We start from the raw sequence: 46,939 nt of genomic DNA, 5'->3' as shown, positions 1-46,939 counted from the left end.
AGAGATGACCGTCGAAGGGGTAGGATCCCCGGAACAGAACCCGGCGTATAGGCCGACCCATTCACTTCACCCGAGCCGCTGCCGTGCGGTCGGCGCCCAAGGGCGTGGGATCGGCGAGGTGACCGGGCAAGGGCCGATGGTGGTGCTCCCATTCTTGACGGTGAAGGAGCTGCCGCATGGCTGAGCGACTCACCCGCCGCGCGGTGGTCGACCGTGCCGCATCCCTGTCCGATGCCATCGGTCTGGACGAGCTCACGATCACGAAACTCGGCCGTTCCCTCGGGATCTCACCCCCGGGCGTGTACCGGCACGTCACCGACCTCGACGACCTACGCCGCGCGCTCAGCCAGCACGCGACGGGCGAGGTCGCCGCGGTGCTGTCCGCAGCGTGCACCGGCCTGTCCGGGGCCGACGCGCTCACCGCGCTCGCGACCACCCTCCGAACATGGGCACACCAGCATCCAGGCCGCTACGCGGCCTTGCAAATCGCGCCCGACCCGGACGACACCGACGGGCACACCGCCGCACAGAACCTGATCACCGTGCTCGCCTCCGCCCTCCGCGCGTACCAGCTCGACGGTGATGACCTGACCGACGCGATCCGCCTCATCCGGAGCACCATCCACGGCTTCATCACCCTGGAACACAGCAACGGCTTCGGACAACCACGCAACCTCGACACCACCTACGCACGCATCATCGCCTCCCTCCACACCGTCCTCACCGACTGGACGCCCTGACAGCACTCAGCCCGCCGGGACGACCCCGAGGCGGCGGCGTCGGCGAAGCGCTATCCCGCCGAGAGGGCTGCGGCGCCGATGATGCCGGCGTTGTTGCGGTGCACCGCCGGGACGATCGGGGTGTCCAACTCCAGGAGGGGAAGGAACTGATCGGCGTGTTTGGATACCCCGCCGCCGACCACGAACAGGTCGGGCGAGAACAAGAACTCCAGGTGACTGTAGTACCACTGCAGGCGCCGCGCCCACTTCTTCCAACTCAACTGCTCGCGCTCCTTGGCGGAATAGGCGGCCCACGCTTCGGCGTCGCGTTTGTGGCGTGCCCGGTGCAGGTGCCCGAGTTCGGCGTTGGGGATCAGCTCGCCCCGGTACAGGATGGCCGACCCGATGCCGGTGCCCAGCGTGGTCATGATGACCAGGCCCGACTGGTCGCGGGCGGCGCCGTACCGCAACTCGGCCACTCCGGCCACGTCGGCGTCGTTGGCGAAATGGATGTCGCGCCCCAGGCCCCGCTCGAAGAACGCTTCCGCTTCGAAACCGATCCATGTCTGCGAGACATTGGCGGCCGACAGGGTGCGTCCCTCCTTGACGATCGCGGGGAACGCGACCCCCAGCGGGATGTCGGTGTCGGCGACCTGCAGAGTCTCGAGCACGCTCACGACGGCTGCCAGCACGTCGTCGGGCTCGGCGCCGCGCGGCGTGGCCACCTTGACCCGCTCGCTCAGCAATTCGCCGGTGGCGACGTCGACCAGCGCCCCTTTGATCCCGGTGCCGCCGATGTCCACGCCGACCGCGCGCGTTGCTGTGCTCGTCATGACCCCAGCTTACGACTCGGCGAGGTGATCGTTAGGATCGAGGGGCGTCGATGAGCAACGATTCGGGGAGGCGTCGGATGGGCGGAGAACAGAAGTACTGGTACAACCTCGCGACCGGGCAGGTGGAGCGCGGATACGAGTCGCCAGCGGTCGACCGCGCCGGGCCTTTCGACACCGAGGAGGAGGCCGCGCGCGCTCCGGAACTGCTCGCGGAGCGCTCACGCACCTGGGCCGAGGAAGACGCGCGCGAAGACGACTGGGGATCCTCGTCCGCGCAGAGCTGACGCGGGCCGATAGTCTGGCCTGACCGGCTTCGGAGAGGATGCGATGGACAAGCAGCGGGACTTCGTACTGCGCACGATCGAGGAACGCGGCGTGAAGTTCGTGCGCCTGTGGTTCACGGACGTGATCGGAACTCTCAAGTCGGTGGCGATCGCGCCGGCCGAAGTGGAGGGCGCCTTCACCGAGGGGTTGGGTTTCGACGGATCCGCGATCGAGGGGCTCACCCGTTCGCAGGAGTCCGATCTGCTCGCCCACCCCGATCCGTCGACCTTCCAGACGCTCCCGTGGCGCGGCGACGTCGACCCGACCGCGCGCATGTTCTGCGACCTGACGACGCCCGACGGTCAGCCCGCCGTCGCCGACCCTCGCAACGTGCTCAAACGAGCACTGTCGAAGGCCGCCGACGCGGGTTTCACCTTCTACACGCACCCCGAGATCGAGTTCTACCTGTTGAAGTCGTCGCAGATCGGGCCCGACGGACCGGTGCCAGTCGACTCGGCGGGCTACTTCGACAACGTGCCCGGCGGGACCGCGCACGACTTCCGGCGTAGTTCGGTGCGCATGCTCGAAGACCTCGGCATCTCGGTCGAGTACAGCCACCACGAGGGTGGGCCCGGGCAGAACGAGATCGATCTGCGTTACGCCGATGGCCTGGCGACCGCCGACAACATCATGACCTTCCGCACCGTCGTGAAGGAGGTCGCGATCGAGCAGGGCGTGTACGCGACGTTCATGCCCAAGCCGCTCAGCGGTCAGCCCGGCAGCGGCATGCACACACACATGTCCCTGTTCGAGGGCGACGTCAACGCCTTCTATGAGGAGGGCGCCGAGTACCACCTCTCCAAGGTGGGTCGCCATTTCATCGCGGGCCTGCTCACGCACGCCAACGAGATCGCCGCCGTCACCAACCAGTTCGTCAACTCGTACAAGCGGCTGTGGGGCGGGGACGAGGCGCCGAGCTACGTGACCTGGGGGCACACGAACCGCTCCGCGCTGGTGCGCGTGCCGCTCTACAAGCCGCGCAAGGCGCAGTCGGCTCGCGTCGAATACCGCGGACTCGACTCGGCAGCCAACCCGTACCTGTCCTACGCGCTGCTGTTGACGGCGGGCCTGAAGGGCATCGAGGAGGAGTACGAACTGCCCGCCGAGGCCGAGGACAACGTCTGGTCGCTCAGCCCGGGGGAGCGCCGCGCACTAGGGTACAAGCCGTTGCCGGCGAGCCTCGACGCAGCGCTGCACCAGATGGAGGAGTCCGACTTTGTCGCTGAGACTCTCGGCGAGCAGGTCTTCACCTACGTGCTCCTCAACAAACGCCGCGAGTGGCACGAGTACCGCGCGCAGGTCACGCCCTTCGAGCTGAAGAGCAACCTGGAAATGCTCTGAGTGGTCCCGTGACCGCCGGCGCACGAACCAGTGGCCTGACCGGACTGGCCCGGGTCGGGTTCTCGGAGTTGTCCGAGGCGGACGCATCCCTAGCTGAGCTCGGCGACCTCGTTGGGCTGGAGCGCGCCGAGTTGCTCGCTGGCGCGGAGAGCGCCGGCGATCCCGACGGTGCGCTGGCGGCGTTGCTGCGGGTGGCTCGGCGCGATGCCGCACCGGTGCGCGACACTCTGCAGCGGGTGCCTAAGACGGTGTGGCTCATTTTCGGCGCGTCCGAGGGGTTCGCGGAGTTCTACTTGCGGCATCCGGACGAACTTGCCCTCCTCGTCGACGCCGGGACATCGCTGCCCGGCGCCGACCGCCTGCGTTTCGAACTCCTGGCGTCCGTTGACGTCGACGACGACGGCTTCGCCGCTCGCGGCGACGAGAGCGCGTGGGTCGCGCTGCGCGTTCGATATCGGCGGATGCTGGCCCTGATCGCCGCGTATGACCTGCACGCGGAGAGTTCTGCGGACGTTCTCCACGAGGTGGCTGCGGCCCTCGCCGATGCCGCCGGCGCCGCACTCGAAGCCGCGTTGGCGGTCGCGCGCACCCGCATCTCCAAGGGCGGGGGAGCCGGGGTCGGGCTGTTCCCGCGCGACGAGGTCGCCGCGACCCGCCTCGCGATCATCGGGATGGGCAAGACCGGTGCACGCGAGCTGAACTACGTGAGCGACGTCGACGTGATCTTCGTCGGCGGGGTGCTCGCCGATCGGGCCGACGAGGTCAGCGAGGGACGCGGGATCGACATCGCCACCCGACTGGCGGTACAGACGATGCAGGGCATCTCCGGGGTGGAGATCGAGCCGCCGTTGTGGGAGGTCGACGCCAACCTGCGTCCCGAGGGCAAACAGGGCGCGCTGGTGCGCAGCGTCGAGTCGCACCTGTCGTACTACGACCGGTGGGCCAAGAGCTGGGAGTTCCAGGCGCTGCTGAAGGCCCGCCCTCTCGCCGGTGATGCCGAGCTCGGCCGGGAGTACGTCGATGCCGTCCAGCCCAAGGTGTGGGCCAGTGCGGCGCGGGAGAACTTCGTCGACAGTGTGCAGCGGATGCGCGAGCGCGTCACCGAGCACATCCCGGCCGACGAGGTGCCGTACCAGCTCAAACTGGGTCCGGGCGGCATCCGGGACATCGAGTTCACCGTGCAGCTGCTCCAGCTCGTACACGGGTTGTCCGACGACCAGATCCGGCAGCGGGGCACGCTGGACGCGCTGGACGCGCTCGTCGAGGAGGGGTACATCGGGCGGGACGACGCGGCCACTTTCGCCCGCGACTACCGCATCCTGCGTGTGCTGGAGCACCGACTGCAGTTACGTGGTCTGCGCCGCACGCATCTCATGCCCCGCACACCCGAAGGCCTGCGCGCGCTCGCGCGCACGGTGCGACTCGTTCCGCTGGATGCGGATGTGTGGCGGCTCTGGGAGGCGCTCAAGCGCGAGGTGCGAGAGATCCACGTGCGCTTGTTCTACCGGCCGCTGCTGTCGGCGGTGGCGGCGCTGTCGCCCGACGAGCACGTGCTGTCGTCAGAGCAGGCCCACGACCGGCTCGCGGCGATCGGGTTCCGCGATGCCGCCGGCGCCCTCCGTCATATGGCGGCCATCACCGGTGGCCTGAGCCGCACGGCCACGATCCAGCGGCATCTCATGCCGGTGATGATCCGGTGGTTCGCCGACGGGGTCGATCCGGACAACGGGCTGCTGTCATACCGGCGGATCTCCGAAGCGCTGGGGGAGACTCCGTGGTTCCTGCGGATGCTGCGTGATTCGTCCGGTGCTGCCGAACGTCTCACCCGCGCGCTGTCGGGCTCGCGGTTCATCGGGCAGTTGATGGAGGGGATCCCCGAGTCGGTCGCGTGGCTGGACTCCGAGGAGCAGTTGCGGCCACGGACCGGGCGCGCACTGGAGGAGGAGGCTCGGGCGATCCAGACCCGGCACGCGACGATCGACGACGCGATGCGCGCCGTACGGGCCCTGCGTCGGCGCGAGCTGCTCCGGCTGGCCCTGGCTGCCGCGCTGAGTCCGCTCACGATCGAAGACCTCGCGGCCGGCTTGACCGCGATCAGCGAGGTGACGATCCAGGCGACGCTCCGGGCGGTGCGGCGCGAGGTGGTTCCCGACGACGCCGCCGACCTGGACTTCTCCGTGATCGCGATGGGCAGGTTCGGGGGCGCTGAACTCGGCTTCGGCTCGGATGCCGATGTCATGTACGTCTACGATCCGAACGGCCTCGACCCGCAGCGTGCGGGGGAGCTGGCACTGAAGATCGTGCACGGGCTGCGCACCTACTCGGAAGACCCCCGGGTGCCTTTCGAACTGGACGCCGACCTCCGTCCCGAGGGGCGCAACGGGCCCATGGTGCGCTCCCTCGACTCGTATGCGGAGTACTACCGGCGCTGGTCGCTGTCGTGGGAGGCGCAGGCGCTGCTGCGCGCACGGGGGGTGGCCGGGAGCGCGAAGCTCATCGAACGGTTCATGGCTTTGGCTGACGAGGTGCGGTACCCGAAGAACGTGAAGCCGGACGACCTGCGCGAGATACGCCGGATCAAAGCGCGTGTGGAGACCGAGCGGCTGCCGCAGGGTGTGGACCGTGCCCGCCACCTGAAGCTCGGCCCGGGAGGTCTGAGCGACGTCGAGTGGCTGGTCCAGTTGCTTCAGCTGCAGCACGCCCATCGTGTCCCCGGCATGCGCACCACCTCGACGTTGGGGGCGTTGGACGCCGCCCGGGAGGCGGGGTTGGTCTCGGATGTCGCCGTATCCCGGCTGACGGCAGCGTGGCGTCGCGCCAGCCGGCTGCGGTCGGCGAACACGTTGCTGTCGGGACAGACCAGCGACATCCTCCCCGCCGATCGAGACCGGCTGGACGGGATCGGGCGTGTGCTGGAATACCCGCCGCGTTCAGCGACGCGCGTCGAAGAGGACTGGATGCGTGACGCTCGTCGTGCCCGCCGTACGTTCGACAACCTCTTCTACGGCTGACGCCGGACCGCGCGAATCCGTCGATATCCTGGTTCCCATGACCGAACTCGCGCAGAGTCGTTACGTGTCCTTGACGTCGTACCGTAAAGACGGGACGCCGGTGAGCCTTCCGGTGTGGATCGCCGATCTTGGCGACGGGACCGCGGGGTTCACGACCGGTTCGGGTTCGTACAAGGTGAAGCGCATCCGCCGGAACCCGGCCGTCACCCTGCGGCCGTGCGACGCCCGTGGCAACGTCACGCCGGGGTCGCCCGTCGTCGAGGCCACGGCGCGTGTCGTCTCCGACGGCGGCTACACGCGTGTGCGGCGCGCCATCGTCGCGAAGTACGGCATCCAGGCGCGACTGCTGGCTCTGGCGGGGGTCGTGCGCGGCTGGTTCGGCCGTTCGACCTCCGACGTGGCGATCGAGGTCACATTCACCGCCTGACCGACGCGCGCCTGCGCACCTCTCCTCGCCAGAACGGTTGGGGGAGAGCGATGCCGCTCGTGCGGTCCGGTTCCAGGACGTGCGGTTCGAGGCGGTGGAGCAACCGGATGGGAGCCAGCACAGGCCCCGGCGCACTGGCAGCAGCTCGCCGCGAGCCTCCAACTCCCCGAGCAGGTGGTGTGCGGTCGACGGGGTGAGCGAGAAGTCGCCCGGCTCCCAGAAGCGGCGCGGCCTCCCCCCGACGCGAGCACGGCGCGCCGGGCGTCAGCCGCGCCGTGGCGGTTGCGGCGGAGCGCGAGCAAGATCGGCATCACGCACTCCCCGCGGTCGTCCGCACACGCCCACAGACAGTCTGAGCCCCAGACGGCGATTGCCGTCTGGGGCTCAGTAAATTGCTGGGCTCAGAGACCGGAAGTGTGGCTCTGAGGGCCTCCCGGAATCAGACCCCGAAGTACAGTTCGTACTCGAAGGGGTGCGGGCGCTGCGCGATCGGCTGGATCTCGTTCTCGATCTTGTACTCGATCCAGGTCTCGATGAGCTCCGGCGTGAACACGTTGCCGCGGGTGAGGAACTCGTTGTCGGCGCGGAGGGCTTCCAGCGAGTCCAGCAGCGAGTTCGGCACCTGAGGAATGTTCTTGGCCTCCTCGGGCGGCAGCTCGTACAGGTCCTTGTCCACCGGCTCGTGCGGCTCGATGCGGTTGATGATGCCGTCGATGCCGGCCATCATCTGCGCGGCGAAGGCGAGATACGGGTTACCCGAGGCGTCCGGCGCGCGGAACTCGATGCGCTTGGCCTTCGGGCTCGATCCGGTGATCGGGATACGAACGGCGGCGGAGCGGTTACCGGCCGAGTAGACCAGGTTCACCGGCGCCTCGAAGCCCTTCACCAGACGGTGGTAGCTGTTGAGGGTGGGGTTGGTGAACGCGAGTACCGCGGGGGCATGCGCGAGCAGACCGCCGATGTACCAGCGCGCGATGTCGGAGAGCCCGCCGTAACCCTTCTCGTCGTAGAACAGCGGCTTGCCCTCGAGCCACAGCGACTGGTGGGTGTGCATACCCGAGCCGTTGTCGCCGAACAGCGGCTTGGGCATGAAGGTCGCGACCTTGCCCCACTGCTCGGCGGTGTTCTTGACGATGTACTTGAACTTCAGGATGTCGTCGGCGGCGTGGACCATCGTGTCGAACTTGTAGTTGATCTCCTGCTGGCCACCGGTGCCGACCTCGTGGTGCGCCCGCTCGAGCTCCAGGCCGACCTCGATGAGCTTGAGGCTGATGTCGTCGCGCAGGTCGGCGGTCTTGTCGACCGGCGCGACCGGGAAGTAACCGCCCTTGAACGGGGTCTTGTTGGAGAGGTTGCCGCCCTCTTCCTCGCGGCCCGTGTTCCAGGCGCCTTCTTCGGAGTCGACCGCGTAGAAGCTGGAGTGCTGCTTCACTTCGTAGCGCACGTCGTCGAAGATGTAGAACTCCGCCTCGGGGGCGAAGAAAGCGGTGTCGGCCACGCCCGTGGACGCGAGGTACTTCTCGGCCTTCTTGGCGACCTGGCGCGGGTCCTTCGCGTAGATCTCACCGTTGCGGGGGTTGTAGATGTCGAAGATCATCACGAGCGTCTTGGCCTCGCGGAACGGGTCCACGTAAGCGGTCGAGACATCCGGGATCAGCTGCATGTCGGACTCGTGGATGTTCGCGAAGCCGCGAATCGACGAGCCGTCGAACATCTGACCGACCGTGAAGAACTCCTCGTCGACGGTCGAGGCCGGGATGTTGAAGTGCTGCTGGACACCAGGAAGATCCGTGAATCGGATGTCGAGGAACTTGACGTCCTCGTCTTTGATGAATGCCAGCACCTCGGATGAATCTTTGAACATGGAGTCTCCAAGATCGAGGGAGTGACGCCTGCAGTTTCCGCAGACACGCTAGAAGCTATCGGCGCGGGGTTGCCCTCCAGTATCCCGCATGTTTCGGGCATGTTACGGCGCGGCGGGATCACCCCCGCCGATAGGGTGGGGCGTGTGAGCGATCGCCCGACCGAGCAGTCCTACCCGGGCGAACGGCTCGGTCTGCCCGCCACTGGAACGGGCAGTATCGCAAGGCCCGGCCGTCGCGCAGCCGCGCTCCTCATCGACTGGGCATGCGCGGTCGTGGTCTCGATCGCGTTCTTCCAGTACGATCCGATGCTCACCCTCGCCGTCTTCGCGGTCGTGCAGATGGTCTTCCTGCCGACCCTGTCGGGCAGCCCGGGTCACGTGCTGCTCGGGATGCGTCTCACGCGCCTGGACGGTGGCTGGGTGGGCGTGTGGCGCCCGATCGTGCGCACCGTCCTGCTGGTGCTCGTCATCCCGGCGGTGGTGTGGGACGTGGATCAACGCGGGTTGCACGACAAGGGCGCGGGCACCGTCCTGGTGCGCCGCTGACCGGTCACCGCGGGCGCGGTGCGCGTGCCTTGGCCGGATCGATGCCCTTGGGGATGGGCAGCGAGGTCACCGACTGTGACACGGAGTCGACGCGTTTGAGGACCGCAGCCATCGTGGCACGGTCGACCTTCTTGGGGAGCTTCTTGATCGTGCGCGCGAGGTCGGCGATCGCCACGTCGTCGTCGCCGTGGCCCACGTACAGGACCTCGACGGGCACGCCGGACGCGACCCGCTGCACCTTCATCCGCTCGTCGTTGACGAGCCGGGTCAGCCGGCCGCGGGCGCCTTCGCCGATGATGACGACGCCGCCGCGCCCGATCGCGCGGTAAACGGCGTCCTGTGTCTTGGGGTTGACGCCCACCGGCATCTCCGAGGCGTTCCAGTTGCGCCCGAGCGCGGTGGAGACGACGTGCCCGACCGCCCCCGGCATGCCGTCGATCTTCTTGTACATGGCGCGGGTGGACAGCCTGGTCAGCGTGATCATGGCGGCGAGGACGCCGAACATCAACCCGGTGAAGCCCCAGAGGATGACGCTCCAGATCGCCAGCGGCGGGATGAAGAACCCGAGCAGCACGCCGAGTCCGATACCGAGCACGATGATCCCGATGAGCAGCCAAGGCAGCCACCGGTACTCCGCTTTGGTGAAGGTGAACAGGGAGCGGATCTGGGCGAAGAAGCCGGGGCGCTTCTCCGATGTCGTGCTGCGGGCGGCCATGAACCCAGCCTACATTTCACGCCGCGTCCTCGCCTTCACAGCGGCCGTACCGACCATGTTGTGCACCGACCGGGCTATGGCGGCCCCACGGGCGGCGGGCGAGGGACAGACTCGCGGCGTGGAAGACGAGATGACACAGGTGCTCACGCCCACCGTCCTGCGGCGCCTGGCACCGCCTGACTGCCCGTACCGCGCACTCCTGGTCGCCGATGACCCGCCGCGTCTGTGGGTCGATGTGGCGGAGTTCGGGAGCAGTCCGGCCTGGCGGGCCGACGGTGAGGGGCATGTGCTGGCCCCCGTCGACCTCGCGCGCACGCGCGAAGGTCAGGCCGTCGTGCTGCCCCACTGCCCCTCCCGCCTGGAGACCGTGGTCGGTTCGATCGACACGGCGGGCGCGGCCGCCACCGCCGCCGTGAGCATGCTCCGCGGCGCCGCCGAGGCGGACCGGCTGGGCGCGGATGCCGGGAGCTGGTGGGTGACCGCGGAAGGCCGTCCGGTGCTTGCGCTGACGGGAACGCTGCCGTGGCGGCCGATGACCGGTGAACTGCTCGAGACCTTGGCCCGCGCGGTGCCGGTGCTTCGGACCGAGCTGACGCGCGCGCAGGAGACCCTCGCCGACGCCGGACGGCTGCGCCGCGAGGCGGCGGCGCGGGAGGACGAACTGTTCGCTGTGGCAGATCCCGAGCACCTGCCGGTGGCGGGCGGCGTCGACGCGCCTCGGCGGACCAGGCGCGCGCCGGTGGCCCCTTACCGCGACCGAGAGCAAACGTCGATGCTGGCCCGGTGGGCGAGCGCGATCATGGATCGGGAGGTGCTCGACCGGGCGCGTTCCCTCGTTCCCCGCCGCCGGGCGAAGAGGCCGGCCGTGCGCCGGCCCCGGGAGCGAGAAGGGCGCCGGCATGCGCCCGTCCTGGTGGGGTTGGCGGTGGCCATCATGGTGATCGCCGTCGGGGTGTTCTGGCCGGAGGGGAGTGAGGCCGGCGGTGCGCCCGCGTCCGACGCGATACGCTCCGACCCTGCCGCCGAGGCGAGTGTGAGCGCGCCGGAGCCCGAACCGGAATCTCTGGCCGAGGTCGGCCGGGCGCTGGTCGCCCGCCTCGCCGAGTGCCAGCAGCAGTGCGCCGTCTGGGAGGGCGGGTCGGGGACTGCGCCTGCGGGAGCGGCCGGTGTGGCGGAGGCCACGGTCACGCTCGTCGAAGAATACGGGGGCGTCGCCGTGTTCCGCGCCGAAGCGGAGGGAGAACACAGCCAGATCGTGGTGGCGGTGCACGCAGACGGCACGTGGCGGGTTCGGGAGGTCTATGACCTCACGAACCCGCCCGCGTGAGGGAGTCAGATGCCGAGACGATCCTGGAACTGTGCGTTCTCGAGCCGCGACTTGACCGCCGCGAGGAAGCGCGCGGCGTCGGCACCGTCGATGATGCGGTGGTCGTACGACAGCGCCAGGTACACGTAGGACCGCACAGCAATCGCGTCCACACCGTCCACCGACACCAGGCCCGGCCGCTTGACGACGACACCGGTACCGAGAATGGCCGACTGCGGCAGGAAGACCACGGGAGTGTCGAACAGTGCTCCGCGCGAGCCGGTGTTGGTCAGCGTGAACGTCCCGCCCGACAACTCGTCCGGCTTCAGCTTGTTGTCGCGGGTTCGCGCCGCCAGATCGGCGATTTCGTGGGCGATCTGGGCGATGTTCTTGGCACCGGCGTCGCGCAGGACGGGAGTCAGTAGTCCGCGTTCGGTGTCGACCGCGATCGACAGGTTCTCCGTGGGCGGGTACACGATGTCGGTGCCTTCGACGGTGGAGTTGATGATCGGGAACGCCTGCAACGCTTCGGCGGCGGCCAGGGCGAAGAACGGCAGGAACGACAGCTTGTCGCCGGTCTTGTCGAGGAACGTGGCCTTGACCGAGTCCCGGTACGCGGACAGCGCGGTGACGTCGACCTCGATCACGGTGGTCAACTGGGCGGTCTGCTGCATGGAGGCGACGGCACGTTCGGCCAGCACCTTGCGCAGCCGCGACATCGGCTGCGTCGTGCCGCGCAACGGCGAGACCTCCAACGCCGGAGCGGGCGCGGCCGCCGGTGCCGGCTGTGCCGCGGTCTCGGCGGCTTTCAGGACATCTTCCTTGCGGATGCGGCCACCGACACCTGTCCCGGTCACCGCAGTCAGATCGACACCCTGCTGCTGCGCCAGCCGGCGCACCAGGGGAGTGACGTAGGTCGGCCCGTCGGCGTCGGTGGCGGGGGGAGTGTAGGTCGGCGGCGCGGGCTCGGCCGCAGCCGGCTGTGCGGGTGCCGTGGACTGCGGCGGTGCCACGGGCTGCTCGGGTTCAACGGGCTGCACAGGCGCCGCAGGCGCGGTGGCCGGCGCCGGCACGCCCTCAGGTTCGCTCGGAGCGAGCGCGGCACCGGAGCCGATGCGGGCCAGCACGGCGCCGACGTCGACGGTCTCGTCCTCGCTCACGACGATCTCTTGCAGCGTTCCTGCCACCGGCGACGGGATCTCGGTGTCGACCTTGTCCGTGGAGATCTCCAGCAGCGGCTCGTCGACGGCGACGTCGTCGCCGACCTGCTTGAGCCAGCGCGTCACGGTCCCCTCCGTCACACTCTCGCCGAGTTCCGGGAGAACGACATCGTGGGCATCGCCGGCCGGTGCCGCGGCGGGAACCGAATCGGCGGTGGGCGCCTCCGGGGCGGCGGGCTCAGATGTAGCCTCGGCGGGCGCGGCTTCCGCAGGCGTCTGCTCCGCGGGCGCGGCGCTGCTGCCGTCGCCGATCTGGGCCAGCACCGCACCGACCTCGACGGTTTCGTCCTCCTGGACGAGGATCTGCTCGAGGACTCCGCTGATGGGTGACGGAATCTCAGTGTCGACCTTGTCGGTCGAGATCTCCAGGAGCCCTTCGTCGGCTTGGATCGTGTCACCGACCTTCTTGAGCCAACGGGTCACCGTTCCCTCGGTGACGCTCTCGCCGAGCGCGGGGAGGACCACGGGTGTGCTCATGATCTTGTCTCCATTCAGAATGTCGATGTCGGGACTAGCTTAGTGATGCGCGACGGTGGCACGTCAGACCGCGTGCAGGGGCTTTCCCGCCAGAGCGAGGAAGGCCTCGCCGAGTGCCTCGCTCTGGGTGGGGTGGGCGTGAACGAAAGGCGCGATGTCTTCCGGGTGGGCTTCCCAGCCGACCGCCAACTGACCCTCGGTGATCAGTTCGCCGACACGGTCGCCCACCAGGTGCACGCCCAGGATCGGTCCGTCGGTCTCGCGCACGACCTTGACCATACCGGCGGTGCCGATGATCTCGCTCTTGGCGTTGCCGGCGAGGTTGTATTCGTAGACGCTCACCCGGTCGCCGTGGGCCTCGCGGGCCTGAGCCTCTGTCAGCCCCACCGAGGCCGCCTCCGGCCGGGAGTAGGTCACGCGCGGTGTGGTCGACTCCGCCACGGCGGGCCCGGCCTGACCGGCGATGACCTCCGCGACGCGGATGCCCTGCTGAAACGCGCGGTGCGCCAGTTGCAATCCGGGGACGATGTCGCCGACGGCCCACACGTGCGGCACGGTGGTCCGTCCGTCGGCGTCGGTGGTGACGAACCCGCTCTCCGTGGCGACACCGGCCTCGTCGAGACCGATTCCCTCGGTCAGCGGCCGGCGTCCGACCGCGACCAGGAGTCGATCGGCGGTGAGGGCGGATCCGTCGTCCAGCGTGACCGTCACGGCGTCGTCGGATTGTTCCGTCGTCACGACGCGCGCACCGAGCCGGGACGCGATGCCGCGCTTGCGGAACGCGCGCGCCAGCGCCTTGCTGACGGCGTCGTCTTCAGTCGGCAGAAGCCGGTCGAGCGCCTCGACGACGGTCACCTCGGCGCCGAACGAGCGCCACAGGCTCGCGAACTCCACTCCGATCACACCGCCGCCGAGGATGACGACGCGGGCGGGGACCTCATCGAGGGTGAGCGCCTCTTCGCTGGTCAGGATGCGCCTGCCCACCGGTGCGGCACCGATCGTTCGTGGGGCTGATCCGGTCGCCAGGACCACATCGGTGCCGCGGTACAGGTCGTCGCCGACGCGCACGTCACCGTCGGCGGTGAGACGGCCTTCCCCGGCGACCACGGTGATGCCCCGCGAGGTCAACAAGGCGGTCAACCCGGCGTACTTCTTGGCGACGATGCCCTCCCGGTAGGCGGTCAGGCGGGTCACGTCGACTCCCTCGACCGCGGCGTTCACGCCCACGGCGGCGGCATCGCGTACGTGGTCCATGACTTCTGCCGCGTGCAGCAGCGCCTTGGTCGGCACGCATCCCCGGTGCAGGCAGGTCCCGCCCAGTTTGTCCTTCTCGACGACGACGACAGAGCGCCCCAGTTCTGCAGCGCGCAGCGCGGTCGCGTAGCCGCCGCTGCCGCCACCGAGGAGGACCAGGTCGGCGCTGTGCTCGGTCACCGCACCCCGCCTTCCAAAAGCGCGATGAGCGAGCGCACCGAGGCTCCCGTCGGTCCCTTGTCGGTGGCCCCGAACGCCGCGGACTTACTGGTTCCCGCGCCGGCGATGTCCAGGTGGACCCACGGGATCTGCGGGGCGTCGTCGGCGTCGGAGGTGCGCCCGACGAAGCGGCGCAGGAACAGCCCCGCGAACATCGACCCGCCGGCCGGGTCCCCGACCTTCGCGTTCTGGATGTCGGCGATCGGGCTGTCCAGTTCGTCTTCCATGTGGGCCGGCAGCGGCAGCGCCCAGGCCAGCTCGCCCGCACGCTCGGCGGCGTCGAGGTACTCGTCGACCGCGCCGTCGTCGCCCATCACCCCCACGTGGCGGTTACCGAGCGCGACGATGATCGCGCCGGTCAGCGTCGCGACATCGACGATCAGGTCGGGACGATCGCGGCTGGCTGCGGCGAGCCCGTCGGCCAGGACGAGGCGGCCCTCGGCGTCGGTGTTGAGCACCTCCACTGTCTTCCCATCGAGCATCGTGAGCACGTCTCCCGGCCGGGTCGCCGTTCCCGACGGCATGTTCTCGGCCAGACACAGCCACCCGGTGACCCGCACCGGCAGTCGCAGGGTCGCCGCCGCCACGACGACGGCCAGCGCGGTCGCCGCGCCCGCCATGTCGTACTTCATCCCCACCATGCTCGCCGGGGGCTTCAGCGACAGTCCGCCGCTGTCGAAGGTGATGCCTTTGCCCACGATCGCGACGTGGCGCTCGTTCACGTCGGGGGAGTAGTCGAGACGGACCAGGCGCGGGGGACGCGCGGAGCCCCGGCCCACACCGAGAATGCCGCCGAACCCCTGTGCCTCGAGCCCGTTCTCGTCGGTCACGTCCACCGTGATCGGAAGGTCGGCTGCGGCCGCCACGGCGGTGGCAGCGAACTCAACCGGACCGAGCCGGTCGGCCGGCGTGTTGACCAGGTCTTTTACGGCGGCCACCGCGGTGCCGATCGCGGTGGCACGGGCGAGGGCGTCGTCGTTCAGCGCCTCGGCGGCGTGGAGCACGACGCGATCCGCGCGGGAGGCGCCGGCGGAGGTCTTGTACCCGTCGAACCGGTAGCCGCCGATGGCGGCACCCTCGGCCGCGGCAGCCCACAGCGCCGCGTCGGTGACACCGGGGAGGGTGACGGCGAGGGTGGCGTAGCCGGTGGTCGTTCGCACGGCGGCGCCCACGGCGTCGCGCACGGCATTGGCGCTCGGGGTCTCACCGGTTCCGGTCACCACGAGTGGCAGCGTGGTCGCCTCGGGGGCGAACGCGCGCACGCAGGTGCCGGGTGCGCCGGTGAACCCGACCGCGGTGAGCGCCGCAGCGAGCCCGGGCCAGTCCGGGACGCCGGCATCCGCCAGCGGTGGCAGAGCGACGACGATCGCATCGGCGTCGGAATCGAGTGGGGGGACGGTGGAGTGCGCGAGCTCGGGGAACGGCATGCTCCCATCCTAAAGACCGTGTGTTCGCTGATGGCGGGATGGCGGGACACCTGGACGGGCCGGAGTGCTCGTACAGTTGAGGTATGCCCTTGTCCGGTCCGCTGTACGAGCGTGTCGCGTCGGCACCCCTGGTGCCGGCGGGTCTGCCGCTCGTTGTCACCCTCACCGGGTTCACCGACGCCGGAGGAGCGATCGGTCAGGTCATCGACCACTTCCGCTCCGAGCTCGAACCGACCCCGGTCGCTGTCTTCGATGCCGATCTGCTGCTGGACTACCGCGCGCGGCGGCCGATCATCTCGTTCGAGGGCGACCACTTCACCGAATACCGCGCGCCGCGTCTGGAGCTGTCCCTGGCGCACGACGACCAGGGGGCGCCGTTTCTGTTGCTGGCGGGGTTCGAGCCGGACTTCGCGTGGAACGCGTTCGCGGAGACCGTCGTCGGGCTCACGCAGGGCCTGTCGGTCTCATCGGTGACGTGGGTGCAGGCGATCGCGATGCCGGTGCCCCACACGCGACCGCTCGGGACCACCGTCAGCGGCACCCGGAAAGAGCTCACTCGCGCGCACTCGGTCTGGCAGCCGCACACGCAGGTGCCCGCCAGCGCGGCGCACCTGCTCGAGTACCGCTTCGCGCAATCCGACGCGCCCGTCGCCGGGTTCACCCTGCTGGTGCCGCACTACCTCGGCGACACCGAGTTCCCGGGGGCAGCCATCGCGGCGCTGGACAGTCTGGCCGTGGCGACCGGGCTCGTCTTCGACAGTCCGCGGCTGCGCGACGAGAACCAGGCCTTCATGCAGAAGGTCACCGAGCAGGTGGAGAACTCGTCCGACCTGGGCACGATGCTGCACGGGCTGGAGGAGCGCTACGACTCCTACATGGCCGGCAGCGACCTGGGTCGCCCGATCATCCACGCCGGCGATCTTCCGAGCGCGGACGAGTTGGCCGCGGAACTGGAGCGGTTCCTCGCCGGGGGACCGGCCGATGACGACAAGCAGGGCCTGCGCTGATCGGAATGTCGCGGTGTTCCGCGGTGTTGTATGCCGCAGAAGGCGGGTTCGGCGTCCGAGTGTGAGACAATGGGGCCATTGACCCGTTGTCGGGCCCTCACGGCGTGCATCGATACGTCCTAGGACTTGACAAGGGTCATACTCCTGTCCGAAAACCCCGGCAGCTTCTCCACCGGTGAAAGGCGACACGTGGCGACGACCAAATCCACCCGCACCCGAACGACGGCCGAGGCCGAGGACATGCAGGAGGCGCAGGCACCCGAGGCGGCGGTGAAGACGGCACCTGCCGCGAGCACGGCCACGTCGAAGAAGGCCGCGGGCAAGAAGGCGGGCAAAGCGCGCGCGAAGTCGGGGAGCAAAGCCGCCCCGGACGACGAGGTGGACGAAGACGTCGACGATGCCGATCTCGACAACGACGCGACGGACGACTCCGACGGTTCCGACGCCGACAAGAACGGCACGGCCTCCGACGACGATGACGACGACGAGTCCGCAGACAAGAAGAAGGTGTTCACGGAGCCGCTGCCCAGCGGCGCCATCGTGTTGTCGTCGAGTGATGAGGACGAGGTCCCCGTCTACTCGACGCAGATCATCGGTGCCACCGCGGACCCCGTCAAGGACTACCTGAAACAGATCGGGAAGGTCTCGCTGCTCAACGCGGCGGAGGAAGTCGAACTGGCGATGCGGATCGAGGCGGGGCTGTTCGCCGAGGAGAAGCTGTCGCACATGTCGGCGAGTGAGAAGTCGTCGCAGTTGGGGCTGGACCTGCAGTGGGTCGCCCGCGACGGACGACGGGCCAAGAGCCACCTCCTCGGTGCGAACCTTCGCCTGGTGGTGTCGCTGGCCAAGCGGTACACCGGTCGCGGCATGCAGTTCCTGGACCTCATCCAGGAGGGCAACCTCGGCCTCATCCGTGCTGTCGAGAAGTTCGACTACACCAAGGGCTTCAAGTTCTCCACGTACGCCACCTGGTGGATCCGCCAGGCGATCACGCGCGCGATGGCGGACCAGGCGCGCACCATCCGCATCCCGGTGCACATGGTGGAAGTCATCAACAAGCTCGCCCGGGTGCAGCGTCAGATGCTGCAGGACCTCGGCCGCGAACCCACCCCCGAGGAGCTCAGCCGGGAACTGGACATGACGCCCGAGAAGGTCGTCGAGGTGCAGAAGTACGGTCGTGAGCCGATTTCGCTCCACACGCCGCTCGGCGAGGACGGCGACAGCGAGTTCGGTGACCTCATCGAGGACACCGAAGCGGTGGTACCGGCGGATGCCGTCGGTTTCACGATGCTGCAGCGCCAGCTCGAGTCGCTGCTGGACTCGCTGTCCGAACGGGAGGCCGGTGTGATCCGGATGCGTTTCGGCCTCGGTGACGGCCAGCCCAAGACGCTCGACCAGATCGGCGACACTTTCGGGGTGACCCGTGAGCGCATCCGGCAGATCGAGTCCAAGACGATGGCGAAGCTGCGGCACCCGTCGCGTTCGCAGTCGTTGCGGGACTATCTCGAATGACCTCGGCCGCCAACGACGGCAAACAGCTGCAGGCGACGGTCGACGGGCGGATCTACGATCGCATCCCGATCCGCACTCGGGTCGTGCTGCCCGGTGACGACCTGGACGCCGTCATCTCGCAGTACGCGCCGCCGCACCTGGTGCCGGGCGACCTCTTGTTCGTCACCGAAAAGATCGTCGCCATCGCCCAGGGCCGGTCGTATCGGCTCGACGAGATCGAACCGCGTCGGCTGGCACGGTTCCTATCGCGCTATGTCGCGCGTACCCCGCACGGGATCGGTCTTGGCATGCCGGAGACGATGGAGATGGCGCTGCGCGAGTGCGGCACCGTGCGGATCCTCGCCGCCGCCGCCGTGAGCGCCCTCACCAAACTGTTCGGCCGCCGTGGCGACTTCTACCGGATCGCGGGGGAGAAGGCGCGCGCGATCGACGGTCCCACCAGCGGCACGATCCCGCCCTACAACGAGGCCGTGGTCCTGGGGCCGAGCGATCCGGCCGGCGTGGCGGCGCACCTGCAGACGCTGATCGGTGCCGAGCACCACGTCGCGGTCGTCGACATCAACGACATCGGCGGCAACATCCTCGGGTCCACCCTCGATGCGGACGCGGAGCGACGACTCGTCCGGATCCTCGCGGACAACCCGCTCGGCCAGGGACACCAGTCCACTCCGCTCGGCATCATCCGGGAGGCGTGAGGTGAGGGCAGTGGGCCGGTTGTACCGTCGCGCGCGGTTCTTCGTGCGTCGGATCACGTCCTTCGACCGCGAACGCGTGATGCAGTTCGCCCGTCAATCGGCGCGACTGTCGAAAGCGCCGGTGTGGTGGGTCGCGGCCGACATGGCCTGGTGCGCCGTGCGCTACGAGACCACGTTCGAGAACTACTCGGAGTGGGACTTCCGTATTCTCACTCGAGCCGAGCGCAAGACGTTCATGACCGATCCGAAGTCCTTCCACCTGTCGCGGCGGCTCAACGACAACGCGCAGCGCCGCATCTTCGACGACAAGGTGGAGTTCGCCTCTCGGTTCGGTGACGAACTCGGCCGGGAATGGCTCGACATCCGTGACCGCGACGCGGATGCGCTGGCCGATTTCCTCCGCGGGCGTGAGCGGGTCATCACGAAGGCTCCCGGCGGCGTCGGCGGTCACGGCATCACGATGCGCGACGTGGCGGATGTCACGGACGCCGCTGCCCTCCGCCAGGACCTGCTGTCCTCCGGAGAAGTGCTCGTCGAGGAAGTGCTCGTCCAGCATCCCGAGATGGCGCGCCTGTACCCGGACAGCGTCAACTCGCTGCGGATGGTCACCTACCTCGACCCGGACGGCAAGGTGCACGTCCTGGCCGGGGTCTTGAAGGTGGGCAACGGCGGAGTGATCGACAACTTCAGCAACGGTGGCATGTACACGATGCTCGACGACGACGGGCGCGCATTGCACGCCGCCAGCGACGAGGAGGGGAACCCGTTCTCCACCCACCCGGTCACCGGCGTCGACATCACCGGCTTCCAGGTGCCCCGCTATGACGAAGTGCTCGCCCTGGTGGACCGGCTGGCGCGGCGTGTGCCGGCGCTTCCCTACATCGGGTGGGACATCGCGATCACCCCGGACCGGCCCGTCGTGATCGAGGGCAATCACAACACCGGTGTGTTCCAGTCGAAGCCGTCCGTGTCCGGCATCCGCCGCGGGCTGCTGCCGCGCTACCGCACCGCGATGCGCTTCTGAGGCGGCGAGAGGACCCCTGAGCATGAGCAGAGCATCGGTACGATTCGGCTACCTCCTCAACCGTGCGCGGAACCTCCGCATCGGCAACCTGTTCGAGTTCGCGGGGCAGGTGCAGCGGGTATCGAAGGCACCCAAGCTCGTCATCGTCGCCGACATGCTGTGGTGCTCCGTCAAGTACGACATGGCGTTCCGCGACTATGCGGTGTGGGACATCCGGCTTCTGAACGCGCGAGAGCGCCGCACTTGGATGACCCACCCGAAGTCCTTCCGCATCACGCGCATGCACAACACCGCGGAAGGCCGGGCCAAGCTGGAGGACAAGCGCCGGTTCGCCAGAGAGTACGCCGACCTCCTGGGGCGGGAGACGGTCGACCTGCGCGACGTCGACGACACCGCGCTGGGCGCGTTCTTGCAGCGGCACCCGAAGGTGCTCGCCAAACCGCTCGACGGGCAGGGCGGGGGCGGGATCACGCTGCACGAGGTCGGACCGGATGTCGACGTCGCCGCATTCCGCGCGGAGGTCGCCGCGTCGGGTCAGAGCATCATCGACGAGTTCATCGTGCAGCACCCCGATCTGGCGGCGCTATACCCCGACAGCGTCAACACGGTGCGGCTCATCACGTTCCTGCGGCCCGACGGCGAGGTGCGGCTCCTCGCCGCCGTGCTGCGGATCGGCAACGGCGACGTGATCGACAACTTCGCCTCCGGCGGCATGTTCACCATGCTCGACGAGCACGGTGTCGCCCTGTACCCGGGCGTCGACAAGAACAGCAACGTCTACCGGACGCACCCGGTCACGGGCGCGGACATCGTCGGGTTCCAGGTGCCCATGTACGACCGCGTGGTCGCGGTCACCGAAGAACTCGCGCGGCGCACACCGGAGGCGCCCTACGTCGGCTGGGACCTCGCTATCACCGACGACGGGCCCGTCGTCATCGAGGGCAACCACAACTCGAGCGTGTTCCAGCCCAAGCCGTCGGCCTCCGGCGTGCGTACCGGACTGCTCCCGGTGTACCAGGCGGCCGTCGGCTTCTGAGGCGGGTGATCAGTCCACGTCGTGGAGGCGCGCCGTCTCGTCGTGCCAGGTCGAGGCGACTTCGCGGAGCTTGGCTTCGTACTTGCGCCCGTGGTGAGCGCAGAAGAGCAACTCGCTCCCGCTGACCTCGGCGGCGATGTACGCCTGTGCGCCGCACGAGTCGCATCGGTCGGCGGCCGTCAAGCGGTGGCCGGCGACGGTATCGGGTTCGGTGGTGGTCGTCATGCTCATCTCGGTGCCTCCTCGTTCATCGTTCGTTGCCCCATCGGTCACTGAATACAACCACGCGGATGTTTCGAGAATGCCGCGAGAGTGTCACATTTCGCTGTGCGCGTACGGCGATTCGTGTCGGAGGGCTGATGTTCGCCGCGGCCTGTGTGTGTCGGACGCCCCCCGTGGCCCGACGGGGATACGCTGAGAGACTGTGACCGCCGAGTACTCCGCCCATCACCTCCAAGTGCTCGAGGGACTCGAAGCGGTCCGCAAGCGTCCCGGCATGTACATCGGCTCGACCGACTCGCGGGGACTCATGCACTGTCTCTGGGAGATCATCGACAACTCCGTCGATGAGGCTCTCGGCGGTTTCGGCGATCGCATCGACATCGTCCTCCACGCCGACGGCAGCGTCGAAGTGCGTGACCGTGCCCGCGGCATCCCGGTGGACGTGGAGCCGCGCACGGGTCTTTCCGGCGTGGAGGTCGTGTTCACGAAGCTGCACGCGGGCGGCAAGTTCGGTGGCGGGTCGTACGCGGCATCCGGCGGGCTGCACGGTGTCGGCGCGTCCGTCGTGAACGCGCTGTCGGAGCGGTTGGACGTACAGGTCGACCGCGGCGGCAAGACGTATCAGATGTCGTTCCACCGGGGAGAGCCGGGTGTGTTCGGCGGGGACAGCCCTGATGCCCCGTTCACCCCGTTTGAGAAGTCGTCCGAGCTCTCGGTCATCGGCAAGGCGCCGCGCGGCGTGACGGGAACCCGCATCCGGTACTGGGCGGATCGGCAGATCTTCACGAAGGACGCGTCGTTCGCGCTCGACGAGCTCGAACAGCGGGCACGCCAGACCGCTTTTCTCGTCCCGGGCCTCGAGTTGGTCATCATCGATCAGCGCGGGGACGACCCCACCGAGACGAGCTACCGGTTCGACGGCGGGATCTCCGAGTTCGCCGACTACCTCGCGCCGGACGCGGCCCTCACCCAGACGTGGCGGTTGACCGGGTCGGGTACATTCACCGAGACCGTTCCGGTTCTGCAGGCCTCGGGCGCGATGGTGCCCACCGAGGTCGAGCGCGAGTGCCACGTCGACGTCGCGTTGCGCTGGGGCACGGGGTACGAGACCGTGCAGCGGTCGTTCGTGAACATCATCGCGACGCCGAAAGGCGGCACCCACCAGGCCGGTTTCGAACAGGGTCTGGTCAAGGTGCTCCGTTCGCAGGTGGAGCAGAACGCACGTCGCTTGAAGGTGAGCAAGGATCGACCGGACAAGGATGACATGCTCGCCGGACTGACCGCGGTGCTCACGGTGCGGCTGGCCGAACCGCAGTTCGAGGGACAGACGAAGGAAGTGCTCGGCACCCCGGCTGTCCGTCAGATCGTCAGCGCCGTGGTGACGAAAGAACTGGGCGGCCGATTCGCGTCGACCAAACGCGACGACCGGGCGCAGACCGCGCTGCTGCTGGACAAGGTCGTCTCGGAGATGAAGGCGCGCATCTCGGCACGCGCGCACAAAGAGACCCAGCGCCGGAAGAACGCGCTGGAGTCGTCGTCGCTGCCCGCGAAGCTCGCCGACTGTCGCACGAAGGATGTCGTCGACTCGGAGCTGTTCATCGTCGAGGGCGACTCGGCGCTCGGGACGGCGAAGCTGGCGCGCAACAGCGAGTACCAGGCGCTGCTGCCCATCCGCGGCAAGATCCTCAACGTGCAGAAGGCGTCGGTGTCCGACATGCTCTCCAACGCGGAGTGCGCCGCGATCATCCAGGTGATCGGAGCCGGGTCCGGACGCACGTTCGACCTCGACTCGGCACGCTACGGCAAGATCATTCTGATGAGCGACGCCGACGTCGACGGCGCCCACATCCGAACACTGCTGCTGACGCTGTTCTTCCGGTACATGCGCCCGCTCATCGAAGACGGCCGGGTGTACGCCGCGGTGCCGCCGCTGCACCGCGTCGTGGTGGTGAACCCCGGGAGCAAGCCCAACGAGACGATCTACACGTACTCGGAGCAGGAGTTGCACCACCTGCTGGCGAAGCTGCGCAAGTCGAATCGGCGGTGGCAGGAGCCGATCCAGCGGTACAAGGGTCTCGGCGAGATGGATGCCGATCAGCTGGCGACCACGACGATGGACCGCGACGGCCGCCTGCTGCGACGCGTGCGCATCCAGGATGCCGAGTCGGCGGCATCCGTCTTCGAGCTGCTCATGGGAAGCGACGTGGCGCCACGCCGCGACTTCATCGTGTCCTCCAGCGACCAGCTCAACCGCGCCGCGATCGACGCCTGACCCGGCCCGACCCCACCCGGCCCGGGTCAGCTGATGGGTGTGCCGACGGCGGCGATGACGGCGTCGAGGGGGGTGCCGGAGGCGTCGCGCTTGGCGCCGGGGAGCGGGAGCGTGCGCGCGGAGCCGTCGGAACCGACCGCTCGCGGGTCGGACCCGACCCAGGCCAGGCGCAACGTGTCCTCACCCTTCAAGAACCGCTGTGCGCGAACGCCGCCGGTCGCGCGACCCTTGGCCGGGAACTCGGTGAAGGCCGACACTTTGCCCGACCCGGCGTCTGCCCCGGCGAGCGAGGCGGCGGAGCCTGCCACGGTGACCACGACCGTGTCGTCCCCGGCGTGCAGTGCGGTGAACGCGATGACCTGCTCGCCCGAAGACACGCGCATGCCGGCCATGCCACCGGCGCCGCGGCCCTGCGGCCGCACCGACGCAGCGTCGAACCGCAGCAGCTGGGCATCGGAGGTCACGAAGACGAGCTCCGAACCGTCCGGCGCGGCGGCGGCCCCCACGACACGATCGCCGGGTTTGAGAGAGATGATCTCGACATCCGTCTTTCCCGCGGCCAGTTCCGACGCGGCGACGCGTTTGACCACGCCCTGCGCTGTCCCGAGCGCCATGGGCGCCGCGTCCCCGAGGGGAACGATGCTCACGACGCGCTCCGAACCGGTCAGCGCGAGATACTGGTCGGCCTTCGACCCGGCGGCCAGCTGAACCGAGTTGCCCGGCACCGAGGGGAGGTCGACCGGCGACAGGCGCACCAGGCGACCGGCGCTGGTGACGGCACCGAGGTCCCCACGCGTGGTCGTGTCGACCCGGGCTCGGACGGCGTCGTGCTTGGAGCGCCGGGTGGGGGGCACGACACCGTCGCCGGATTCGCCGATCTCGGCGCGCACCATCCGCCCCGTCGCCGACAGGTACACGCGGCACGGGGCATCCGGGATCTGCAGGTCGGCGGGAGCGGATGCGCGCGCCCGCGCGGGGGCGCCCCCGTTCAGCAGCAGCGTGCGCCGGGGCGTGCCGAACGCCTCCGCCGCCGCATCGAGCTCGCGCGCGACCTGGGCATGGAGCAGCGCCTCGTTCGCGAGCAGCTCCTCGAGCTCGGCGATCTCGGCCTGCAGGCTGTTGCGCTCGGCCTCCAGCTCGATCCGCGAGAACTTCGTCAGCCGGCGCAGTCGCAACTCGAGGATGTACTCCGACTGCGGCTCCGACAGATCGAACACGTCCATCAGCCGCTGGCGCGCCTGCTCGCTGTTGTCCGAGGTGCGGATCACCTGGATGACCTCGTCGATGTCGAGGATCGCGATGAGCAGGCCCTCGACCAGGTGCAGGCGCTCCTGACGGCGCTGCAGCCGGTAGCGGCTGCGGCGGGTGACCACGCTGATGCGGTGGTCGAGGTAGACACGCAACAGCTCCTTCAGGCCGAGCGTATGCGGTTGCCCCTCGACGAGGGCGACGTTGTTGATCCCGAAACTGTCTTCCAGCGGCGTAAGGCGGTACAGCTGCTCCAGTACCGCGTTCGCGTCGAAGCCGGTCTTCACGGTGATCACGAGACGCAACCCGTGGTTGCGGTCGGTGAGGTTGGTCACTTCGGAGATGCCGGTGAGCTTCTTGGCGTCGACGGCATCCTTGATCTTCTCGATGACGCGCTCGGGCCCCACCATGTACGGCAGCTCGGTGACCACGATCCCGGTGCGGCGCGGGCCGAGCGACTCGACCGACACCTTCGCGCGGGTGCGGAAGGTGCCGCGCCCGGTGGCGTAGGCGTCCTTCACCCCGTCGAGGCCGACGATGACCCCGCCGCCAGGCAGGTCGGGGCCCGGAACGAACTCCATCAGTTCGTCGAGGGTGGCATCCGGGTGGTGGAGCAGGTGAACCGCGGCGGCCACGACCTCGATGAGGTTGTGCGGTGCCATGTTGGTCGCCATGCCCACGGCGATACCGGTGGCCCCGTTGACGAGGAGGTTGGGGAATGCGGCTGGCAGCACCTCGGGCTGCTGGAACTGTCCGTCGTAGTTGGGGATGAAATCGACGACGTCTTCGTCGAGGTCTTCGGTGAGCGCGAGGGCGGCGGCCGCGAGGCGCGCCTCGGTGTAGCGGGCGGCGGCGGGTCCGTCGTCGACCGATCCGAAGTTGCCGTGCCCGTCGACGAGCGGCACCCGCAACGCAAAGTCCTGCGCCAGCCGCACGAGAGCGTCGTAGATGGCGCTGTCGCCGTGCGGGTGCAGCTTGCCCATGACCTCACCGACGACGCGGGCGCTCTTGACGTGGCCCCGGTCGGGTCGCAGCCCCATATCGGCCATCTGGAAGAGGATGCGGCGTTGCACCGGTTTGAGGCCATCGCGAGCGTCGGGGAGCGCACGCGAGTAGATGACGGAGTAGGCGTACTCAAGGAAGGACCCCTGCATCTCGGTGGAGAGATCGACGTCTTCGATGCGTTCGTTCTCGAGCGGTGCGGTGCGCGACGATGCCATGGAGCTTCGGGGTCCTCCGGAAACGGGATGGGGCCGCGAGGGTCGTATGCCAGACTGGCCCCGATGTCTCTCAGCCTACCCGCGGTCGCCCGTTCCGCCCGGAGCCTCACCGCAGTTGTGCCCGACATCCTGGCGGCACTCGACGGGGACGACGGCCCCTTCACCCCAGCGCGCTCGGCGATCCTCGTCGTGGTCGACGGACTGGGTCGAGCGAACCTCTCCGCACGCGCCGCGTACGCCAGGTTCCTCGCCGACCGGATGGGCAAGCGGGATGCCGCGGTGACGGTGTTCCCGTCCACGACGGCGACGGCGCTCACGACGCTGCTCACCGGTACCGAGGCCGGCGACCACGGCATCGTCGGGTACCGTGTCCGCGTCCCGGGTACCACCGACACCCCGGACCAGCTCAAGGGCTGGGAGACCCACGGGCTCGATCCGCTCACGTGGCAGCGCAGCACGCCGATCTTCGAACGCGAAGGCGGCCGTGGCCGGCCGTGCTTCACTGTCTCGCGACCCGAGTACGCCACGACCGGGTTCACCCGCGCCGTTCAGCGCGGCGCGGAGTTTCTGGGCGCCGCGTCCATCGCCGAGCGCGTCCGGGTCGCCGTGGCGGTCGCGGCGGCCACCGCGGGGGCGCTGGTGTACCTGTACATCCCCGAACTCGACATGGTAGGCCACTCCCGCGGCTGGGAGAGCGACCGGTGGAGCGCCCACCTCGAAGAGGTCGACGCCGCGATGCGCGTTCTGCACGCCGAGGCCGGCCGCGACATTGGCGTGGTGCTCACCGCTGACCACGGCATGGTGGACGTGCCGCGACATCGGCACGTCCTGCTCACCGAGGGGGACCCGTTGCTCGACGGCGTGGAGGTCATCGCGGGGGAGCCCCGGATGCTGCACCTCTACGGTGCCGACGCGGCCGGCATCCGGGAACGGTGGCAGGCGACCGAGTCGGCGCGCTCCTGGGTGATGTCACGCGATGACGCCATCCGTGCCGGACTGTTCGGCGAGGAAGTGCACCCCGAGGTCGCGGCGCGTATCGGAGACGTGCTCGTCGCAGCGCGCGCGCAGATCGCCTACTACGACGACAGGCTCGCCGACAAGGGAGCCCAGCGCATGGTGGGCCAGCACGGCTCCCTTACGGATCAGGAACGGATGGTGCCGTTGATCCGGTTGGGCGCTTTCGCCGGCTGAGAGCGCTCGGTCAGCCGTCTTCGGTGCGAGCACCGAAGACGATCTCGTCCCAGGACGGCATGGACGTGCGGCCCTTGCGGTGCGCCGGTTCCGGAGTGCGGGCTTCGGTGCGGTGCGCGTGCTCCGGCTCCTGCGGTGCATTCGGCGCGGGCTCGTCGACCTCGAGGGCGTCGAACAGTGCGACGGGGCTCCCGTCGCTCGGCGCGCGCTCGGCCGTTGGCATCGACTCGCGCTGGCCACGGCGACGCCGCAGCGCTTCCAGCAGGTCCGCGGTGTCGGCGTTGGTGACGACCGCGTCGGGCGCCCGCTTTATCGCGGCATCCTGCACCGCGGAGTTGTCGCGCGTGGCCTCGGGCTCCGCGTCGGGCACGCGACGCGGGCCGAACGAGCCGCTGTCGAAGCGGGAAGAGTCCTTCTCGGGCTGCTCATCCAACGCGCGCAGCCGCGGAATGAGCCCCTCCGGCAGCGAGCCCTGCCGAGACAGCTGCGTCGCGTCGGAGTTCTGCGGCGTCAACGCCGAACTGCGGGGGTCGAACCCCCATCGCGCGTCATGGTCGATCTCGTTGGCCGTGAACTCGAGTTTCACGTTCCAGCCGGTGTCGTCTCGCCAACTCGTCCAGCGTTCCGCAGTTGCGCCGGTCTCGGCGAGCTTCGCGCGCACGGCGGAGCCGAAGGTCGGTTGCGTGTCGGCGTCGAAATCGTGCCCCATGAGAACGGGAACGGCGAGGGCCTGGCTGACGATGTACTCCCGCTCGGCGAGGACAGGGCCCTCGTAGCGGGCGACGTCCTCGACACGGATGCCGAGCAGGTCCGCGACGGCATCGGTGCTCAGGCCACGCCGCACGTGCGACTGGATCTCTCTCGGACTGGGCCGTGCGGCGCGCGGTTCTGCGTCGCGCTGCAGTTTGCGAAGTTGCGATCGCAGCGCCTCATCCGCGTGCACGACGTATCTGTCGCCCGCCTCCGTGGCGAGCACCAGTGCACCGTCTTCCGTGCCGATGACTTTGAGTTGCTCCATGCGAAACACCCTTCAGCTCCCGCTTGTCGGTTCATGCTGTCACAGGGGTCGACTCGCGCCGGGAATATCGCGGGCGCGCCGCGAGTTCAACGCGGTGAACCCTCGCACGACCCCTCATATGCCGTCAGCATTTGCAAATCGGAGCGCGGTCGTGCAGACTGTCGCCGCCCGTTCGGGCGGGCAGCCGCCACATACCTGGGAAGTGGAGACCTTCGAGCATGGCCACCGACTACGACGCCCCGCGCAAGACCGACGACGACAGCGAGTCGATCGAAGCTCTCAAGGAGCGTGTTCCGGACAAGCGTTCCGGGGCGGTCGATGCCGACGACAGCGACAACCCGTCGGGTTTCGAGCTGCCCGGAGCGGACTTGTCCGACATGGAATTGGATGTCGTCGTCCTGCCCCCGCAGGAAGACGAGTTCACGTGCGTGGACTGCTTCCTGGTGAAGCACCGCTCCCAGCTGGATCACGAAGCGCCCGGCGGCGGGATCTGCAAGGACTGCGTGGCCTGACGCGGCTCAGCGGGGCGACTGCGCGCGATCGAGGATCGCCACGATGCGCTCCGGCGTTCGCGACGAGAACACCCAGGCGGTGTGCGGATCGTCCGGGTCGGTGACCTCGACGAGGACCAGCCCGTCGATCCCGCCGCGGATCAGGTGCCACCAGTCGCGTCGCAGCCCGTGTCCGCGCGCCGTCCGCGCCGCATCTCCGGTGAGGGCCTCCGCCCGACCGAGGTCGCCGAGCGAGATGTGCGCCCGGCCGACCCGCAGCTCACGGTCGTCGATCTCGACGACGCTCGACGCAAGCACCAGGATCGCGATCAGGAGGATCCCCGCGCCCGCACCGACGACCAGCGCCAGGGTGGCGTCCACGGGGGTGAACACGAGGGCGACCATCGGTGCGCAGACGGCGGCCGAGGCCAGCGCCCACAAAGATGGGGCGAGGCGCTCCCGGTAGCGGACGGGGCGCGGGGCGTCGGTCGGGTGCGTGTGCATTAGCCTCGTGGAGTGAACGAATCCGTGGACATCCCCATTATCGCGCCTCAGGTTCCGGTGTATGCCCATCCCGGCGACGCGGGAGCCGATCTGGTCGCCACCGAAGCGGTGGTACTGGAGCCGGGACAGCGGGCGCTGGTGGGAACCGGGGTGCGGATCGCGTTGCCGGCCGGGTACGTCGCGTTCGTGGTGCCGCGCAGCGGTCTGGCCGCGCGGCACGGGATCACCGTCGTCAACTCCCCGGGGACGGTGGATGCGGGTTATCGTGGAGAGATCAAGGTGTCGTTGTTGAACACCGACCGTGACCAGCCGTATGCGATCGCACCCGGCGACCGCATCGCTCAGTTGATCGTCATGCGCGTGCCCGAGGTGACATTCCTCCCCGTCGACGAACTCCCCGACAGCGCGCGAGGCGAGGGCGGTTTCGGCTCGACCGGTTATCAGACAGGAGCGACGCGATGAGCGACCCGCTGGAGAAGACCGCCCCCGACGACCGGGCCACGTCAGGGCCGTTCGATGAGTCCGAAGCGAATCCGGTGCGGCCCTACATCGATCTGGGCGGGATCAAGATCCTGCCGCGAGAAGGTCTGAACCTGCGTCTGGAGGTCGAGGAGCAGAGCAAGCGGATCGTGGCGGTGGGTTTGGACTACGCCGGATCGACGTTGCAGGTGCAGCCGTTCGCGGCGCCGCGGTCGACCGGCTTGTGGGACGAGACCCGGGATCAGATCCGCGAGCAGATCCGCGGACAGGGGGGCCGTGTCGAGGAGCGGGACGGACCGCTGGGCCCGGAGCTGCTCGCCGAGGTTCCCGCCGGTGGCGAGGGTTCGTCGCCACGGCTGGCGCGATTCGTCGGCGTGGACGGTCCGCGCTGGTTCTTGCGCGGGGTGATCGGCGGGGAGGCGACCGGTGACGTCGAGGCGGCGGCGCGGGTCGAAGACCTGTTCCGGTCCATCGTGGTGGTGCGCGGCGGGACGCCCATGCCGCCCCGCGACCTGATTCCTCTGAAACTGCCGGCCTCGCCGGGCGGCGCGTGAACGACGAGACCGGCGAGCAGCCCGAGTCACCGTCGGCATCGGCGGCCCTGGGGGAGGCGCTGAGCAAAGCGGCCCGTCGGGCGGGTCTGGACCCGGACTCCGGTGCGAGCACGGGTCAGGTGGTGTGGCGCGCGATCGGCGGCGTACGCGGGATCGCCGAGTCGGTCGTGCCGACGCTGCTGTTCGTCATCCTGTTCTCGCTGACCCGCGACCTGCTGGTCGCGGTGATCGCCTCGGTGGCGGCCGCCCTCGTGTTCACGGTGCTGCGTCTGGTCGTCCGGCAACCGTTCGGTGCGGCAGTCGGCGGCTTGATCGGGGCGTTGATCGCGGCGGGGTGGGCGTTGGCCACGGGGAGCGCCGTCGACGCGTTCCTGTGGGGGCTCATCGTCAACGCTGCGTACGGCCTCGCCCTGCTGATCACCGTCGTGGTCGGGTGGCCGCTGGTCGGACTGGTCGCGGGGTTTCTGATGGGCGAGGGGACGCGGTGGCGTGCGGATCGGCGACGGCGGCGCGTCTTCGGATGGCTGACCCTGGCGTGGGCGGGCCTGTTCGCGCTGCGTCTCGGGGTGCAGGTGCCGTTCTACCTCGGCGACGACGTCGAGGCACTCGGTACCTGGAAGCTGGTGCTCGGCATCCCGCCGTTCGCTCTCCTGCTGGCCGCGACCTGGTGGATCGTGCGGCGCATGTACGCGGACCGGACGACGACCGAGGCCGAGCGCACACCGTGATAGATTTATCTTGATATCAAGATACTTTCTCTCACGTGGGCCGATGAGGGCGACCTGACTCGCCATCCGGGCCCGACGCGTGGAAGATAGGACCGATGAGCCACGCGGCGTCGATCCCCGTGGTCCGCGTTCCGCCGACGTAAGGAGAGCACACGTGTCCACTGTTGACAGCTTCGGAGCCAAGAGCACCCTTACAGTCGGTGACACCGACTACGAGGTGTTCCGCATCGATACGGTCGCCGGCTACGAGAAACTACCGTTCAGCCTGAAGGTGCTGCTCGAGAACCTGCTGCGCACCGAAGACGGCGCGAACGTGACCAAGGCGCAGATCGAAGCGCTCGGCAATTGGGATGCCGCCGCCGAGCCCGACACGGAAATCCAGTTCACCCCCGCGCGTGTCGTGATGCAGGACTTCACTGGTGTGCCGTGCATCGTCGACCTCGCCACCATGCGCGAGGCGGTGACAGCGCTGGGCGGTGACCCCGGGAAGATCAACCCCCTGTCGCCGGCCGAGATGGTGATCGACCACTCGGTGATCGCCGATCTGTTCGGCTCGGAGAACGCGCTGGAGCGCAACGTCGAGATCGAGTATGAACGCAACGGCGAGCGGTACCAGTTCTTGCGCTGGGGCCAGGGCGCGTTCGAGAACTTCAAGGTCGTGCCGCCCGGGACCGGCATCGTGCACCAGGTGAACATCGAGCACCTGGCCAAGGTCATCTACGACCGCGAGGTCGGCGGCGTGCTGCGCGCGTACCCCGACACGTGCGTCGGCACCGACTCGCACACCACCATGGTCAACGGGCTCGGCGTCCTGGGCTGGGGTGTGGGCGGCATCGAGGCGGAGGCGGCCATGCTCGGTCAGCCGGTGTCGATGCTCATCCCGCGGGTCGTCGGTTTCAAGCTCACCGGTGAGATCCCCGCCGGCGTCACCGCGACCGACGTCGTGCTCACGATCACCGACATGCTGCGCCAGCACGGCGTGGTCGGCAAGTTCGTCGAGTTCTACGGCGCGGGCGTGGGCTCGGTGCCGTTGGCCAACCGTGCCACGATCGGCAACATGAGCCCCGAGTTCGGCTCCACCGCGGCGATGTTCCCCGTCGATGACGTGACGCTCGACTACCTGCGGCTGACCGGCCGCGACGAGCAGACCGTGGCGCTGGTCGAGGCATACGCGAAGGCGCAGTCGCTGTGGCACGATCCGGCGAGCGAGCCCACCTACAGCGAGTACATGGAACTGGACTTGTCGACGGTGGTCCCCTCGATCGCGGGCCCCAAGCGCCCGCAGGACCGCATCCTGCTCAGCGACGCCAAGAGCCAGTTCGAGAAGGACATCGTCGCGTACGCGACGCCGTCGACCACCCACGACATCGTCGATCTCGAGTCGAAGCACTCGTTCCCGGCATCCGACCCCGGTCCCACGCCGGGCGAGGAGGACACCTCGACCCGTGAGGTGCACATCAACAGCGGCGCTCCCGTGGCGGCGGGCGCCTCAAAGCCGGTGAAGGTCGCCCCGCCCCAGGGGAACCCCTACATCCTCGACAACGGTGCGGTGACGCTCGCGGCGATCACCTCGTGCACGAACACCTCGAACCCGTCGGTGATGATCGCGGCGGGTCTGGTCGCCAAGAACGCGCTCGACAAGGGCCTCAACCGCAAGCCGTGGGTCAAGACGACACTGGGCCCGGGGTCGAAGGTCGTGACCGACTACTACGAGAAGTCCGGCCTCGACAAGGCGCTGGAAGGCATCGGGTTCTACACCGTCGGCTACGGCTGCACGATCTGTATCGGCAACTCCGGCCCGTTGATCGAAGAGGTCTCGGCGGCGATCAACGACAACGATCTGGCCGTCACCGCGGTGCTCTCGGGCAACCGCAACTTCGAGGGCCGCATCAGCCCCGACGTGAAGATGAACTACCTCGCGTCGCCGCCCCTCGTGGTCGCGTACGCGCTGGCCGGCTCGATGAACTTCGATTTCGAGACGGATCCGCTCGGCACCGACCAGAACGGCGACGACGTGTTCCTCAAGGACATCTGGCCGGCCCCGGAGCAGGTGCAGGAGATCATCGACGCGTCGATCTCGCGCGAGCAGTTCATCAAACAGTACGCGACGGTGTTCGACGGCGATGAGCGGTGGAAGACGCTGCCCACTCCGACCGGGCCGGTGTTCGACTGGCAGGCCGACTCGACGTATGTGCGCAAGGCGCCCTACTTCGACGGGATGGGGATGGAACTGACCCCGGTCCGTGACATCATCGGTGCGCGCGTCATGGCGACGCTTGGCGACTCGGTGACCACCGACCACATCTCGCCCGCGGGCAACATCAAAGCCGGTACCCCCGCCGCGCAGTACCTCACCGAGCACGGCGTCGCGCAGAAGGACTTCAACTCCTACGGCTCGCGCCGTGGCAACCACGAGGTGATGATCCGCGGCACGTTCGCCAACATCCGGTTGAAGAACGAGCTGGTCGCGGCGGTCAATGACGGTCAGATCGTCGAGGGCGGCTATACCCGCGACTTCACCCAGCCCGGCGGCCCGCAGTCGTACATCTTCGACGCCTGCACGAACTACCAGGCCCAGGGCACTCCGCTGGTGGTATTCGGTGGCAAGGAGTACGGTTCCGGATCCTCGCGCGACTGGGCGGCCAAGGGCACCAACCTGCTCGGGGTCAAGGCCGTCATCACCGAGAGCTTCGAGCGCATCCACCGCTCGAACCTCATCGGGATGGGTGTCGTGCCGCTGCAGTTCCCCGCCGGGGAGAGCTGGGCCTCGCTGGGTCTGGACGGCACTGAGATCGTCTCCATCACCGGCCTGGAGCAGCTCAACGACGGCGCGACGCCGAAAACGGTCACCGTCACCGCCGAGCCGAGCGAGTTCTCCCCGGAGGGCAAGCAGCCGATCACGTTCGAAGCCGTGGTCCGCATCGACACGCCCGGTGAAGCCGACTACTACCGCAACGGCGGCATTCTGCAGTACGTGCTGCGCTCGCTCGTGTAGCGGGTACGTCGCGAACGCCTCGCCCCGGTCCCTGTGTGGACACGGGTCGAGGCGTCGCCGTTTCCCGGTGAACTGCCCCCGCGTCGCCTGCGTAGAATCGAAGAATGAGTCTGCTCGAGTCGATCGCCGGTCCTCGCGATCTCGACGGACTGAGTCGTGAACAACTCCGCACGCTGGCACAGGAACTGCGGGACTTCCTGGTGGCCAACGTGTCGCGTTCGGGAGGGCACCTGGGCCCGAACCTCGGCGTCGTGGAACTGACCCTGGCGATCCATCGGGTGTTCGACTCGCCGTACGACCCGATCGTCTTCGACACGGGTCACCAGTCTTACGTCCACAAGCTGCTCACCGGTCGCCAGGACTTCTCCGCGCTCCGAGCCCGCGGGGGACTGGCCGGCTACCCGCAGCGCGCGGAGAGCGAGCACGACGTCGTCGAGTCCTCGCACGCGTCGAGTTCGCTGAGCTGGGCCGACGGCATCTCCCGCGCGCTCACGCTGACCGGACGGGACGACCGTCATGTGGTGGCGGTCGTCGGGGACGGTGCTCTCACCGGCGGCATGACGTGGGAGGCACTGAACAACATCTCCGACGACAACGACCGCAACCTCGTCATCATCGTCAACGACAACGGGCGCTCCTACGCGCCGACGATCGGCGGGATGGCCCGCTACCTCAACCGGGTGCGCACGGCGCAGAGCTATGAGAGCCTGCGTCGCAGCTCGTATTCGCTGTTCCGTCGCCTGGGCCCGGTGGGACGCGCCGTCTACCGCGGGGTGCGCGGCGGGACGCGCGGCTTCCTGTCTCGGTTCAGCAACAACGAAGCGCTGTACTCCAACCTCGACATCAAGTATCTCGGCCCGATCGACGGGCACGACCTCGACAGCTTGGAGGAGACCCTGCGGCAGGCGAAGGCCTACCGTGCGCCGGTCATCGTGCACGCGATCACCGAGAAGGGTCGCGGCTTCGACCCCGCCCGCAACGACGAAGCCGACCAGTTCCACGCCGTCGGACGGATCGACCCGGTCACCGGTGAACCGCTCGGCACACCGGGGCGGGCCGCGTGGACCGAGGAATTCTCGCGCTCGCTGGTCGAGGCGGGCGAGCGCCGTGAGGACATCATCGCGATAACGGCCGCCATGCTTCGTCCCACCGGGCTCGATGCGTTCGCCGCACTCTTCCCGGGGCGCGTGTACGACGTCGGCATCGCCGAGCAGCATGCGGTGGCCTCGGCAGCCGGACTCGCGTTCGGCGGTCTGCACCCGGTCGTGGCGATCTACTCGACGTTCATGAACCGTGCGTTCGACCAGGTGATGATGGATGTCGCCCTCCACCGCGCCGGCGTCACGTTCGTGCTCGACCGCGCCGGGGTGACCGGGCCCGACGGGCCGACGCACCACGGGATCTGGGATCTCGCCATGCTCCAGCTCGTGCCCGGCATCCGCATCGCCGTGCCCCGCGACGCCGCCCGGCTGCGAGAAGAGTTCGCCGAGGCGATCGCCGTCGACGACGCCCCCACCGTCGTCCGGTTCCCCAAGGGTGAGGTCTCGCCCGACCTGCCCGCCCTGGAAAGGCTCGGCGACGGGGTGGATGTGCTGCACCGCGGCGAGAGCGAAGACGTCCTGCTGGTCGGCATCGGCCCGATGGCGCACATCGCGATGGAGGTCGCCGAACGCCTCACGGCACAGGGAATCGGCGCGACCGTCGTGGACCCGCGCTGGGTCGTTCCGGTGCCCGGGTCGATCGTCGACCTCGCCGCCGCTCACCGGCTCGTGATCACGATCGAGGACGGCATCCGGGTGGGTGGTATCGGCACCCGGGTGCGGCAGGTCCTCCGTGAAGCCGGCGTCGACACCGCCGTCGATGAACTCGGCCTGCCGGACGAGTTCATCGATCACGCAACGCGTGACCAGATCCTCGCGGACGCCGGGCTCGCCGCGGCGAAGATCGCGCACGACGTGGTGGCGCAGGTGCTCGGCACCCGCATTCCGGTCGCCCGTCCGTCGCACGACGCCGGCGCGATCTGGATGACGGAACCGGCGCCGTCGACGACCGAAGACCACGCCTGATCGTACGACGAGAGCAGGAGCCCCCGAGACTCCTGCTCTCGCCCGCTTCAGGACCCGACGCCGCGGACGGGCGGGTGGTGGAAGGTGTCGCCGAAGACGCGTTCACTGGCGCCCTCGCGGTCGAGGTACGGGGTGGCGCCACCGTCGATGAACGGCCAGCCCGCGCCGAGGATAAGACACAGGTCGATGTCCTCCACGGCGGGAACGACGCCGTCGTCGAGCATGATCCGGATCTCCTGGGACAGCCCGTCCTGCACGCGCTGCAGGATGGTGGATGCAGCGACCGGAGCGTCGCCGATGGCTGTGCTCGCGGCTTTCTGCGCAGCCTTCGTGAACCCCCGCACCCTGCCCGACTTATCCTTCTCGACGACCTCGGTCAGCTCGGCAAGGGCGTGGAAGTTCTCGTTGGCGTAGAAGCGGTCGGGAAAGGCGGCGGCCATCGTGTCCTGCACATGCGCGGCGACCTTCCACCCCACCAGATCGATCAGCTGGAACGGGCCCATCGGGAGGCCCAGGGGCGCGAAAGCCGCTTCGACATCGGCGACCGGGGTGCCCTCGTACACGGCGCGTGCAGCCTCGCCCATCACCTTCGCGAGCAGCCGGTTGACGACGAAGCCGGGGGCGTCCGCGGTCAGGACCGCGTTCTTGCCGAGCCCACGCGCGACGACGAACGCGGTCGACAGAGCCGCCGGGTCGGTGTGCGCGGTGCGGACGATCTCGATGAGCGGCATGACGGCGACGGGGTTGAAGAAGTGGAAACCGACCAGCCGTTCCGGGTGAGCCAGGTTCGCACCGATCTCGGCGACCGACAGCGACGAGGTGTTGGTCGCGAGAATCGCGTCATCGGCGACGACCTGCTCGATCTGCGCGAACACGGTCTGTTTGACGCCGACTTCCTCGAAGACCGCCTCGATGACGAAGTCGCAGTCCGCGAACGCGGTGCGGTCGGTGGTGCCGGTCACGAGGGCACGCAGCCGGTTGGCGGTGTCGGCATCCACCCGGCCCTTCGCCTCGAGCTTTCCGATCTCGTCGTGGATGTGGGCGACGCCGCGGTCGACCCGCTCCTGGTCCAAGTCGGTGATGAGCACGGGTACCTGCAGCTTGCGGACGAACAGCAACGCGAACTGACCGGCCATGAGGCCCGCGCCGATGACGCCGACCTTGGTGACCTTCTTCGCGAGGTCCTTGTCGGGGGCGCCGACGGGGCGTTTCGCCCGCTTCTGCACCAGGTCGAACGCGTACATCGACGCCGCGAACTGGTCGCCGACGACGAGGTCGGCCAGCGCGTCGTCTTCGCGTGCGAACCCTTCCTGTCGCGTACCGGATCTCGCCTGGTCGAGCAGATCGAGCGCGACGTAGGGGCTGCGGGGAACGGTGCCGATCTTCGACTCCAGCATCCCACGGGCCATCTTGATGGCGACCGGCCACGTGGTCATCCGCTCGATCTTGCCGGGCTCGTTGCGCCGTCCGACCTTCGTGCGTCCGGTCAGCACACCGTCTGCCCAGCGCAGCGAATCCTCCAGGAAGGTGGCGGCGGGGAACTGGGCGTCCATGATCCCGAGGTCGAGAGCCTGTTGAGGCTTGAGCATGCGGTTCTGCTTCAGCGGATTGCTGATCACCACCTCCAGCGCGTTCTCGATGCCGATGAGGTTCGGCAGCAGGTACGCGCCCCCCCATCCGGGGATGAGCCCGAGGAACACTTCGGGGAGGGCGAGGGCGGCGGCGGAGGCGTCGACCGTGCGGTACGCGGCGTTCAGAGCGATCTCCAGCCCGCCTCCGAGGGCGAGCCCGTTCACGAACGCGAACGAGGGGACGCCGAGATCGGCGAGCGTGCCGAGCACGCGGTGGCCCAGCTGGGCGATGAGCTTCGCGTTTGCGCGGGAACTCACCTTGGTGATGTCGGACAGGTCCGCGCCGGCGGCGAGGATGTACTGCTTGCCGGTGATGCCGACCGCCTGGACCTCACCGGCGGCGACCCGTTCTCGCACGCGGTCGAGGGCGCCGCCGAGCGCGAGGAGGGTGCGGGGCCCGAGAGTGTTGGGCCGGGTGTGGTCGCGCCCGTTGTCGAGGGTGAGCAGAGCCAGCACCGCGCCGGACGCGAGCGTGACGTCGCGCACCAGGGTCCGCGTGATCACCTCGTCGTCGCTGAGGTGCTCCAGGGCGGAGAAGTCGATGTCGTCGTACGTTGTCATCGCGGTGTCCTCAGCGCTTCTTCTTCTTCTTGCCGTCGTAGTGGGGGTTCTCCCAGATGACCGAGCCGCCCTGACCGAGTCCGACACACATGGCGGTGAGTCCGTATCGCACGTCGGGGCGTTCGGCGAACTGCGCCGCGAGCTGGATCATCAGGCGAACCCCGGATGCGGCCAGCGGATGCCCGAGCGCGATCGCCCCGCCCCATTGATTGACGCGGGGGTCGTCGTCGACGATGCCGAAGTGGTCCAGGAAGGACAGCACCTGGACGGCGAAGGCCTCGTTCAGCTCGAACAAGCCGATGTCGGCGATGCTCAGGCCGGCCCGGTCGAGGGCCCGCTGTGTCGAGGGGATCGGCCCGATGCCCATCACCTCCGGTTGCACGCCCGCGAAAGCGAACGACACCAACGTCATCTTCGGGGCCAGCTCGAGCTCCCGGACCGCGGAGGCACCGGCCAGCAACGACATCGTCGCGCCGTCCGTCAACGGTGAGCTGGTCCCCGCAGTCACCCGTCCGTGGGGGCGGAACGGGGTCTTCAAACCGGCCAGGTCCGCCATCGTCGTCTCGGAGCGGCGGCCCTCGTCCTCGGTTGCGAGCCCCCAGGCGCCGTCGGCGTCTTTGACGGCCACCGGGACGAGGTCGGGCTGGATTTTCCCAGCATCGTAGGCGGCCTGCGCGAGGTGTTGGCTGCGCATGCCGAACCGGTCGGAGCGCTCCTTCGTCAACTGCGGGAACCGGTCGAAGAGCCGTTCCGCTGTGACGCCCATGTTGAGGGCCGCAGGGTCCACCATCTTCTCGGCGACGAAACGCGGGTTCGGGTCGGCGTTGCTGCCGATCGGGTGGCGGCCCATGTGTTCGACTCCGCCAGCGAGCGCCAGGTCGTACATGCCCACGCCGATGGAGGCGGCCATCGTGGTCACGCTGGTCATGGCCCCCGCGCACATCCGGTCGATTGCGAATCCGGGCACCGTCTGAGGCAGTCCCGCCAGGATCGCGACCGAACGGCCGAGCGTGAGACCCTGGTCGCCGGTCTGGCTGGTGGCGGCGATGGCGACGTCGTCGATCCGGTCGCCGGGCACGGTGTCGTTGCGTGCCATCACCCCGATCGTCGCCTTCACGGCGAGGTCGTCCGCGCGGGTGTGCGCGTAGATGCCCTTGTCGCTGGCGCGACCGAAGGGCGTGCGCACCCCGTCGATGAAGTAGACGTCCGAACGTTCGGCCACAGCGCCTCCAAAAATAGGGATGACACCAGCGTAGGGAGGCGGCGCGCCCGGAGAAATCGGTTGGGTCGAGTCTACGAAGCGGCTTCGGCGCCCTCCGGATCAGCGTGCACGGATTCGACAAACGCGTCGGCGATCACCTGTGCGGTCTCTGCAACCTGCCAAGGTCGCGCACCAAGCTCAGTCAGCCGCGCGCCGACGGCGTCGGCATCGGCCGGTTCCGGCGGGGACCATGCGACGCGCCGGAGCGCGTCGGGACTGAGCAGGTTCTCCACGGGCATGTTCAGCCGCTCGGCCAAGCCCTGTATCGCGGGACGGGCATGCTTGAACCGGGCATCGGCTTCGGGGTTTCGCTGACTCCACGCGCGCGGCGGGGGCGGAGCGTCCCCCGTGCCGCGTTCGGCGGGAGGTGTGGGGTCGGCACGCCCGGCCTCGATCGCCGCCCACCACCGGTCCAGCTCGGTGCGACTGGCCCGGCCGGTGAACTCCTTCAGGCGAGCCAAGTCCTGCTGCGTCCCGGGGTCGGCGCGCACCGCCGCCACGACGGAGCGGTCGGGAATCAGCCGCCCGGGGGCGATATCGCTGTCACGGGCGAAATCCTCCCGTGCCTGCCAGAGGCTGCGCGCGACGGCGAGAGCGCGGCGGCCCCGAACCGTGTGGAGTCCGCTCAGCCGCCGCCACGGCTCCTCACGAGCCGGCTTCGGAGGGCGCACCCGGACCGCCTCGAACTCTTCCACCGCCAGCGCGGTCTTGCCCTGCTCGGTGAGTTCGTTCGCCAGGGCGTCGCGCACGTCGACGAGGTGGACGACGTCGAGCGCAGCGTACTCCAGCCACGACTGCGGCAAGGGACGGGTGGACCAGTCGGCGGCGGAGTGCGCCTTCTCAAGAGTGATGCCGAGGGTGTCCTCGACCACGGCGCCCAGCCCGACGCGCGGGTGGCCGAGCAAGCGCGCCGCCAGTTCGGTGTCGAAGATGCGTGGCGGAACGAGCTGCTCCTCGGAGAGGGAGGGCAGATCCTGGCTGGCGGCGTGCAGCACCCACTCGGCATCACCGATCGCCTCCTGCAGGGGGGTGAGGTCTCCGACGGCGGGCGGATCGATGAGGCTCACCCCCGCGCCGCGACGGTAGACCTGGATCAGATAGGCGCGCTGCGAATACCGGAACCCCGAGGCACGTTCGACGTCGACGGCCACGGGGCCGTTGCCGGCGGCGAGGCCTGCGGCCACCCGCGCGAGATCCGCGGCATCCTCAACGACGGGATAGTCAGTCACGGGCTCTCCCGCCTCCGGTGAACACGGCGATCCCTTCCGAGCCGGGCGGGAGGCCGGACAGCATGCACGTCAGTTCGGCCCAGGCGGCCAGATGCGCCGCCATGTCGCCGGTCGGCGACCACGATGCGCGCAGTTCGATCTGTGCCCCGTCGCCCTCGGCTGCCAGCGTGCCGAAGCCCTTCGACAGCGTCTTGGTAGCGGTGCCGGATGCCGCATGATGGTGCGCGCCGTGCCCGGCGAGGGCATCGACCAGCCAGGTCCAGGCGACATCTGCCAACAGCGGATCCATGCCGATCTCCGGCTCCAGCGGTGCCTGCGCGAAGCACACGATGCGCCAGGGGCCGTGCCACGCGTCGGGCTCTGCGGGGTCGTGAAGCAGGACGAACCGCCCAGTCCCGAAGGGGGAGTCGTGCGTCTCGGGATCGGGGCGCACGTCGCCGGCGAAGGCCACGGTCTCGGGTGCGAGGCCCGACGGTGCGGGGATCTCGCGGACGACGAAATCGTCGCGGAAGGTGGCCAGGCGCAGCGCGCGCGCGGTGCGCGCGAATGCCGCGGTCAGACCGGGCGGACGGGGTTCATCCACGTCGACAGACTAGAGTGGGCCCACGATGAAGGGACCCAGGCGCGCCGAATCCGTTGTGGGATCGTCGCTCGCGGCGACACGCGCGGCGCTGGCCGTCTCGGCGGCGGCGATGGCAGGATTGGCGGTCCTGTCCGCGACGGTCTCGATGGCGCTGGCGCGTAAAGTGGTGCGGCCGCGCCAGCCGCTGACCGACATCGAGATCCGGGCGGTCGACACGGCGGCCCAGACCATCACCCTCTCGCGGACTGCCGACACGATCCTGCCGGGCCGCTACGGGCTGTACACCACCGGAACGGCGTCGTATGTGAAGCTCGGGTCGGTGTTGTCGTCCGACGACCGCTCCGTCACCCGCAAGCTCCTCACCCATGTCGGCCCTGACAGCCGCCTGTCGTCGCGGGCCGGTTTCAGCGGCTGGTACTTCGACGCTCCCGATCAGCTGCACCTGGGGTTCGAGCGGATCGACATCGACGCGCCTGTCGGCCGGTGCCCGGCATGGCTGTTTCCGGCCGCACCCGATGCAGATGTCGACGACGCCGCCACCTGGGTCATCCACGTGCACGGTCGCGGGACGACGCGTGCGGAGTGCCTGCGCGCCGTGCCGGTGTTTCACGCGGCGGGGCTGACCTCGCTCGTCGTCTCGTACCGCAACGACGGCGAGGCGGCGAGCACGCACGGCGGCACCTATGCGCTCGGCATGACGGAGTGGCGTGATATCGATGCCGCCGTGTCGGAGGCGTTGCGGCGCGGTGCGGAGCGCATTGTCGTCATGGGATGGTCGATGGGCGGCGCGATCGCGCTGCAACTGGCGCTGAACTCCGCCCACCGGGAATCGATCGCCGGGTTGATCTTGGAGTCCCCGGTGATCGATTGGCGTCTGGTGCTCGGTTTCCACGCGCAGCAGCTTCGCGTGCCGTCGCCGCTCAGCGACCTGGCGCTGTCCGCGCTGGGCAAGCCCTGGGCTCGGGGCATGACGGGGGCGGAGACACCGATCTTGTTCGACCGGCTGGATCTCGTGACACGGGCCGGCGAGCTCGCGCATCCGATTCTGCTGCTGCACAGCGACGACGACGGCTTCGTGCCGTCCGACGGTTCGCGTGCGCTGGCTGCGGCGCGCCCCGACCTCGTCGAACTGGTGACCTTCGAGGTGGCTCGCCACACGAAATTGTGGAACTACGATCCCGCCCGGTGGGCGGGCTCGATCACCGGATGGCTGCGTCGTCACGCACTCTCGGGAGCGGCCGGAGGCGGCGACGACGCGGTCTAGGCTGTAACGGTGAACAGCGCGCCTGGCGGCATCGTCCATCTGTGTGACCGCACGCCGCAGGTGTCGGGGGCGGAGATGGTGGCCGCGCTGGTCCCGCCGCCGCAGTTCGACACCGCGACGTTCGAGACCTATCGCGCCGATGCGCACTATCCGTCGCAGCAGCAGGCGAAGGACCTGCTGATGGCCTTCAGCACCGGCACCGCGCCGGCCCGGGGGGGCCTTTTTCGGCGGGCGAAGAAGGTGCCGGAGCTGAAGCCGGGCGTCTACCTGGACGGTGGTTTCGGCGTCGGCAAGACCCACCTCCTCGCAGCGATCTATCACGCGGTGCCCGCGCGCCGGAAGTACTTCGGGTCCTTCATCGAATACACCGCGCTGGTGGGCGCGCTCGGCTACCAGAAGACGGTGGAGCTGTTCCGGGGTGCCGCGCTGCTGTGCATCGACGAGTTCGAGCTCGATGACCCCGGCGACACGATGGTGATGACCCGGCTCCTGGGGGAGCTCGTCCCCGGCGGGACGCGCCTGGCCGCCACGTCGAACACGCCGCCCAACGCCCTCGGTGAGGGCCGGTTCGCCGCGCAGGACTTCCTCCGCGAGATCCACGCCATGGCGGCGAGCTTCCAGACCGTGCGGATCGACGGGACCGATTACCGTCAGCGCGCGATCGACGGGCACGCGCGGGTGTGGGATCCGGCGTCCTACGGGGCGGCGATCGAGGAGGCCGGGGCCGGCGGCACGGTGTCGGATGACCCGTTCGCGGGGTTGGTGGCGCACTTGGCGTCGGTGCATCCGTCCCGCTACATCCGCCTGCTCGACGGAGTCGATGTCATCGGGCTACGCGAGGTCGCACAGTTCGATGACCAGTCCGCGGCGCTGCGGTTCGTCGCGTTCGTCGACCGTGCGTACGACGCGCAGGTGCCGATCCGTGCCACCGGCCTGCCGCTTGACGACGTGTTCTCCGAGGAGATGCTCGCGGGCGGGTACCGCAAGAAGTACCTGCGCGCGATCTCCCGCCTGGTGGCGCTGACACACAGCTGAGCGCGGATGCCGGCATCCGCGGGTGCATCCGAAACCTGATGTTTACGTGCCGGTACCGCGCGTAACCTCCGCGAAACACGGGGTGCACGACGGGTGAAACCGCGCGCCGGAATACTGGTCGCGCCCCGAGAGCGTCGCAACCCGACTGGACGGCGCACGGGTCCGAGTAACACAACATGAGTGAGGAACTTATGGACAGCGGAAATCTTGCGTGGTCAATCGCCGCGACAGCCCTCGTGCTCTTCATGACGCCCGGTGTGGCGTTCTTCTACGGCGGCCTGGTGAAAGCCAAGAGCGTCGTGAGCATGATGATGATGAGCTTCGGGGCCATGGGCCTGGTGGGGGTGCTCTGGGTCCTGTTCGGATTCAACATGTCGCTCGGCGGCGGCACGTTCGCCTTCTCGGGCGACCCGTTCGCAGATTTCGGGTTGGCGGGCGCTGACAGCGACACGCTCATCGGCGCGACGTTCGGCGCGACCTTCGCGATCATCACGGTCGCACTGATCTCGGGTGCGATCGCCGACCGGGCGAAGTTCGGCGCCTGGATGCTGTTCGCCGGCATCTGGGTCGTGCTCGTCTACTTCCCGGTTTCGGCCTGGGTGTGGGGCGACGGCTGGATCTTGAACTGGGGCGATGAGACCGGCCTGCCCGCGGTGATCGACTACGCCGGTGGAACCGCTGTCCACATCAACGCCGGTGCCGCCGCTCTGGCCCTCGCGCTCGTGCTCGGCAAGCGCGTCGGCTTCCAGAAAGGCATCAACAAGCCGCACAACGTTCCGCTGGTGATGCTCGGCGCGGCGATCCTCTGGTTCGGCTGGTTCGGCTTCAACGCGGGCGCCGAGGGCACGTTCGGTCTGCTCGGCACCGAGGAGCAGTCCGTCGGTCTCATCGTGGTCAACACGCTCGGGGCGACCGCGGCCGCGATCCTCGGTTGGGTGATCGTCGAGAAGATCAAGGACGGCAAGGCGACCTCCGTGGGTGCCGCCTCGGGCGCTGTCGCCGGACTCGTCGCCATCACACCGGCCTGTGCGAATCTGGCCCCTGGCTGGGCGCTCCTGCTCGGTGTGATCTGCGGCGCGGTGTGCGCCCTGGCGATCGAGCTGAAGTGGAAGCTCGGGTACGACGACGCGCTGGACGTGGTCGGCATCCACCTCGTCGGCGGCCTGATCGGAACGCTGTACCTCGGCTTCTTCGCGACCGGCACCGGCCTGTTCGTCGGTGGCGACGCCGGCCAGCTGCTCTCGCAGACGGTGGCCGCCGTGGCGGTGCTCGTGTACTCATTCGTCGTGGCCTACGTCGTCGGGATCATCATCGAGAAGACGACGGGCTTCCGGGTGACCAACGAGGACGAGATCGCCGGCATCGACACGGTCGTGCACGGCGAGGACGGCTACGCGCTCGTCGACTGAGACGACGAAGACCCGTGGGGGTGCCGCTGCGGCGGTGCCCCCACGGTCGTGCCGGTATCGTGTTCGGGTGAGTACCGCCCGACGCATCATGTCCCTGGTCGTCGATCTCGTAGCCGCCGCAACGACGCGTCGAGACCGCCCGTCGACGGGCTCGTCGGCGGGTGCGCGGCCACGGGCGACGCTCCGCCCGGATGACCGCGACCGGTCCGGTTCGACATCGGCGTCGACGGACGATGTGCAGACCGTCGAAGTCGATCCGCGCACGGCAGACGGCCTACGGATCTCCTACGCGCCGAGCCGGGACGGGGAGCCGGACGCGGGTGAGGTCATCTGGACGTGGGTGCCGTACGCGGAGAACGACGGGCGCGGCAAGGACCGGCCGGTGCTGGTGATCGGGCGGGCGGGCCGTGACCGCGTCTACGCGGTGCGGATGACGAGCAAGTCGCACGCCGGGGATCGAGACTTCCTGCCGCTCGGCCCGGGGCCCTGGGACTCGCAGGGGAGGCCGTCGTGGGTGGACATCGACCAGCTGTACAGCGTTCACGACGAGGGGATGCGGCGCGAGGCCGCGGTGCTCGAGCGGGAGAGGTTCGCGCGCGTCGCCGAGGCGCTGAGCGCGCGACACGGCTGGGCTTTCGACGCGTAGGCGGGCTCCGCGACGACGGGGGGAGACCCGGCCGGCGCGCGGGCGGCATCCCGGTCGCCACGGTCTGGCCGGGGGGTGTTTCAGCTTCTGCGCGTAATGGTTCGGCCGGCGCGGCGTCTCCTTCCATATGGGATACGCCGATGCAAGACGGGTGAATGCGCTCGTCGCTGAGTATGTGGATGCGGCGCTCGCTGTGGCGGCCGCGGGCGCGCCGGATGAGCTGCATTCCGCTCGGGTGAACTTCGTGGGGGATCTGTGGTTGGACACCGCGGGCCGGCTCTTGCAGGAACTGAGCCCGTTCAGCCGCGGCGCGCGTGCTTACGAACGGTACCGTGCGTGGACGAACCTGGCCGGTGTCGGCGAGCACATCGTCGACGAGGCGATGCACCGTGCGGTGCACACCGTGGCGCAGGACCTCTCCTGCGGGCCGTGGGGTGACGGCGTGCGGTTCGTGGTGCAGCCGTACGGGGGGTGGGCGAGCACACAGGACGAACTGCGGATCGCGGCCGCCGAAGCCGGGGGACAGACGTACGTCGCCGGGTTCGCCCGCGCGCCCTTCAGCGAGCCGCCCCACGTCACCATGGCGATGGATCTGCAGGACTGGGACAGAGCCGCCGACCGCAACATCCTCGACGGGGCGGTTCTCATCGAACGCATGCGGGCGGTGGCCGCGCGCGTGGACGAGCTGATGACGTGGGCTGATGCGGTGGCCGGGTCGGGGCTCGTCGGCCGTGGTGAGCGGGGGTCGATCGTGGCCCACGTCCGCCGATTCACCGAGGCCGTCGACGGTGCGGATGCGTCGCGTGTGGTCACGGCCCTGGAGGATCTGGCGTTGCCGCTGGCGGCCACGCGGTACGCGGTGCTGCACGAGGCGTTGCAGCAGTGCGAGGTGCCCGACGAGGGGATGGTCGCATGACTCTGCGGTCGAGTCGGCGGCCCGCCGAAGGGGGAACCCTGATCCACAGCTACGAGGCCGCGCGCACCGCCGTGGCCGTCGAGTTGGGCCCGCTGTGGGGCGACACGCCCGGCACCTTCCACGTCGCGGAGGACGGCCTGGAGGACTCCGAGGGGTACCTGGTGCCGTGGGGTGCCCGGGAATGGCTCGTCGACGGCGACCCGGCGTTCACCGTACTCGGCGGTGCGATCACGTTCGTCGACAAGGCGACCGGTCGCGTCCGGGTGGGCATCCGGGTGAATCACGCGAAACGAATTGCGACGATGTCACCGGTCCGGTAGAGCGGCGGTCGCCGCGACGAATCCGAGAGTGACAAGCTGCTGGCTGCGCACTTCGCCGACGCCATCGACCTGCCGGCCCTGACACGGCGCCAAGACCGCATCCGGGCAGGCCTGGCGACACGGACGTGAACCAGAAAC

General features: G+C 69.0%; 40 protein-coding genes. 26 read left to right on the top strand and 14 right to left on the bottom strand.

Annotated features, from left to right (window positions below; translation table 11 throughout):
* Positions 1 to 176: 176 nt before the first annotated feature.
* Complete coding sequence (locus ACK5KK_RS11050) at positions 177 to 740, top strand: TetR/AcrR family transcriptional regulator (protein WP_416890137.1); 564 nt, start codon at positions 177 to 179, stop codon at positions 738 to 740.
* A 50-nt stretch (positions 741 to 790) separates the two neighbouring features.
* Here the strand turns inward: ACK5KK_RS11050 and ppgK are convergent, their stop codons facing one another.
* The gene (gene ppgK, locus ACK5KK_RS11045) at positions 791 to 1,552 is read right to left on the bottom strand and encodes a polyphosphate--glucose phosphotransferase (RefSeq protein ID WP_416890136.1); all 762 of its coding nucleotides are present in this window, start codon (positions 1,550 to 1,552) and stop codon (positions 791 to 793) included.
* 77 nt (positions 1,553 to 1,629) lie between these two features.
* Between ppgK and ACK5KK_RS11040 the strand changes: the two genes are divergently transcribed.
* The 4 genes from ACK5KK_RS11040 to ACK5KK_RS11025 are packed head-to-tail and all read left to right on the top strand — an operon-like array spanning position 1,630 to position 6,655.
* A complete protein-coding gene (locus ACK5KK_RS11040) occupies positions 1,630 to 1,836 on the top strand; it encodes an SPOR domain-containing protein (RefSeq protein ID WP_416890135.1) in 207 nt (68 codons plus the stop codon).
* Between the two features lie 43 nt (positions 1,837 to 1,879).
* Positions 1,880 to 3,217: a type I glutamate--ammonia ligase gene (gene glnA, locus ACK5KK_RS11035; protein ID WP_416890134.1), complete on the top strand. Its 1,338-nt coding sequence runs from the start codon at positions 1,880 to 1,882 to the stop codon at positions 3,215 to 3,217.
* Between the two features lie 8 nt (positions 3,218 to 3,225).
* Positions 3,226 to 6,228 carry a bifunctional [glutamine synthetase] adenylyltransferase/[glutamine synthetase]-adenylyl-L-tyrosine phosphorylase gene (locus ACK5KK_RS11030; RefSeq protein WP_416890133.1) on the top strand — a complete coding sequence of 1,001 codons (3,003 nt, stop codon included), beginning with the start codon at positions 3,226 to 3,228 and terminating at the stop codon, positions 6,226 to 6,228.
* 37 nt (positions 6,229 to 6,265) lie between these two features.
* Positions 6,266 to 6,655 carry a PPOX class F420-dependent oxidoreductase gene (locus ACK5KK_RS11025; RefSeq protein ID WP_416890132.1) on the top strand — a complete coding sequence of 130 codons (390 nt, stop codon included), beginning with the start codon at positions 6,266 to 6,268 and terminating at the stop codon, positions 6,653 to 6,655.
* A 439-nt stretch (positions 6,656 to 7,094) separates the two neighbouring features.
* On the opposite strand, the gene glnA (ACK5KK_RS11020) is transcribed toward ACK5KK_RS11025, so the two are convergent.
* Complete coding sequence (gene glnA, locus ACK5KK_RS11020; RefSeq protein WP_416890131.1) at positions 7,095 to 8,519, bottom strand: type I glutamate--ammonia ligase; 1,425 nt, start codon at positions 8,517 to 8,519, stop codon at positions 7,095 to 7,097.
* 144 nt (positions 8,520 to 8,663) lie between these two features.
* Between glnA (ACK5KK_RS11020) and ACK5KK_RS11015 the strand changes: the two genes are divergently transcribed.
* The gene (locus tag ACK5KK_RS11015; protein WP_416890130.1) at positions 8,664 to 9,065 is read left to right on the top strand and encodes an RDD family protein; all 402 of its coding nucleotides are present in this window, start codon (positions 8,664 to 8,666) and stop codon (positions 9,063 to 9,065) included.
* Positions 9,066 to 9,069: 4 nt separating this feature from the next.
* Here ACK5KK_RS11015 and ACK5KK_RS11010 read toward each other — a convergent pair whose 3' ends face one another.
* Entirely contained in the window at positions 9,070 to 9,780 is a 711-nt protein-coding gene (locus tag ACK5KK_RS11010) for a DUF4191 domain-containing protein (RefSeq protein WP_416890129.1), read from the bottom strand.
* 118 nt (positions 9,781 to 9,898) lie between these two features.
* On the opposite strand from ACK5KK_RS11010, the gene ACK5KK_RS11005 reads away from it, so the two are divergent.
* A complete protein-coding gene (locus ACK5KK_RS11005; RefSeq protein ID WP_416890128.1) occupies positions 9,899 to 11,107 on the top strand; it encodes a hypothetical protein in 1,209 nt (402 codons plus the stop codon).
* A 5-nt stretch (positions 11,108 to 11,112) separates the two neighbouring features.
* Here ACK5KK_RS11005 and sucB read toward each other — a convergent pair whose 3' ends face one another.
* The 3 genes from sucB to ACK5KK_RS10990 all read right to left on the bottom strand — a co-directional run bounded on the left by sucB (position 11,113) and on the right by ACK5KK_RS10990 (position 15,683).
* The gene (gene sucB / locus ACK5KK_RS11000) at positions 11,113 to 12,783 is read right to left on the bottom strand and encodes a 2-oxoglutarate dehydrogenase, E2 component, dihydrolipoamide succinyltransferase (protein ID WP_416890127.1); all 1,671 of its coding nucleotides are present in this window, start codon (positions 12,781 to 12,783) and stop codon (positions 11,113 to 11,115) included.
* Between the two features lie 63 nt (positions 12,784 to 12,846).
* The gene (gene lpdA, locus ACK5KK_RS10995) at positions 12,847 to 14,217 is read right to left on the bottom strand and encodes a dihydrolipoyl dehydrogenase (protein WP_416890126.1); all 1,371 of its coding nucleotides are present in this window, start codon (positions 14,215 to 14,217) and stop codon (positions 12,847 to 12,849) included.
* Complete coding sequence (locus ACK5KK_RS10990) at positions 14,214 to 15,683, bottom strand: leucyl aminopeptidase (RefSeq protein WP_416890125.1); 1,470 nt, start codon at positions 15,681 to 15,683, stop codon at positions 14,214 to 14,216. Before ACK5KK_RS10990 ends, lpdA begins: the two co-directional genes overlap by 4 nt.
* Before the next feature lie 83 nt (positions 15,684 to 15,766).
* On the opposite strand from ACK5KK_RS10990, the gene ACK5KK_RS10985 reads away from it, so the two are divergent.
* The 5 genes from ACK5KK_RS10985 (at position 15,767) to ACK5KK_RS10965 (ending at position 20,957) form a co-directional block, all read left to right on the top strand.
* Positions 15,767 to 16,690 (top strand): proteasome assembly chaperone family protein, encoded by a 924-nt coding sequence (locus ACK5KK_RS10985; protein WP_416890124.1) that lies wholly within the window; start codon positions 15,767 to 15,769, stop codon positions 16,688 to 16,690.
* A 240-nt stretch (positions 16,691 to 16,930) separates the two neighbouring features.
* Positions 16,931 to 18,202 carry an RNA polymerase sigma factor gene (locus ACK5KK_RS10980; protein WP_416890139.1) on the top strand — a complete coding sequence of 424 codons (1,272 nt, stop codon included), beginning with the start codon at positions 16,931 to 16,933 and terminating at the stop codon, positions 18,200 to 18,202.
* Positions 18,199 to 18,897, top strand: coding sequence for a coenzyme F420-0:L-glutamate ligase (locus ACK5KK_RS10975; RefSeq protein WP_416890123.1), 699 nt, complete (start codon positions 18,199 to 18,201; stop codon positions 18,895 to 18,897). The genes ACK5KK_RS10980 and ACK5KK_RS10975 overlap by 4 nt, the downstream gene beginning before the upstream one ends.
* Positions 18,898 to 18,907: 10 nt before the next feature.
* The gene (locus ACK5KK_RS10970; protein WP_416890122.1) at positions 18,908 to 19,921 is read left to right on the top strand and encodes a sugar-transfer associated ATP-grasp domain-containing protein; all 1,014 of its coding nucleotides are present in this window, start codon (positions 18,908 to 18,910) and stop codon (positions 19,919 to 19,921) included.
* A gap of 22 nt (positions 19,922 to 19,943) precedes the next feature.
* Positions 19,944 to 20,957: a sugar-transfer associated ATP-grasp domain-containing protein gene (locus ACK5KK_RS10965; protein WP_416890121.1), complete on the top strand. Its 1,014-nt coding sequence runs from the start codon at positions 19,944 to 19,946 to the stop codon at positions 20,955 to 20,957.
* A 9-nt stretch (positions 20,958 to 20,966) separates the two neighbouring features.
* On the opposite strand, the gene ACK5KK_RS10960 is transcribed toward ACK5KK_RS10965, so the two are convergent.
* The gene (locus tag ACK5KK_RS10960; RefSeq protein ID WP_416890120.1) at positions 20,967 to 21,188 is read right to left on the bottom strand and encodes a hypothetical protein; all 222 of its coding nucleotides are present in this window, start codon (positions 21,186 to 21,188) and stop codon (positions 20,967 to 20,969) included.
* A gap of 193 nt (positions 21,189 to 21,381) precedes the next feature.
* Here ACK5KK_RS10960 and ACK5KK_RS10955 point away from each other — a divergent pair, with 193 nt between their 5' ends.
* On the top strand, positions 21,382 to 23,451 hold the full coding sequence (locus ACK5KK_RS10955; RefSeq protein WP_416890119.1) for a DNA gyrase/topoisomerase IV subunit B: 2,070 nt from the start codon (positions 21,382 to 21,384) through the stop codon (positions 23,449 to 23,451).
* A 26-nt stretch (positions 23,452 to 23,477) separates the two neighbouring features.
* Here ACK5KK_RS10955 and ACK5KK_RS10950 read toward each other — a convergent pair whose 3' ends face one another.
* Entirely contained in the window at positions 23,478 to 25,919 is a 2,442-nt protein-coding gene (locus tag ACK5KK_RS10950; RefSeq protein ID WP_416890118.1) for a DNA gyrase/topoisomerase IV subunit A, read from the bottom strand.
* A 63-nt stretch (positions 25,920 to 25,982) separates the two neighbouring features.
* On the opposite strand from ACK5KK_RS10950, the gene ACK5KK_RS10945 reads away from it, so the two are divergent.
* A complete protein-coding gene (locus ACK5KK_RS10945; RefSeq protein WP_416890117.1) occupies positions 25,983 to 27,110 on the top strand; it encodes an alkaline phosphatase family protein in 1,128 nt (375 codons plus the stop codon).
* A gap of 10 nt (positions 27,111 to 27,120) precedes the next feature.
* Here the strand turns inward: ACK5KK_RS10945 and sepH are convergent, their stop codons facing one another.
* Positions 27,121 to 28,128 (bottom strand): septation protein SepH, encoded by a 1,008-nt coding sequence (sepH, locus tag ACK5KK_RS10940; protein ID WP_416890116.1) that lies wholly within the window; start codon positions 28,126 to 28,128, stop codon positions 27,121 to 27,123.
* A 218-nt stretch (positions 28,129 to 28,346) separates the two neighbouring features.
* On the opposite strand from sepH, the gene ACK5KK_RS10935 reads away from it, so the two are divergent.
* Positions 28,347 to 28,640, top strand: a complete 294-nt coding sequence (locus ACK5KK_RS10935) for a DUF4193 domain-containing protein (RefSeq protein WP_416890115.1) — start codon at positions 28,347 to 28,349, stop codon at positions 28,638 to 28,640.
* Between the two features lie 6 nt (positions 28,641 to 28,646).
* On the opposite strand, the gene ACK5KK_RS10930 is transcribed toward ACK5KK_RS10935, so the two are convergent.
* Positions 28,647 to 29,123: a DUF3093 domain-containing protein gene (locus ACK5KK_RS10930; protein WP_416890114.1), complete on the bottom strand. Its 477-nt coding sequence runs from the start codon at positions 29,121 to 29,123 to the stop codon at positions 28,647 to 28,649.
* Positions 29,124 to 29,135: 12 nt separating this feature from the next.
* Between ACK5KK_RS10930 and dut the strand changes: the two genes are divergently transcribed.
* From dut to dxs, 5 genes are all read left to right on the top strand, one after another.
* Positions 29,136 to 29,585, top strand: coding sequence for a dUTP diphosphatase (gene dut, locus ACK5KK_RS10925; protein WP_416890113.1), 450 nt, complete (start codon positions 29,136 to 29,138; stop codon positions 29,583 to 29,585).
* Positions 29,582 to 30,157 carry a DUF3710 domain-containing protein gene (locus ACK5KK_RS10920; RefSeq protein ID WP_416890112.1) on the top strand — a complete coding sequence of 192 codons (576 nt, stop codon included), beginning with the start codon at positions 29,582 to 29,584 and terminating at the stop codon, positions 30,155 to 30,157. Before dut ends, ACK5KK_RS10920 begins: the two co-directional genes overlap by 4 nt.
* Positions 30,154 to 30,885 carry a DUF3159 domain-containing protein gene (locus tag ACK5KK_RS10915; RefSeq protein WP_416890111.1) on the top strand — a complete coding sequence of 244 codons (732 nt, stop codon included), beginning with the start codon at positions 30,154 to 30,156 and terminating at the stop codon, positions 30,883 to 30,885. Before ACK5KK_RS10920 ends, ACK5KK_RS10915 begins: the two co-directional genes overlap by 4 nt.
* A gap of 154 nt (positions 30,886 to 31,039) precedes the next feature.
* Positions 31,040 to 33,880 (top strand): aconitate hydratase, encoded by a 2,841-nt coding sequence (locus ACK5KK_RS10910; RefSeq protein WP_416890110.1) that lies wholly within the window; start codon positions 31,040 to 31,042, stop codon positions 33,878 to 33,880.
* A 104-nt stretch (positions 33,881 to 33,984) separates the two neighbouring features.
* Positions 33,985 to 35,946 (top strand): 1-deoxy-D-xylulose-5-phosphate synthase, encoded by a 1,962-nt coding sequence (dxs, locus tag ACK5KK_RS10905; RefSeq protein WP_416890109.1) that lies wholly within the window; start codon positions 33,985 to 33,987, stop codon positions 35,944 to 35,946.
* 47 nt (positions 35,947 to 35,993) lie between these two features.
* On the opposite strand, the gene ACK5KK_RS10900 is transcribed toward dxs, so the two are convergent.
* The 4 genes from ACK5KK_RS10900 to ACK5KK_RS10885 all read right to left on the bottom strand — a co-directional run bounded on the left by ACK5KK_RS10900 (position 35,994) and on the right by ACK5KK_RS10885 (position 41,211).
* Positions 35,994 to 38,138 carry a 3-hydroxyacyl-CoA dehydrogenase NAD-binding domain-containing protein gene (locus ACK5KK_RS10900; RefSeq protein ID WP_416890108.1) on the bottom strand — a complete coding sequence of 715 codons (2,145 nt, stop codon included), beginning with the start codon at positions 38,136 to 38,138 and terminating at the stop codon, positions 35,994 to 35,996.
* Between the two features lie 10 nt (positions 38,139 to 38,148).
* Positions 38,149 to 39,360, bottom strand: a complete 1,212-nt coding sequence (locus ACK5KK_RS10895) for a thiolase family protein (protein ID WP_416890107.1) — start codon at positions 39,358 to 39,360, stop codon at positions 38,149 to 38,151.
* A gap of 71 nt (positions 39,361 to 39,431) precedes the next feature.
* Positions 39,432 to 40,628 (bottom strand): ribonuclease D, encoded by a 1,197-nt coding sequence (locus ACK5KK_RS10890; RefSeq protein ID WP_416890106.1) that lies wholly within the window; start codon positions 40,626 to 40,628, stop codon positions 39,432 to 39,434.
* A complete protein-coding gene (locus tag ACK5KK_RS10885) occupies positions 40,621 to 41,211 on the bottom strand; it encodes a DUF3000 family protein (RefSeq protein ID WP_416890105.1) in 591 nt (196 codons plus the stop codon). The genes ACK5KK_RS10890 and ACK5KK_RS10885 overlap by 8 nt, the downstream gene beginning before the upstream one ends.
* Before the next feature lie 25 nt (positions 41,212 to 41,236).
* Here ACK5KK_RS10885 and ACK5KK_RS10880 point away from each other — a divergent pair, with 25 nt between their 5' ends.
* The 6 genes from ACK5KK_RS10880 to ACK5KK_RS10855 all read left to right on the top strand — a co-directional run bounded on the left by ACK5KK_RS10880 (position 41,237) and on the right by ACK5KK_RS10855 (position 46,801).
* Complete coding sequence (locus tag ACK5KK_RS10880; RefSeq protein WP_416890104.1) at positions 41,237 to 42,475, top strand: alpha/beta hydrolase family protein; 1,239 nt, start codon at positions 41,237 to 41,239, stop codon at positions 42,473 to 42,475.
* Between the two features lie 9 nt (positions 42,476 to 42,484).
* A complete protein-coding gene (gene zapE, locus ACK5KK_RS10875; protein ID WP_416890103.1) occupies positions 42,485 to 43,510 on the top strand; it encodes a cell division protein ZapE in 1,026 nt (341 codons plus the stop codon).
* Positions 43,511 to 43,701: 191 nt separating this feature from the next.
* Entirely contained in the window at positions 43,702 to 44,919 is a 1,218-nt protein-coding gene (locus ACK5KK_RS10870; protein ID WP_416890138.1) for an ammonium transporter, read from the top strand.
* Between the two features lie 67 nt (positions 44,920 to 44,986).
* A complete protein-coding gene (locus tag ACK5KK_RS10865; protein ID WP_416890102.1) occupies positions 44,987 to 45,565 on the top strand; it encodes a type II toxin-antitoxin system PemK/MazF family toxin in 579 nt (192 codons plus the stop codon).
* A 151-nt stretch (positions 45,566 to 45,716) separates the two neighbouring features.
* Positions 45,717 to 46,481, top strand: coding sequence for a hypothetical protein (locus ACK5KK_RS10860; RefSeq protein ID WP_416890101.1), 765 nt, complete (start codon positions 45,717 to 45,719; stop codon positions 46,479 to 46,481).
* A complete protein-coding gene (locus ACK5KK_RS10855) occupies positions 46,478 to 46,801 on the top strand; it encodes a hypothetical protein (RefSeq protein ID WP_416890100.1) in 324 nt (107 codons plus the stop codon). The genes ACK5KK_RS10860 and ACK5KK_RS10855 overlap by 4 nt, the downstream gene beginning before the upstream one ends.
* Positions 46,802 to 46,939 lie beyond the last annotated feature (138 nt).

Origin of the sequence: Microbacterium sp. (assembly GCF_047972865.1) — a bacterium.
GTDB lineage: Bacteria > Actinomycetota > Actinomycetes > Actinomycetales > Microbacteriaceae > Microbacterium.
This window is presented reverse-complemented; position numbering and strand designations above follow the sequence as displayed.

Excerpts from the sequence above, each read along its gene's own strand:
- ACK5KK_RS11050 (WP_416890137.1), top strand. The coding sequence starts at position 177 with ATGGCTGAGCGACTCACCCGCCGCGCGGTGGTCGACCGTGCCGCATCC.
- ppgK (WP_416890136.1), bottom strand. The coding sequence starts at position 1,552 with ATGACGAGCACAGCAACGCGCGCGGTCGGCGTGGACATCGGCGGCACC.
- ACK5KK_RS11040 (WP_416890135.1), top strand. The coding sequence starts at position 1,630 with ATGGGCGGAGAACAGAAGTACTGGTACAACCTCGCGACCGGGCAGGTG.
- glnA (WP_416890134.1), top strand. The coding sequence starts at position 1,880 with ATGGACAAGCAGCGGGACTTCGTACTGCGCACGATCGAGGAACGCGGC.
- ACK5KK_RS11025 (WP_416890132.1), top strand. The coding sequence starts at position 6,266 with ATGACCGAACTCGCGCAGAGTCGTTACGTGTCCTTGACGTCGTACCGT.
- glnA (WP_416890131.1), bottom strand. The coding sequence starts at position 8,519 with ATGTTCAAAGATTCATCCGAGGTGCTGGCATTCATCAAAGACGAGGAC.
- ACK5KK_RS11010 (WP_416890129.1), bottom strand. The coding sequence starts at position 9,780 with ATGGCCGCCCGCAGCACGACATCGGAGAAGCGCCCCGGCTTCTTCGCC.
- sucB (WP_416890127.1), bottom strand. The coding sequence starts at position 12,783 with ATGAGCACACCCGTGGTCCTCCCCGCGCTCGGCGAGAGCGTCACCGAG.
- ACK5KK_RS10990 (WP_416890125.1), bottom strand. The coding sequence starts at position 15,683 with ATGCCGTTCCCCGAGCTCGCGCACTCCACCGTCCCCCCACTCGATTCC.
- ACK5KK_RS10985 (WP_416890124.1), top strand. The coding sequence starts at position 15,767 with ATGCCCTTGTCCGGTCCGCTGTACGAGCGTGTCGCGTCGGCACCCCTG.
- ACK5KK_RS10980 (WP_416890139.1), top strand. The coding sequence starts at position 16,931 with ATGCAGGAGGCGCAGGCACCCGAGGCGGCGGTGAAGACGGCACCTGCC.
- ACK5KK_RS10975 (WP_416890123.1), top strand. The coding sequence starts at position 18,199 with ATGACCTCGGCCGCCAACGACGGCAAACAGCTGCAGGCGACGGTCGAC.
- ACK5KK_RS10965 (WP_416890121.1), top strand. The coding sequence starts at position 19,944 with ATGAGCAGAGCATCGGTACGATTCGGCTACCTCCTCAACCGTGCGCGG.
- ACK5KK_RS10960 (WP_416890120.1), bottom strand. The coding sequence starts at position 21,188 with ATGAGCATGACGACCACCACCGAACCCGATACCGTCGCCGGCCACCGC.
- ACK5KK_RS10950 (WP_416890118.1), bottom strand. The coding sequence starts at position 25,919 with ATGGCATCGTCGCGCACCGCACCGCTCGAGAACGAACGCATCGAAGAC.
- ACK5KK_RS10945 (WP_416890117.1), top strand. The coding sequence starts at position 25,983 with ATGTCTCTCAGCCTACCCGCGGTCGCCCGTTCCGCCCGGAGCCTCACC.
- sepH (WP_416890116.1), bottom strand. The coding sequence starts at position 28,128 with ATGGAGCAACTCAAAGTCATCGGCACGGAAGACGGTGCACTGGTGCTC.
- ACK5KK_RS10935 (WP_416890115.1), top strand. The coding sequence starts at position 28,347 with ATGGCCACCGACTACGACGCCCCGCGCAAGACCGACGACGACAGCGAG.
- ACK5KK_RS10930 (WP_416890114.1), bottom strand. The coding sequence starts at position 29,123 with ATGCACACGCACCCGACCGACGCCCCGCGCCCCGTCCGCTACCGGGAG.
- ACK5KK_RS10920 (WP_416890112.1), top strand. The coding sequence starts at position 29,582 with ATGAGCGACCCGCTGGAGAAGACCGCCCCCGACGACCGGGCCACGTCA.
- dxs (WP_416890109.1), top strand. The coding sequence starts at position 33,985 with ATGAGTCTGCTCGAGTCGATCGCCGGTCCTCGCGATCTCGACGGACTG.
- ACK5KK_RS10900 (WP_416890108.1), bottom strand. The coding sequence starts at position 38,138 with ATGACAACGTACGACGACATCGACTTCTCCGCCCTGGAGCACCTCAGC.
- ACK5KK_RS10880 (WP_416890104.1), top strand. The coding sequence starts at position 41,237 with ATGAAGGGACCCAGGCGCGCCGAATCCGTTGTGGGATCGTCGCTCGCG.
- ACK5KK_RS10870 (WP_416890138.1), top strand. The coding sequence starts at position 43,702 with ATGGACAGCGGAAATCTTGCGTGGTCAATCGCCGCGACAGCCCTCGTG.
- ACK5KK_RS10855 (WP_416890100.1), top strand. The coding sequence starts at position 46,478 with ATGACTCTGCGGTCGAGTCGGCGGCCCGCCGAAGGGGGAACCCTGATC.